Below are 57,671 nucleotides of genomic sequence, written 5' to 3' on the forward strand. Positions count from 1 at the left end.
AGCCGCGGTGCCGGCGCAGGGCGGCGAGCAGATCGGCCCGCTCGCCGGTGGGCACCCGGTCGGTGACAGCCATGCCGTTCGTGACAGCCATGCCGTTCGTCCCTTCGATCGTTCCCGGGTCACGGTACGACCCGGCACCGACAACTCCGGCGATCCACACCGGAGCCTCCGGTTGCCGGTCCGTCCGGTTCGCGGTGAACTGAACGACATGGGTGTCATCAAGGTGGGCACGTCCTCGTGGGCCGATCAGATGCTGGTCCGTTCCGGCTGGTATCCGCGCGGGGCCAACACGCCCGCCGGCCGGCTGCGCTGGTACGCCGAGCACTTCAATCTGGTCGAGGTGGACACCTCGTACTACGCCGTGCCGGCGCCGGAGACCACGACGGCGTGGGCGGACGCCACCCCGCCCGGCTTCACCTTCGACGTCAAGGCGTTCCGGCTCTTCACCGGCCACCACACGCCTGTCGACGCGCTGCCGAAGGACCTGCGGCCGACCGGTGGCCCGAGCCGGATCCGGTGGCGCGACCTGTCCGCCGGGGCGTACGACCAGCTCTGGGAACGGTTCCACGCGGCGCTGGCGCCGCTCGCGGCGGCCGACCGGCTCGGCGCGGTGCTGTTGCAGTTCCCGCCGTGGCTGGCCCGCGGCGACGCGGCCCGGCGGCGGATCCTGGCCGCCGCCGGGCGGTGCCGGCCCTTTCCGGTCACCGTCGAGCTGCGCCACTCCTCCTGGTTCACCGAGGACGCCGTGGTCGACACCGTGACGTTCCTGCGCGAGCACGGCCTCGGATACGGCTGTGTGGACATGCCGCAGGGGCACGTCTCCTCGGTGCCGCCGATCCTGGTCGCCACCACCGACCTGGCGGTGGTCCGGTTCCACGGGCACAGCGACGCCTGGTCCAGCGGTGACAAGCAGGAGCGGTTCCGTTACGCCTACGGGGAGTCGGAGCTGCGGCACTGGTCCGTGCTGCTGCGCGAGCTGGCCGACCAGTGCGCCGAGCTGCACGTGCTGACCAACAACTGCTGCGGCGACCAGGCCCAACGGGACGCCGCCCGTCTCGCCGAGCTGCTCGGGGTGGTGCCCGCCGCCGTGCGGGCCTAGCGCCCCGACCGGCCCACCGCGCCCACCGGACCAACACGGGTTTTTCCGGCTGCCGCACGGGTACCGGCCAGGGACGACAGCGAGGGGGGCGAACAGATGGACGAACGGCGGGACGAGACGACCCCGGACGGCCGGGATCCCCGGGCGACCCGGGAGGCCGAGGAGGCGCACGGCGGCAGCATGGCCCCGGACCTGGTGGACGACACCGGGCGACCGGTGACCGGGTCGCCGGTGCCGGACAACGAACCGTCCGCGCCCGGCGCGCCGGGGGAGGACGGCACCGGCTCCTGACCGGGCACCGCGCGGCCGGCGACCCACCCCGATGTGGGTCGCCGGCCGCGCGGTGGGCTCAGCGGCCGGACGTGACCAACTGGCGGCCGGCCGCGCCCACGGCGGCCATCTTGCCGAGGTTCTTCGGCGCGGACATCAGCCCGCCGGCGCGGTCCAGCATGCCGCGGAACACCTGACCGGGCTTCTGCTGCTCGCTCATGTAGGCGGTCATCACGACGAGCGCGCCGGTCAGCGCCGGCACCGCCCACTGGAGCAGCTTCATCTGCCGCTGGCTGGCCGCGACGGTGGCCGGCGTGTGGTGGTTCGGTTCGGTGATCCCTTCGACGGGCGGCCCGCCCGCCTTCTCCAGTCGCATGCCGACCAGCCGGCTGTAGCCGGTCACCGCCAGCGCGCCGACGGTCAGCACGGTCTTCACCGCGCTGGCCTTCCCCACCCCGGACTGCCGGGCCATCCGCGGGGTCTCGGTGACCAGTTCACCGACCGCGCCGGCCAGGTGGGCGCCGATCGCCGCCGCGTTCACCGGGGTCCACCGCGCCCAGCCGGCCGAAGCCACCGGCAGTCGCTGAGTCGTGTCGTCGATTCGTGCCGCCGCGCCGTTGACGCCGAGCGCCCCCATCAGTGAGCCGCCGAACCAGGCCGCCAGGCCCAGGTCGTGCATCGAGCGCAACGCGGTGTGCCGTTCGGACATCTGATCCCCCTCCGCCGTGTTCGGGCGGTGCGGCATACCCGTCCTCGGCCGGCTCACGCCCCCGGGATTCGTCCCGGCAGCGCGCCGGCGAACGCGGCCACCCGGGCGGCCAGCGGCGCCGCCGCGCGGACCCAGGTGAAATGGTCCAGCGCGGCGCCCGCCTCGGCCACGGTGTAGCGGTGCCGGGTCACCGGCGCGCCGGTCAGCTTGGCGCAGAGGTGGTCCAGCGTCTCGTGCGGCGTGTACTGGTCGTCGTCGACGCTGACCGCGAGCACCGGCGTCCGGATCCGCCGCACGGCGGCCTCCGCGTCGACGCCGTCGAGCGCCGGGAACCGGCCGGTACGGGCGGTGTGCGCCCAGTCGCGGATCACGCCGCTCGCCTGCCGGCCGCCGAACCCCCAGCCGGGCCAGACCCCCAGCAGCCGGGCCACCGCCGCGATGCCCTGGGTGTACGGCAGCACGCCCCAGCCGCGTCGGCCCGGGTAGCGGCGCCACCACGGCAGGCCCACCGCCACCAGCGCCAGCCCGTCCACCCGGCCGGCGTCGTGCAGCGCCTGGTGCAGCACGGCCACCTGACCGCCGAGGGAGTGCCCGAGCAGCACCCGGACGCGGCCGTCCAGCCGGGGCTTGAGCGCGTCCAGCACCGCGCCGACGTCGGTGGCCAGCTCGGCGTAGCCGTACCGGCAGGTGCGCGCCGGCGCGGGGGTGCTCTCCCCGGTGCCGCGCAGGTCCGCCACGATCACCGCGAGCCCGGCGTCGCGCAGCGCGGCGGCGAACGGACGGTAGTAGCGCGCCCGGACGCCCATCGCCGGCCAGATCACCACCACCGGCGCGCCGGGTGGCCCGACCGGCTCCGGATAGACCTGGACGCCGAGCCGGGCGCCGTCGACGTCCACGTACTCCTGCGCGTACTCGCCACTCACCGGCCCAGCCTAGCTACCGGCGGGTAGTAAGCGGCGGGTGGACCCGTCGCGCCGACCCCGGCCGGTCAGCCCGGCAGCATCCCGGGGCCGAACACCTCGTAGGCGATCCGCCGGGCCGGCACGCCCCGGCGCAGCAGGTCACCCCGGACCAGGTTCATGAACGCGATCGGGCCGCACAGGTGGGCCGTGGCCCCGGCGGCGACCGGGATCCGGTCCGGCTCGACCAGGCCGGCGCGTACCTCCGCCTTCAGCGGGGGCAGCTCGGCGTCGGCGATGTCCTCGTACCAGAGGTGGACCGCCAGGTTCGGCAGCCGCTCCTGCATCGCGGGCAGTTCGTGCCGCAGCGCGTGGGCGGCGGCGGTGCGATCGGCGTGCACCACCGTCACCTCGCGGCGCGGGTCCCGCTCGGCCAGGTGCGCCAGCGCCGCCATCGCCGGGGTGAGCCCGATGCCGGCGCTGACCAGCAGCAGCGGCCCGCCGTCACCGGTCGCGTCGACCTCGCCGAACGCCGGGCTCAGCCGGAGCGTGTCGCCCACCGACACCCGGTCGTGCAGGTACCCGGAGACCAGGCCGTCCGGCGCGCCGGCCTGACCACGGACCCGTTTCACGGTGATCCGCCACTCGGCGGCGCCCGGTCGGCCGGAGAGGCTGTACTGCCGGATCTGCCGTCCCCGACCGTCGTCCAGGTCGACCGCGACGGAGACGTACCGGCCGGGCGTGAAGTCGGGGGCCGCGCCGCCGTCGGCCGGCGCGAGCGTGAACGAGACGACGTCGGCGGTCTCCCGGGCCCGGCCGGTCACCCGCCAGTCCCGCCACACCGGGCCGCCCTCCGGCACGCCGGCGCCGGCGTACAGTCGCGCCTCCCGGGCGATCAGTTCGCAGGCGAGCAGCCAGTAGACCTCGTCCCAGGCGGCGGCGACCGCCGGCGTGACGGCGTCGCCGAGCACCTCGGCGACCGCGGCGAGCAGATGCCGGCCGACGATCGGGTACTGGGTGCCGGTGATGCCGAGCGAGGCGTGTTTGTGCGCGATCCGGTCCAGGACCGGCCCCCACGGCAGGCCGGCGGCGTCCCCGGTCAGGTGCCCGGCGTACGCGACCACCGCCGCGGCGAGCGCGGCCTTCTGCTGGCCGGTCGCCTGGTTGCCCCGGTTGAACAGGTCGAGCAGCTCCGGGTGGGCGTCGAACATCCGCCGGTAGAACCGGCCGGTGATCGCCTCGCCGTGGGCCCGGACGGCGGGCAGGGTCGCGGTCACCACGGCGGCGGAGGATTCCGAGAGCACGGCGTGTCTCCTTCTGGCGTCGAACGGGGTCGCCCACCACGAAACAGGAGTCGGAGATTCCTCTTCAGGGTCCAAGGTCCCGGAACGGGCGTGGCGCGGATCACCGTCGCTGGGCCCGTGTCGCCTACGGCGTCCAGTGACTACTGTCGTGGTGTGAGGCTCAACCGGTCGACCGACATGGCGCTGCGGATCGCCATGCTGACCGCGGCGTCCCCGGTCCGGGCCACGGTGGACGAGTTGGCCACCCGGCTCGCCCTGCCCCGCAGCCACGTGGCCAAGGTGGTGCAACGGCTGCAACGGCTCGGCGTCCTGGTCACCATCCGGGGCCGCTCCGGCGGGGTGGCCTTCGCCGAGCACGCCGGCGACGTGACCGTCGCCGCGGTGGTGCGCGCCTTCGAGGGCGACGACGAGGTGGTCAACTGCGCCGAACCGGCCTGCCCGCTGGTCACCGGCTGCCGGCTGCGCGGCGAGCTGCGCCGGGCCCAGGCCGCGTTCCTCGCCGTGCTCGACGGCGTACGCCTCGGCGACCTGGTCGACGGCCCGGCCGGCCCGCTCCTGCTCAGCCTCGGCGCCCGGCCGGCCATCCCCTGATGGGCGTCTCGCACCCGGTCTTCGCCCGGCTCTTCGCCCGGGCCAGCGTCGCGATGGACGCCGCCGGCGCCGCCACGCACCGGGGCCGCCTGGTCACCGGGCTGCACGGCCGGGTGGTCGAGGTCGGCGCCGGCAACGGACGCAACCTGCCGCACTACCCGCCGACCGTGATCCGGGTGCTCGCCGTGGAGCCGGAACCCCGGCTGCGCGCCCTCGCCCGGGCCGCCGCGGCCACCGCCCCGGTCCCGGTGACGGTCGCCGCCGGCGTGGCCGAGGCGCTCCCGGTCGCCGACGGCGCCGCCGACGCGGTGGTGCTGTCGCTGGTGCTCTGCTCGGTGCCCGACCAGGCGGTGGCGCTGCGCGAGGCGCGCCGGGTGCTCCGACCCGGCGGCGAGCTGCGCTTCTACGAGCACGTGGTCGCGTCGACACCGGGCCTGCGCCGGGCCCAGCGTCTCGCCGACGCGACGCTCTGGCCGCTGCTCTGCGCCGGCTGCCACACCGCCCGCGACACCGTGGGCGCGATCCGGGCCGCCGGCTTCACCGTGACCGCGCTGGACCGGTTCCGTTTCCCCGCCTCGGGGATCCCGGCGCCCGCCTCGCCGCACGTGCTCGGCACCGCGACCCGCACCTGAGCGTCCGCGCGCCCACGCGCGGGGACGCCGGCCGGTGACTGCCGGCCGGCGTCCCCAGCGCCCGCTGGTCGGGTGACGTCAGCTCACGCTGATCGTGCCGTCCGGGGCGCGGACGCAGGACACGGCGCGGGCGCCGGTCACCGCCGCTCCGCTCAGGCAGCGGCCGAGCACCTGGTGGCCGGCGGCGCTCGGGTGCCACGACTCCTGGCAGGTCTGGAAGTAGGTGCCGCAGGCGTTCGCGATCCGCTGGATGTCCAGCTTGTCGTAGCCGGAGAGGCTGGTCACGAAGGTGCCGCTCGGGCCGTCCATCAGCCGGATCGGGGTGGCCAGCGCGTTGGCCGGGCTGCCCGCCGACTCGCAGAGCCGGGCGCCGTCGAACGCCCGCTGCACGTTCAGGTAGACCAGGTCGTCGGCCGGGAACTCGGCGGCCAGCGTGCCGCGAACGGAGCTGACCAGCGTGCCGAGGCCCTGGGAGAAGCGCTGGCCCGGGGCCAGGCTGGCGCGGTGGATGGGGCAGCCGGCCGCGTACCGCTCCGCGCCCAGCGCGCGGAACTTGTCCCGGGTGTCGTCCCGGCTGTCCTCGCTCCAGTAGCTCTGGTCCAGCTCGTACGGCAGCGGGTTGGTGTAGTCCTGGAACACCACCCGGTGCTGGCCGTCCGCGTCGACCTCGTCGAGCGTGGTGAGCAGTTGCCGCAGCGCCGCCGTGGTCTCCGCGGTGGCGGCCGAGAACTGCGCGGCGGTGCCCAGGTCGGCGTCGGTGCACGGCTTCTGCTCCACCGGCCCGCCCAGGTACGCCCAGAACTCCCACCAGCCCGTCCACGCGTCCGCGATGAACCGGTTGGCGCACTTCTCCGCCACGCTGCCGAACGTGAAGGAGCTGTTGTTCGAGCCGAGCCCGACGAGCACCAGGTCGATGTCGTGGGTCCGGGCCACCGAGCGGAGCTGGTCGAGCTGGGCGGCCACCTGCCGGCCCTTGGCCCGGCTGGCCGAGGCGTTGGCGATGTCGTACGGCTGCCCGCCCGAGCAGGCCAGGTTGAACCGCGCGGCGATGCCCGGCAGGTCGGCCCGGAACAGCGAGGCGTTCGGTGAGCGGTGGCAGAAGTAGGCGTTGGCGTTCGCCGCCGACCATCCGGGGAAGCCCTGCGCGACGCCGTTGACGTCGACCACCGGGGCGTACCCGCCGGCGCCCTCGCCACTGATGAAGCTGTCACCCAACGCCACCGCGGCGGTGGGCAGCGCCGCGGCGGCGGGCGCGGCGGGCGCCACGGCGGCCGGCAGCGCTGCCGTGGCGAGCGCCAGCGCCGCCACGAGCACGGAACGACGGAACACGGACATGCCCCACCTCACCCTCACACATAGAAACGTGAAAGATCCTCTGAGGTGGCGATCACATCACGGGCGTGTGACGGGCGTCAATGCCCGGACACGTGGTCACGACCGGTGTTAACAATCCGCCCGCGAGCGACCGGGAAGACGAGCGGCGGCCCGGTCGTTGTCGGGCACGGACGCCTTTCCGTCGTCGTCGGACACCGCCGCCGGGGGTGGCCCGCAGGTCGACCGGGCAACACCGCACCCGGGTGCATCGGACCTGTCGGAGCGCCGGGCTAGGCTCGCTGCGGCGCGCCGCGCCCGGCGATCGCCGTGGGGACCGCTCACGGTGAACGGCACCACACCGCCGAGACCTGGGAGTACGACCAGTTGACCGCACAGCCTGAGATGCTCTACGGGGCCGACGACCTGACCCACCTGGAGGGCCTCGACGCCGTCCGCAAGCGCCCCGGCATGTACATCGGCTCCACCGACAGCCGTGGCGTGGGTCACCTCGTCAACGAGATCCTCGACAACTCCACCGACGAGGGTGTCGCGGGTCACGCCACCGCCGTCGACGTGATCCTGCACGCCGACGGCTCGGTCCAGGTCGACGACGACGGCCGCGGCATCCCCACCGACGTGCACGCCAAGTCCGGCATCTCCGGCGTCGAGCTGGTGCTCACCCGGCTGCACGCCGGAGGCAAGTTCGGCGGCTCCGGCTACAAGACCTCCGGCGGCCTGCACGGCGTCGGCGCCTCCGCCGTCAACGCGCTCTCCCGCCGCTTCGACGTCACGGTCCGCCGCGCCGGCAAGGTGCACGCCATGTCGTTCCGCCACGGCGTACCCGGGATCTTCGACGGCGACGGCCCGGACGCGCCGTTCACCCCCGGTCCCGGTCTCCAGGTCGTCGGCGCCGTGAAGCGCGGCCAGCGCACCGGCACCTCGATCCGCTGGTGGCACGACCCGCGCTACTTCGAGACCGGCGCCACGCTGGACACCGAGGCGGTCCGGCTCAAGCTGCGCAACACCGCCTTCCTGGTCCCCGGGGTGGCCTACCGGCTGCGCGACGAGACCGGCGAGCAGGCCGTCGAGGAGCGCTTCCACTACCCCGACGGCCTGACCGACATGGTGGAGTTCCTCGCGCCGGCCGGTGACCGCCCGGTCTCCGGCACGCTGCTGGTCACCGGCGAGGGCACCTACCGCGAGAACGCCGCCGACGCCAACGGCGTCATGCAGTCCAACGTGCAGCGTCGCGCCGAGGTCGAGATCGCGTTCCGCTGGGGCACCGGCTACGACCGCACCGTCGAGTGCTTCACCAACACCATCCGCAACGCCCACGGCGGCACCCACCGCAAGGGCTTCGAGCGCGCGCTGGCCCGCACCCTCGCCGAGGCCGCCCGCACCACCCGGGGCCTGCTCAAGCCCAAGGAGGACGCGCCCACCCTGGACGACGTCCTGGAGGGCATGACCGCGGTGGTGCACGTGCGGATCCCGGAGCCGCAGTTCACCTCGCAGACCAAGGACGAGCTCTCCACCGCCGGCATCACCAAGGTGCTCCAGGGTCTGGTCGAGGCGCACCTCAAGAGCTGGCTGGACGACCGCCGCACCAAGGCCGAGGCCCGCACGGTGCTCCAGAAGATCGTCGACGCGGCCCGGGTCCGGCTCACCCAGAAGCAGCAGAAGGACGCCGCCCGCCGCAAGACCGCGCTGGAGGGCGCGGCCATGCCGGCCAAGCTGGTCGACTGCCGCGCGTCAGGCATCGACAGAAGCGAATTATTTATCGTGGAGGGGGACAGCGCCCTCGGGACAGGGCGCCTCGCCCGATCCTCCGAATACCAGGCCCTGCTGCCCATCCGCGGCAAGATCCTCAACGTGCAGAAGGCCAACCTCCAGCAGGTGCTGGACAATGCCGAGTGCGCGGCGATCGTGCAGGTGCTGGGCGCTGGCTCCGGGCGGACGTTCGACCTGTCCACGCTGCGCTACGGCCGCGTGCTGATCATGGCGGACGCGGACGTCGACGGCGCGCACATCCGGACGCTGCTGATCACGCTCTTCGCCCGCTACATGCGACCGCTGATCGAGGCCGGCCGGCTCTACGCCGCGATGCCGCCCCTGCACAAGATCACCACCAGGGGGCGTAACCCGCAGACCGTCTACACCTACACCCAGGCCGAGATGGAGGCGACGGTCCGCAAGCTGGAGAAGGCCGGCAAGCAGATCGTCACCCCGATCCCGCGCTTCAAGGGCCTCGGTGAGATGGACGCCGACGAGCTGTGGGAGACCACCATGAACCCGGCCACCCGGGCGGTCCGCCGGATCACGCTCGACGACGTCGACGCCGCCGAGCGGATCCTCGAACTGCTCATGGGGGAGAAGGTCGAGCCCCGCCGCAACTGGCTCATCGACTCCGCCGACCGCGTCGACCGCGACGCCATCGACGCCTGACCACCGCGTTCGTTTCGGAAGGAAGCTGCACCATGGCACGCCGCAAGGACGACCGCGCGAAGGCCGATCTCTCCGCCTTCGACCAGGCCGGCGCCCGGGTCTTCGACAACCCGCTGGTCACCGAGGTTTCCGACTCCTACCTGGAGTACGCGTTCTCGGTCATCCACTCCCGCGCCCTGCCGGACGCCCGGGACGGGCTCAAGCCCGTGCACCGGCGCATCCTGTGGTCGATGCACGAGTCGGGGTTCCGGCCGGACCGGTCACACGTCAAGTCGGCCCGCGTGGTCGGCGACGTGATGGGTCGCTACCACCCGCACGGCGACACCGCGATCTACGACGCGCTGGTCCGGCTCGCCCAGGACTTCTCGCTCAACACGCCGCTCATCGACGGGCATGGAAATTTTGGAAGCCCGGACGACGGACCGGCGGCGGCGAGATACACCGAATGTCGCATCTCTCGCCCGGCCATGCTGCTCGTCGGTGAGCTGGGTGAGGACACCGTCGACGTCGAGCCCAACTACGACGGCTCGCTGACCCAGCCCACCGTGCTGCCGGCCGCCTTCCCGAACCTGCTGGTCAACGGCGCGTCCGGGATCGCGGTCGGGATGGCGACCAACATGATCCCGCACAACCTCGGCGAGGTGGTCCAGGCCGCCCGCTGGCTGATCAACCACCCGGACGCCACGCTCGACAAGCTCATGGAGTTCGTGCCCGGCCCCGACCTGCCCACCGGCGGGCTGCTGCTCGGCCTGGACGAGGTGCGCCGGGCGTACGAGACCGGGCGCGGCGTGGTGCGGATGCGTGGCCGGGTGGAGATCGGCCCGCTGGAGGGCAGCCGGGGCCGGCAGGCCATCACCGTCACCGAACTGCCGTACGGCGTCGGCGCCGAGAAGGTCATCGCGGCCATCACCAACGAGGTCAACAAGACCAAGCGGCTGACCGGCATCGCCGACGTCAAGGACCTCACCGACCGGGAGAACGGCACCCGCCTGGTGGTCGAGTGCAAGGTCGGCGTCAACCCGCAGGCGCTGCTGGCCGACCTCTACCGGCTGACCCCGCTGGAGCAGTCCTTCGGCGTGAACAACCTGGTGCTGGTGGACGGCCAGCCGCGCACGCTCGGGCTCAAGGAGCTGCTGGAGGTGTTCCTGTCCCACCGCTACGAGGTGGTGACCCGGCGCACCGCGTACCGCAAGCGCAAGCGGGAGGAGCGGCTGCACCTGGTCGACGGGCTGCTGATCGCGCTGCTCGACATCGACAAGGTCGTGAAGCTGATCCGGGCCAGCGAGGACGCCCAGGCCGCCAAGGACGGCCTGATGCAGAAGTTCAAGCTCTCCGAGATCCAGGCCAGCTACATCCTGGACACCCCGCTGCGTCGGCTGACGAGGTACGACCGGCTGGAGCTGGAGGCCGAGCAGGAGAAGCTGCGCGGGGAGATCGCCGAGCTGTCGACGATCCTGGACGATGAGAAGGTGCTGCGGAAGCTGGTCTCCGACGAGCTGGCCGCGGTGGTGAAGCAGTTCGGCGTGCAGCGGCGCACCACGCTCGTCGACGGCGACCTCAAGGAGGTCCTCGCCGCCTCGGTGCCGGCCGGCCCGCTGGAGGTCGCCGACGACCCGTGCCAGGTGATCCTCTCCGCGACCGGGCTGGTCGCCCGCACCGCGGCCGAGTCGGAGGAGGCGGCCGAGGCGCGTCGCCGCAGCGGCCGGGTCAAGCACGACGCGGTACGCGCGGTGGTGCACTCCACCGCCCGGGGGCGGGTGCTGCTGGTCACCAGCGCCGGCCGGGCGTTCAAGATCGACGTCCTGCCGTTGCCGGTGCTGCCGGAGCAGTCCGGCACGGTGTCGCTGCGCGGCGGCATGTCGGCCGCCGAGCTGGCGCCGTTGGCGCCGGGGGAGACCGTGGTCGGGTTGGCGCCGCTGGGCCCGTCCGCCGAGGGGTCGCCCGGTCTGGCGCTGGGCACCCGGCAGGGCGTGGTGAAGGTGTGTGCGCCCGACTGGCCGGTCCGCTCGGACGAGTTCGAGGTGATCTCGTTGCGGGAGGGCGACGAGGTGGTCGGCGCGTCCTGGCTGACCGACGGCACCGAGGCGTTGGCGTTCGTCTCCTCGGAGGCGTCGTTGCTGCGCTTCCCGGCGTCCCTGGTCCGTCCGCAGGGCGTCAAGGGCGGCGGGATGGCCGGCATCAACCTCCCGGCGGGGGCGCGGGTGGTCTTCTTCGGCGCGGTCCGCACCGACGACCCGCGGCACGGCGAGCCGATGGTGGTCACCTCGACGGGCGCCACGGTCAAGGTGACGCCGATGACGGCGTACCCGGCGAAGGGCCGGGCGACCGGCGGCGTGCGCGCGCAGCGGCTCCTCAAGGGCGAGGTGGAGCTGTCGGTGGCCTGGATCGGCCCACGGCCGGTGGGCGCGACGGCCAACGGTGACCCGGTGGACCTGCCCCCGGCCGACCCGCGCCGCGACGGTTCCGGCTTCGCCGTGATGCTGGGCCCCACCGTCATCGGCCACCACATCGACCGCGACTGACCCACCCCCACCCACCCCCCACCCCGCCCGGCGCGCGCTGATTCACGGAAAGAGTGGCTATTCCGCCCCGGACAGCCACTCTTTCCGTGAAAGAGGACCCGGGGTGAGGGTCAGGGGGTGGTGCCGCGCAGGCGGGCGATCAGGCGCATGCCGTGGTAGATCGCCAGGGCGGCGGCGGTGCCCAGCGCGATGCCGTTGAAGGAGAGGTCACCGGCGGTCAGCGTGTAGTTGGCGGCGCCGACGATCACCGCGACCGCGGCCGTGAACAGGTTGACCGGGTCGTGGAAGTCGACCCGGTTCTCGATCCAGATGCGGGCGCCGAGCACCGCGATCAGGCCGTACAACGCGGTGGTGGCGCCGCCGAGCACACCGGCCGGCACGGTGAGGATCAGCGCGCCGAACTTCGGGCAGAGCCCGAGCAGGATCGCCGTGCCGCCGGCCACCCAGTACGCGGCGGTGGAGTAGACGCGGGTCGCGGCCATGACGCCGATGTTCTCCGCGTACGTGGTGGTGCCGGAACCGCCGCCGGCGCCGGCCAGCACGGTGGCGACGCCGTCGCCGAGGAACGCGCGGCCCATGTGCCGGTCGAGGTTGCGGCCGGTCATCGCCGCGACCGCCTTGACGTGCCCGGCGTTCTCCGCGATCAGCACCAGGATGACCGGGATGACCAGCACGACGGCGCGCAGGCTGAAGCTGGGCGTGTGGAACTCCGGCAGCCCCACCCAGGCGGCCTGCCGCAGCCCGGTGACCGCCTGCTGGTCGAGCTGGCCGGTCAGCGCCGCGACCAGCCAGCCGACCACCACGCCGAGCAGGATCGACAGCCGGGCCAGGAAACCGCGGAACAGCACGGTGGCGACCAGGATCGCCAGCAGCGTGACCACGGCGATCAGCGGTTGCGCCTTGACGCCGGTGCCGGCGCCGCCGCCGTCCCAGGCGACCGGCGCGAGGTTGAGCCCGATCAGCGCGACGATCGCGCCGGTGACCACCGGCGGCATCAGGGCGTCGATCCACCGGGCGCCGGCCACGTGCACCACGACGCCGACCAGCGCCAGCGCGGCACCCGCGACCACGATGCCGCCGAGGGCCGCGCCGATGCCGCCGTCGGTCTTGGCGGCGATCACCGGGGCGATGAACGCGAACGACGAACCGAGGTACGACGGCAGCCGGTTACCGGTGATCAGCAGGAACAGCAGCGTGCCCAGGCCGGAGAAGAACAGCGTGGTGGCCGGCGGGAAGCCGGTGATCAGTGGCACGGTGAAGGTGGCGCCGAACATGGCGACCACGTGCTGCACGCCCACCCCGACGGTGCGCGGCCAGGAGAGCCGTTCGTCGGGATGGACCACGTCGCCGGGGCGTACCGACCGGCCGTCGCCGTGCACGGCCCACGTGGGGAACTGGGTCATCGCCTCGCCCTTTGTCTCGGGTGACGGGGGCGTGATCGACCCTGGGAGTTGTTTCTAGCACGGGGCCGGTTCAGGCCACCCCGGCGGGGCGGAACTGGACGCTGACCCGGGGGCCGACCGGGCGGGTGGTCTTCGGCACGGCGTGTTCCCAGGTGCGTTGGCAGGAGCCCCCCATCACCACCAGGTCGCCGTGGCCGAGCGAGAAGCGCAGGCCGGGGCCGCCCCCGCCGCGCGGGCGCAGCAGCAGCGGGCGGGGCGAGCCGAACGAGACGATCGCCACCATGGTGTCGGTGTGCGCGGAGCGGCCCTTGGTGTCGCCGTGCCAGGCGACGCTGTCCCGGCCGTCGCGGTAGAGGCACAGGCCGGCGGTGACGAACGGTTCCCCCAGCTCGGGCGCGTAGTGCCGGCTGAGCGCGTCGCGGGCGGCGGTGAGCACCGGGTGCGGCAGCGGTCGGCCGCCGGCGTACCAGCAGAGCAGCCGCGGCACGTCGACCTCGGTGTCGTACATGGCGCGACGCTCGGCCCGCCACGGCACGTCGTGCCGGAGCGTGTCGAGCACCGCGTCGGAGCCCCGCACCCAGCCGGGCAGGTGGTCGACCCAGGCGCCCCGGCTCAGCGCGTGCCGACGTACCCGGTCGGCATGAGCGAACGTACCGAGCGAAGTGAGGGCCGTGCCGGCATGCCCGGTCGGCTCGGCGAGCGGACCGAGGGTCGGCCCGTGCTCGGCCAGGTCGAGCATCGAGGGCTGGTACGCGACGTCGGACACGCAGGCGATCGTACCCCGGCGGTCGAACAGGCGTACGACGGATCAGCGTCGCAGCATCCGGCGGACCGGGTCCGGGACGGCCTGCTTGATCCGCTCGCGCAGCCCCTGCGCGCGCAGCGTGCGCACGGTGTCGGCGAGCCGGCGGTTCTCGTCGTGGAGCCGCTGGATGCGGGTCAGCAGCTCGGCCGGTCCGGTGGCGGCGGCCGGGCGGACCGCCGGTGGGAACTCGGTCTCCGCGACCCGCCTGTCGAACGCCGCGGCGCTGTCGCCGTCGGCGAACGAGGTGCCGAGGTCGTGCTTGGCCAGGAACGCGGTGATGGTGTCGAAGCGGGCCTTGTGGCCCTCGGTCAGCGCGGTGTAGTCGGCCTCGGCGTAGAGGTCGGCGGCGTCGACGTCGGCCGGCACGTCCCGCATGATCCGGTGCGGGATGCCGAAGTACCGGGCCAGCTCCAGGGTGCGCGAGTCGTGCGCGAACAGGTAGCCGGGCGTGCCGGCGATCAGCGCCGTGATGGTGCCGTGGATGCGGGTGCCGAAGTTGAAGTCGAAGCCGGACAGGTGCGCCATCCAGGTCCACGGGTCGACGAACATCCGCACCTTGTCCTCGACGAAGAGCGGGTGCGAGGTGTGCAGCGGCATCTCGCTGTGCTTGCCCCGGTGCTCGGGCGCGTCGCCGTAGAGCAGCGTGCCGAGCGTGCGCAGGTCCTGCGGCACGTAGCACAGGTTCGGGTAGCGCTCCCGGTGGCGGCGGACGACGGGGGCCATCGACGAGACGTACGGGGAGATGGTCAGCGCGATCCGGTCGTCGGTGGTCAGCTCCGGCCGGGTCTTCTCCAGCGTGAACGTGTCCCCGTGCAGGAACATCGACGGGCAGCCGATCTGCTCCACCGCGGAGAAACCGAGCGTACGCAGGTAGCTCTCGGTGATCTCGCCGCGCACCCCGATGCTGTGCGACCGGTCGAGCACGGCCCGGCAGAACGCGCTCACCGGCTCGTCGATCTGGCGGAGGTACTCCCGGTCGCCGTCGACGTTCGTCTGCACGCCGACGCCGAGGACCACCACCGGGATCTTCAGCCGCTCGATCAGCCGGGTCATCGGTTCGAGGCGGTTGATGAAGCTGCGCCGGAACGCGTTGGCCAGCGGGATGACGAAGACGTCGTACCGTTCGTTGATCTCGTCGGCGTCGCGCGGGTCGGCGAGCTTCCGGGTCGACGTGACCTCCGCCGTGGAGGTGGCCAGCAGCTTGTTCGCGGCGTGGCTGAAGACCAGGTTGCCGGTGTTGTCGCTGATCCAGTTGCCGGCGAAGGTCTCCTCGGGCGTCAGGACGTCGAACGGGCCCTTGCGGGCGCGGAGGAGGATCCGCTGGTGCATCCGGTTGCTCACCTTCCGTACGGGCCCGGCGGGCCCGGTGGGGCCCCGCCGCGCGGGAACGGAAATCCTATCCGCCGCCCGCCGGGACCGGCCCGGACGTCGCCGCGCCGGAACGCGCCCCCGGCCACCCGGTAAGGTGCCCGGGATGACCAGCGCCCCGACCACCACCCGTGCTCCGCGTCTGCCGTCGCTGACCGGGCTGCGGTGGATCGGGGCCCTGCTGGTCTTCGGCTTCCACGCGGGCACCATGCGGATCATCGCGGAGCCGCAGTGGCAGGCGGTGATGGGCAAGGTCTTCAGCCTCGGGCTCTCCGGCGTCGAGTTCTTCTTCATCCTCAGTGGCTTCGTGCTCGTCTGGTCGTACCGGGACGGCGAGTCGGGGTGGACGTTCCTGCGCCGCCGGGCGGCCAAGATCTACCCGAACCACGTGGTGACGTTCCTGGCGGCGCTGGCCGTGGCGGCCTGGTTCGCCGACCCGGTGCTGCCGTGGGCCGCGATCGGGAACCTGTTCCTGGTCCAGGCGTGGATCCCGCTCAACGGCTACTTCTACAGCATCAACAACGTGAGCTGGTCGCTCTCCTGCGAGCTGGCCTTCTACCTGTGCCTGCCGCTGGTGGTGCCGTGGCTGCGCCGGGCGCGTACCGGCGTGCTCCGGGCCGTGCTGGTCGCCGCGCCGCTGCTCATCCTGGCGCTCTGGCCGGGCCAGCACCTGGTGCCCGAGGAGCAGCGGTGGTGGTTCACGCAGATCTTCCCGGTCACCCGCTCGTTCGAGTTCTGGATGGGGGCGGCGGCGGCCGAGCTGATGCGCCGCCACCGCTGGCGTGGCCCCGGGCTGACCACGGCCAGCCTGGCCTTCGTCGCCACCTGGGTGGTCGCCGCGCTGTGGATCCGGGCCGAGTTCTGGGCGGCGCTGCTCGCCGTCGCGTACCTGCTGGTCATCACCGCGGCGGCGGATGCCGACGTGCGTGGCCGGCGGACCCCGTGGCGGTCCCGGCCGATGCTCTGGCTCGGTGAGGTCTCGTTCGCGTTCTACCTGGTCCACGTGCTGGTCATGGTGACCGTGCTGCGGCTCACCGGGGACTGGGGGACCGGGCTGCCCGGGTGGCGGGGCCCGCTCGCGGTGCTCGGCTTCCTGCTGCTCACCCTGGCGCTCGCCGCCGTGCTGCACCGCTGGGTGGAGGAGCCGATGATGCGCCGCCTCGGCCCGTCGCGCCGGGCCCGCGGCGGTCCGGCCGCCGCCGCGCCGGCACCGGGCGTGCCCGCACCGCGCGCGGCCGCCGACGACACCGGCGCGGCGTCCGCCGGGGAGCCGGACCCGTCGATCGAGTACGCCGGGCGGCGCCGGCCGGACTGAGCGGTCCACCCTGGTCAACGGCGTCGCGACACGCCGGGCGACGATGCGCCGTGCCCGGATCGGCGGTAATTTGTTCCCGTGGCTCCGATCGCGCTCACCTGTCCCGTGTGGTGGGTGGCGCGCTGGGTCGCACGGATGCTGGCCAGCCTGGCCGTGGTCGTCGCCTGTTCGCTGGGCGCCGCCACGCTGCCGACCGGCGGGTCCCCGATCGCACCCGCGGCGGCCGGCCCGGTCGCCGGGTTGCGGGCCGACGCCGCCGCCGAACGGCCGAACGGCAGTGTCACCGAGCGGCAGGGCGACACCGTCGTCGAGCGGCAGGGCGACACCGTCGTCGAGCGGCAGGGCGTCCCCGTCGTCGATCGGCAGCGGAGCCGCGTCGGCGTTCCCGAGCCGCAGCCGGTGGGCGATGTCCCGCCCCCGACCGGGCGGCACCCGTTCCCGGTCGGCCAGCCGCCGGCTCCGGCCGGTCCGCGGGCCCCGCCCGCCCGCTGACCCGCCACGGGCCCGGCCCGTGACCGCGCCCACCGAACCTCACCCCGCACCGCCTCGGCGGCCCGGCGGCGCCCGAACTCCGGCCGCGCCCCGCCCCGGACCGGCCGTGCGGAGTTACCCGCCACTGTCTCCCGTGAGGTGCCGACCATGTCGCAGACCGTTCTCCTCAATTTCCTCACCGCCGTCCCCGAGGCCGCCGCCATCTGGTCGGCGCTGACCGTGCTCGCCCTCGTCCTGCTCGCCGTGCTGGTCGCCCGACCGGAACGCGACGGCGCGGGTGAGCCGGCACCCGAACCGGTCGACGCGGAGGCGCTCCACCGCGCCGACCTGGCCCGCTACGCCGACGAGGTGGCGGTGGCCGCCGCCGGGGCCGCGCAGACCGCCCGTCGCCGTCGCGAGCAGTGGTTGGCCGCCCAGAGCGAGGCCGACCGGGCCTGGACGGCCTACGACGAGGCGGACGCCGCCGCCCGCCGCCTGGCCGGCGCCGGCGCGCTGCCCACCCCGCACACACCCCACACCCCCGCCGAGTACGCGGCGCGCGAACGCTGGCTGCACCACGCCGCCATGACGGCGCACTGGCGGGGGGAGCTGACCGCCCGCCAGCTCGCCGACGTGCTGGCCCACCGCAACGGGTGGGACCCGCGCCGGCACCCGGCCGAGCAGGAGATCGTGCTGGCCCGGACCGTCCGCGACGGGCGGCGGGCCGGCTGGGAGACGGCCGCCGAGCGGGAACGCCTGGCGTGGCGGGACGCCGAACTGGCCGCCGAGGCGGCCCGGACGCTCGCCGTCGAGGCGTACGCGGCGGCCACGGCGCTGCGGCCGGTGCCCACGTCCCGCGTCTCGACGGCGAGCCGCGTCCCGGTCCCGTCGGCGGTGCGGGGGGCCCGGTGGCGTCCGGCCCGCGTCGGCTGAGCGGCCCCGGGAAGCACGTCGACCGAATCGTTACCCGAAACCGGTGAGGCCGGTCACCGGTACCGACCGCCGGCGACCGGCCGGATCGATGGCCCCTGCTGCGCCCGCTGCCCGATTCTCCGTCGGCCGGATGTCCGCTTCCTGCCGCACGGCGCCGACGTGGCCGCTTGTCCCATTGAGGGAGGTCGGTGACCGGCTGTTCCGAATCCGTAGTCGTCGAGGACGTTTAAGCAGCTGAGAGCGCTTGGCAGGGCGTGTACCCGCCGGTAGTGTCGGCGCGTCCGGTGCGGTTCCCGATCGCAGATGGCGACGCCGCGCCGACCCGCCTAATCGTGCATACGAACCGGGGACCCAACGCAACACCGGGGTGAATCCGCGAGCCCACGGCCGCGGTAGGGCGTACTTCCCGCCCGAATCCGTCAGCTAACCCGGTCGGCGGCCACGGAAGGAGTTCCATTCCCGTGCCCACCACCCCCCGAACGTCTCCCCGCCTCCACGGCCCCGGGGTGCCGGCGCTCGCCTGACGCGACGCGCTTCCGACCCCGTCCCGCCCGGCATCCGGGCGACTTCCCGCGGCCGCCCCGCCCGCCAGCGCGTGTGAGTTCCTCCACGCGCGGGGTTGACGCGTGCCGCCCACCCCGTGGAGGAAACCCGTGAAGTACCACCTGAAGCGCCACCTGCGTCGCCTCGCGACCGAGCGTCCGTACCAGATCATCGCCGGTTCGGCGGCGGCCCTCGTGCTGGCCGGCGGCACCGGCGCCGCGCTGACCGCCACCGACGACGCGCCGACCCGGCAGGAGAACACCGCCGCGGTGGCGGAACTCGGCTCCCGCCTCGGCGACACCGCCAGCCGCAGCGAGGCGCGCCTCGCCGTCCCGTCGCCGAGCGCCTCGCCGAGCGCGTCGTCCAGCGCGTCGCCCCGCCGCTCGCCCAGCGCCTCGCCCACGGCCTCGCCGTCGGCGAAGGTCGCCGACCCGGACACCACCCGCAAGGCCACGCCGAAGCCGCCGTCGAGCAAGGTGCTCGACTACGACTACCAGGCGCAGACCACCTACTACTACTGCGGCCCGGCCGCGGTGCGGAACGCGCTCAGCGCCGCCGGCATCGAGCGCAGCCAGGACACACTCGCCGTCGCGCTCGGTACCACCGAGATGGGCACCAACTCGGCCGAGGACACCACCCGGGTGCTCAACCAGCAGGTCAAGGGCGACCCGTACCGGACCCGCATGATCCCCGGCACGGCCACCAAGGCGCAGATCGACCGGCTCCAGGCCGACGTGGTCAACGCGGTCCGCAACGGCCGGGCGGTGGTCTCGAACATCGTCGGGGACGCCACCGACACCAACGGCGGCTGGCACTCGTTCCCGGGCGGCCACTACATCGCCGTGGTCGGCTACCAGAACGACGGTCGAACCGTACGGATCGCCGACTCGGCCGACCCGTCGCTGCCGTCGTACTGGATCAGCACCATCGACCTGGCGAACTGGATGGCCACTCGCGGCTACTCCGCCTGAGGAGTACGCGTCGAAGGCCGGCACCCCTGTCCGGGGTGCCGGCCTTCTGCATGTCTTAGCTGTTCCAGTGCTGGTTGACGAGGTCGGTGGCCTGCTTCTCCCACTGGGCGTACGCATCCGGGTAGGCCGACACCTGCACGGTCTGGGCGGCCTTGGTCAGCGGCATGTCCTGCCAGCCGTCGACCTGCTTCAGGCCCTTCAGGAACGCCAGGGTCGAGTATTCCGGGTCGGTGATCTGCTCGGGGGTGCCCCAACCCGAGGAGGGGCGCTGCTGGAACAGACCCAGCGAGTCGTGGTCGTTGCGGTCGCCGAGGTGGCCCAGGTTCTCCAGCTTCGACTCCTGCAACGCCGTGGCGATCGAGACCACCGCGGCCCGCTCGGGCAGCCCGGCCTTCTTCGTCGCGGCGATGATCGCCTTGACGTTGGCGGTCTGCTCGTCGTTCAGGTTGATCGTGGACTGCTCACCCTGCACACTCGCCACCGCAACCGGCTTGCTGGCGGTGGCGGCGTGCGCGGACTCGACGTGACCGGCGATCGGACCGGCGAACACACCACCGGTGAAGGCCAGACCAGCAATACCCAGAACGCTCTTACGCAGCATCGTGTTCATGAGGGGGGCTCCATTCGGGGGTCAACGCACCGGGGGTGCGGGCACCGTCAGGCGCTCAAGAAGAATGGCTGCTCGCGGGGCGGGGGGCCTCGTCGCGGCGCCGGGAGTGTGTGTAACGACCGGGGTCCCACCGTCATTCCCAGAGGGCGGGCGGGCGCTTGCCTTCCTCGGCCGTGCACCCGTCTACAACGCCGCGACCCCGTCGACGATTCCGCCGCCAGCATGCCGCCCATCACCGCCGAACCGGACAACCCACCCAGTGAGGCACTGGAACGCTGTGCATGTCGGTGCGGACAGTCAGTGCTCCAGAGCCTGCGAACTTGATGGCGTGGACGGGTCAGGACGGCGACCCGTCCACGCCATCAAGTTTGTAGCGCTGCGAGCGCAAGCAACGTCCGGCATGCCCGACGCGTCGACACCGCCCGCGCCCAGGTTCTGGACGACGCGGTGGTGTCTCCGATGTCCGAGGGCAATCACCGCGTTCCATTCGCCCGGGCGGTGCCGGCCGTGCGTGGTCTCGCGCGGGGTGTCCGTGCGGTGGCAGACTGCGGCGTATGGGCGATACGACGGGGACCCGCCACCTGGTGCTCCTGCACGGTATGGGCGCCACCGGCGAGGTGTGGTTGCCCTGGGCGCCGCTGCTGGAGCGTCGCTGGCAGGGGCGTTGGCTCGCCCCCGACCTGGCCGGCCACGGCTGGTCACCGCCGTTGCCGGGGTCCGGGTACTCGTTCGCGGCCCTGGCGCAGCGCGTGGCGGACGGGCTCGACGCGCTCCGGCTCGGCCCGCACGACCGGCTGGTGCTGCTCGGGCACTCGCTCGGTGGCGTGGTGGCGCTGTCGCTCGCCGCACGGCAGCGGGGCCTGCCGGTCGACGCGGTGGTCGGGCTGGGCATCAAGGTGGTCTGGTCACCGGCCGAACTGGCCAAGGCGGACGAGTTGGCAGCCCGGCCGGTGACCTGGTTCGCGACCCGGGACGAGGCGGCCCGCCGCTACCTGCGGGTCTCCGGGCTGGCCGGCCTGTTCGCCCCCGGCCACCCGGTGGTCGACGCGGGGCTGCGGCGGGAGGACGGCCGGGGGCACCGGAGCCACCCCGGCGGCGACGAGCGGGGCGGTGGACGGTGGCGGCTGGCCATGGATCCGGCCGCGTTCGCGGTGGGTGAGCCCGACATGCCCGCCCTGCTGGCCGCCGCCGACGCGCCGGTGCTGCTGGCGCGCGGCGAGACGGATCCGATGGTGACGGACGCGCAGCTCACGGCGTGCGGCGTGCCGGTGACCACCCTGCCCGGGTTGGGCCACCACGCCCACGTCGAGGACCCGGCTGCGGTGCTCGCCCTGCTCGACCCCTATCTCTAGGCCGGACGCGGCGCCGGGACGGACCAGTCCGGTTCCAGCTCGCGGCGGGCGGCGGTGAGGAACGCCTCGGCGTAGCCGTCGGCGGGGAAGTCGCCCAGGTAGCGGGTCCGGGCCGTCCAGCGCTCGGGGGCCTTCGGGTCGGTGTCGAGCAGCGCGGTGAGCACGTCGTCCACGTTGGACATGTCGCGGCGCAGCACGTAGCCGGAGGCCGCGAGCGGGAACCGCTCGACGAAGTGCGCGCCGTCGGCGCCGGTGTCGGTGACCGCGTACGGCTTGCCGGAGTAGAGCCAGTCGGAGATGACCCCGGAGACGTCGGAGACCAGCGCGTCGGCGCGGTTGACGCACTCGGTGAGCGTCAGCTCCCGGGCCGCCGCCGCGCCCCACAGGTGCGGCCGGCCGGTCTTCGCCTTGTCGGCGGCGAGCAGTTCGGTGAGCCGGGCGAGCTGTCGCGCCGAGGCCGGGTTCCGGTCGGTGTACGGGTGGGCGCGCAGGATCACCGCCGCGCCGCGGTCGATCAGTCGGCGGATCAGCGTCTCGGCCACCGGCAGTGAACAGTAGTTGGCGTCGGCGTGGTGCCCGGTCCAGGTCGGGGTGTAGAGCACGGTCGGGTGCGCCGACGCCGGCCCCGGCTCCCGGCGTACCTCGATGGCCTCGACCTGGGGGCGGCCGACCACGACGAACTTCTCGGCGGGGATCTCCACGCCGGCGCGGGCGTACCTGTCGATCGCGGCCTGGCCGGCCACGAAGATCTTGTCGAAGATCGCCGACACCGGGTTGGCGCTGGGCGCCTTGTCGCTGTCGCCGTGGTGCAACTGCACGTGGGTGAGCTGGTGGAACCGGATCACGTGGGCGTTCTTCGCGCCGTGGTTGACGTAGAACGCTGCCCGCAGGCTGGGCACCAGTGCCTCGTCGAGCGCCTTCAGGGTGGGGCAGAGGACCACCGGCGCGCGGGTGGCGGCGGCCACGGTGGACAGGAACTCCGGCTCGCGCACCACCACCAGGAACGGCCGGCCGATCCGCTCCAGGTAGGGCAGCCACATGGTGACCTGGTACTCCGACCCGGGCGGGGCGGAGAAGTGCAGCACGAACTCCGGCTGCTGCCGACGCAACGCCCGGCCGACCGGACCGCCCCCGGCCGGCGGCCGGAACCGGCGCCGGGCGAGGTCGAACGCGATCGCGGCGCAGCCGGCGCCGACCAGCAGCGTGGCGGCCAGCGGCAGCCAGGCCGGCAGCGGCCACGCGGCGGCGAGCGCCACCAGGGCGAGCAGCACCAGCAGGGCGTCGCCGAGCCGGGCGGCGACCAGCGGCGTCCAGGAGCGGACCGGCAGGTTCGCCGCCCGGATCTCCAGCGCGCCGGCCTGCCGCAGCGGGCCGACCAGCAGCACCAGGCCGAGCAGGACCAGCGCGGTGGCGGCCAGCGCCGGATCGAACCCGTCGTCGGCGCGGCGGGCGTAGCCGACCAGGATCCCGGCGGCCACCAGCACCGTCTCGACGAGCCCGTCGGCGCTGGGCCGGACCCGGCGCTCCCAGGCGGCGGCGGCCAGCGCGGCGACCGCCAGCGCCAGGCCGGCGCCGGTGGCGCCGGTGAGCGCCACGACGAGGAACGCCAGCACCGCCAGCCCGCTGGTCAGTACCCGGGCGAGCAGCTTCCGGACCAGGTCACCACGCATCTGCACGTCCCTCGGGTCAGGCGCGGGTGGACAGTTCGGACCGCTGCGCGCCGGGCTGCGCCGGCACGTCGGCCACCGGCTCGCCGGGTGCCCGGCGGACGTCGACCACCTGCCCGGTCAGTTCGGAGATCAGCACGTCCAGGGAGGCCTGGGCGACCGCCTCGGAGGCGAGCAGCGTGTGCTCCGGCTCCTCGCCGAACGCCTTGGTCCGCATCGGGGTGGCGGTGCGTTCCGGGTTGACGCAGTTGACCCGTACGCCGAACTCCGCCCACTCGTCGGCGAGCGCCTGGGTGAGGTTGACAAGCGCGGCCTTGGTGGCCGAGTAGAGCGCGTACCGGGCCCGGCCCCGGGTGTAGGAGCTGGACGTGTAGAGCAGAAGCTGCCCCTTGGTCTGCTGGAGGTACGGCAGCGACTGGCGGGCGATGGTGACCGGGCCGACGAAGTTGACGTGCAGGAGCCGGTCCATCGTCTCGTCGTCCATCTCGGCGAGCGCGCCCTTCTCCAGGATGCCGGCGGTGACCACCACGTGGTCGATCCGGCCGGTCGCCTCGAACGCGGTCTTCAGCGCGGCGGCCACGTCCTCGGCGCGCTCCACGTGCGTGCCGGTGCTGGACCGGCTGAACGGGAAGACCTGGGCGCCGTAGCGGCGGGCCAGCTCGGTGAGGTCGTGCCCGATGCCGTAGCTGCCGCCGAAGACCACGATGGTCCGGCCGGTCAGCTCCTCGGCGTAGCCGCGGTGGCTGAGCCGGGGCGCCTGGGCGGCGGCGAGCTGGAACAGCTTGTCGGCCAGGTGCACGTCGACCGGGTGGGTGACCTTGATGTTCTCGTCCGAGCCGTCGATCACCTTGATCGGCGTGCCGGGCAGGTAGCGCAGCACCACACCGCAGTCGTCGGTGGCGGCGAAGTCGGGGTCGCCCTCGGCCCGCCGGTACGCCTCCCGGATGGTGCCGGAGCGGAACGCCTGCGGGGTCTGGCCGCGGCGCAGCCGGGACCGGACCGGGATGTCGGTGATGCAGTCGTCCGCGTCGACCTGGACGATCGTGTCGGCGGACGGGATGGCCACGTCGACCGCCGAGTAGCTCCAGAGCGCGTTCACGCACTCGCGCACGATCCGCGCGCTGACCAGCGGGCGGACCGCGTCGTGGAAGAGGATGTTGACGTCGCCCTCACCGACCGCGTCGAGCGCGATCCGGGTGGTGTCGTTGCGCGTCTCGCCGCCCTCGATCACCTTGGTGACCTTGCGGAAGCCGGCGCCGGCGACGATCCGTTCGGCGTCCGGCACGTGGCCGGTGGCCATCAGCACGATGATCTCGTCGATCTCCGGCGCGGCCTCGAAGACGGCAAGCGTGTGCTCGATGATGGGCTTGCCGGCGATCTTCAGGAGCTGCTTCGGGATGCCCAGACCGAGGCGGGTCCCGGTGCCCCCGGCGAGGATCACGGCCACCGTACGCGTGGGGCGCCAGGGTGCCGGGCTCGCCGGCGCGGCGTCCGGTGCGGTGGTGTGGTCCTGCGTCATTGCCGTACCTCACTCTGGGTGAAGGGGATGGGTCCGGAAACCTTAACGCGTACGGCGGAGCGCACCGCCCGGACGGATCCCGGGTCGGTGCGCTCCGGCGGGTTACTTCTGGTTCTCGTAGGCGTCGCAGACCTCCTGGGTGGGGCCGTCCATCCGCAGGACGCCGCTCTCCAGCCAGATGGTCCGCTCGCAGGTGTCCCGGATCGAGCCGATCGAGTGGCTGACCAGGAACACGGTGCCGGCGCTGTCGCGCAGCTCCCGGACCCGCTGCTCGCTGCGGACCCGGAACTTGCGGTCGCCGGTGGCCAGCGCCTCGTCGATGAGCAGCACGTCGTGCTTCTTCGCCGACGAGATCGCGAAGCGCAGCCGGGCGCCCATGCCGGAGGAGTAGGTGCGCATCGGCAGCGAGGCGAAGTCGCCGCGCTCGTTGATCCCGGAGAACTCGATGATCTCCGGGGCGATGCGCTTGACCTCGTCCGGGTGCATGCCCATGGCCAGGCAGCCGAGCACCACGTTCCGCTCGCCGGAGAGGTCGTTGAGCAGCGCGGCGTTCACGCCGAGCAGGGACGGCTGGCCCTGCGTGTAGACCGCGCCCCGGGCCGGCGGGAGCAGGCCGGCGATGGCCCGCAGCAGGGTCGACTTGCCGGAGCCGTTGCTGCCGATCAGGCCGATGGCCTCACCCTCGTACGCGGTGAAGCTCACCCCCTTGACGGCGTGCACCTCGCGGATGTTCGGCGCCTTGGTGCGGGAGACGATCCGCTTGAGCGCGGAGACCGGGGTGGTGCCGCCGGCCGCGCCCTTGTGGATCCGGTAGATCACGTGCACGTCGTCCACCACCACGGTGGGGACGCGGCCCGAGTCGGTCACGGTGCCGGCGTTCACCGGCAGGGTCTGCTCAGCCACGGCCGTACTCCTTCTCTCCGCGCCAGAAGTAGACGAACCCGCCGACGCCCATGACGACCGCCCAGAACACGCCGAGCGCCCAGAGCTTCGGCGGGGAGCTCACCATGTTGGGCTGGTGCGAGTCGAGCAGCGCGTAGCGGGCCAGCTCGATGAAGACCAGCGGTGGGTTCCACTCCAGGATGCTGGCCGCCCAGGACGGCAGGTGCTCGCGCAGCAGCGCCACCGGGTAGAGCACGCCGGAGGCGTACAGCCAGGTGCGCATCACGAACGGCATGATCTGCTTGAGGTCGGCGACCTTGGAGCCGAGGCGGGCCATCACCATGCTCAGCCCGACGTTGAAGATCGTCTGGAGCAGCAGCATCGGGGGCAGCAGCAGCCAGCGGAACGTGACCGGCTCGCCGGTGAGCAGCACGATCGCGGCCAGCACCACCATCGACATGAGGAGCTGCTGGAGCTGCACCAGGGTGACCGTGATCGGCAGCGCGGCGCGCGGGAACTGCAACGCCCGGATCAGCCCCAGGTTGCCGGTGATGGCGCTGGTGCCGTTCGTGGCCGCGGTCTGGGTGAAGATGAAGATGAACACACCGGTGCACAGGTACGCGATGAAGTTGTTCACGTTCCGGTGCTGGGCCAGGATCAGCCCGAAGATCAGGAAGTAGACCGCCGCGTTGGTCAGCGGGGTCAGCACCTGCCAGAGCTGGCCGAGCTGGGTGTTGCTCAGCGAGGACGCGACCTTCGCCCGCGAGTACGCGGTCATGAAGTGCCGGTACGCCCAGAGCCGGCGGGCGTACTCGCCCAGGGGCGGTCGTTCCCCGGCGACCCGCAGTCCGTACCGCCCGGCCAGTTGGGCCCGGGTCAGTCCGGATTCGGGGTCGGCCACCGCGGTGTTGGCCATGGTCAGGCGCTCCGATCTTTTCGTGCCGATGGGGAGCAGTGCGGTGAAGACATCCAGCGTGGCCGGGCGGGGAGGAGCCGCCTCGCTGCTGCATGGAAGGTAGTCCACCGAACGTCGGGACGCAACCGTACCGTCGTTGCGCTACATTGTCCCACGTGACGACCGAGAAGAGGCGTGCCCCGGCCGGCGCGGCGGTGCTGCGCGGCGAGATCACCAGCGCCATCCGCACCGCCGTGATGCAGGAGTTGGCCCAGGTCGGCTACGGTCGCCTCTCGATCGAGGCGGTGGCCCGCCGGGCCGGCGTGAGCAAGACCGCGATCTACCGACGCTGGCGTTCCAAGCTCGACCTGGTGCTGGACATGGTCTCCGCGGTGGCCGGGCGGAACATCCCGCTGCTGGACACCGGGAGCCTCCTGGGCGACCTGGAGATCCTGCTGCACGTGATGGCGCGTGCGTTGCGTCACCGACTGGCCGCGCAGATCATCCCGGACCTGCTGGCCGAGGCGGCGCGCAACCCCCAGATCGCCGAGAAGCTGCAGACCGCGCTGGACGACTACCAGCAGGCCGTCGGCCGGATCCTGATCGGCCGGGCGGTGGAGCGCGGCGAACTGTCCCCGGACACCGACCGGCGGGCCGCGGTCGACCTGATCGTCGGGCCGGTCTACTGGCGGATGGCCATCTCCCGGGCCCCCCTGGAAGCGGCCGAGGTGCCCCGGATGGCCGCCGCGATCGTCGCGGCGCTGCGGGTAGCATGCTTGGGGCCTGCCCGCGACGAGGTGGAAGTGTGAGTCACCCGTCGATCATGAACAGCGCGGAACATCCGGTCGGACACTGAGCGCGAACGCAGCGTTTTCCGTCCAGACCGCTACCATCCCCCCGAACGTCCCCCACAGTCACGCGTCGACAGGAGGAAGCCCCATGGCCGGGCCGCATCCAGAGTTCATTCCCCCAGCACGACCGATCATCGGCGAGGCCGAGATCGAGGCGGCTGTCCGGGTGCTGCGGAGCGGCCGGGTGGTGCAGGGCCCCGAGGTCGCCGCGTTCGAGGAGGAGTTTGGCGACCTGGTCGCCGGCCGGCACTGCGTCGCCGTCAACTCCGGCACGTCCGCGCTCCAGCTCACCCTGATGGCGCTCGGCTTCGGCCCGGGCGACGAGATCATCGTGCCCTCGTTCTCGTTCGCCGCCAGCGGCAACGCGGTCCGGCTGGTCGGCGCCGAGCCGGTCTTCGTGGACATCGAGCCGGGCAGCTTCTGCGTCGACCCGGAGGCGGTCGCCGCCGCGATCACCCCGAAGACGGTCGCCATCATGCCGGTGCACCTCTACGGCCACCCCGCCGCGATGGACCGGATCATGGCGATCGCGCAGCAGCACGGCCTGGCCGTCGTCGAGGACGCCGCCCAGGCGCACGGCGCCGAGCTGAACGGCACCCCGGTCGGCGCGTTCGGCACCGCCGGGTGCTTCAGCTTCTACCCGACCAAGAACATGCACTCCCTCGAGGGCGGCATGATCACCACCGCCGACGCCGGGCTCGCCCGCACGCTCCGGCTGCTGCGCAACCAGGGCATGGAGCAGCGGTACGCCAACGAGATCGTCGGCGCCAACATGCGGATGACCGACGTGGCCGCCGCCATCGGCCGGGTGCAGCTCGGCCAGCTCGCCGGGTGGACCGAGCAGCGTCGCGCGAACGCCAAGTTCCTCGACTCCGCGATCACCGGCATGGTCACCCCGCCGGTCGCCGACGGCGCGAAGCACGTCTACCACCAGTACACGGTGCGGGTGACCGGCGACCGCGACGCCGCCCAGGCCCGCCTCACCGAGCTGGGCATCGGCAACGCGGTCTACTACCCGACCCCGATCCACCGGCTCAAGCCCTACCTGAACGCCGACGGCCAGCCCGGCCCGTGGGAGCTGCCGGAGACCGAGCGGGCCGCCGCCGAGGTGGTCTCGCTGCCGGTGCACCCGTCGCTGAGCCAGGCCGAGCTGGAGCGGATCGCCGACGCCGCGAACCAGGCCGGGGGTGCCGCATGAGCGGGGGACGCAAGCTGCGCGCCGGGCTGATCGGCCTCGGCGCCATGGGCCGCAACCACGCCCGGGTGCTGTCCAATTTGGACGGCGTCGAGCTGGTCGGCATCGTCGACCCGGCCGGTGACACGACCGGCACGCTGCGCGCGCCGGTCGTGGCCGAGCTGAGCGACCTGCTGGCGCTGGGCGTCGACTACGCGGTGGTCGCCTGCCCGACCGCGCTGCACGAGTCGATCGGCCTGGAGCTGGCCGCCAACGGCGTCTGCGCGCTGATCGAGAAGCCGCTCGCGCAGTCGGTCGAGGCGGCCACCAAGCTTGTCGACGCGTTCGAGACGGCCGGCCTGGTCGCCGGCGTCGGCCACATCGAGCGCTACAACCCGGCGTTGCAGAGCCTGCGTACCCGGCTGGAGGCCGGTGAGCTGGGCGAGGTCTTCCAGGTGGTCACCCGCCGGCAGGGCCCGTTCCCGCACCGCATCGCCGACGTCGGCGTGGTGATGGACCTGGCCACCCACGACATCGACCTGACCGCCTGGGTGACCGGCCAGGAATACACCTCGGTCGCCGCCCGCACGGTCTCCCGCAGCGGCCGGCTGCACGAGGACATGGTCGCCGTGGTCGGCACGCTCGCCGACGGCACCATGGTCAACCACCTGGTCAACTGGCTGAGCCCGCTCAAGGAGCGGTCCACCGTGGTCACCGGCGACAAGGGCTGCTTCGTCGCCGACACGCTCACCGCGGACCTCACCTTCTACGCCAACGCCGCCATCGACACGGAGTGGGAGGCGCTGCGCGCGTTCCGCGGCGTGGCCGAGGGCGACATGGTCCGCTACGCCATCCCGAAGCGGGAACCGCTGCTGGTCGAGCACGAGCGCTTCCGCGACGCGGTCGAGGGCAAGCAGAGCGACATCGTCACGCTGCGGCAGGGTCTGCGTACCGTGCAGGTGGCGGCGGCGCTGCTGGAGTCCGCGTCCGACGGCAAGGTCGTGTCGGTCGTGTCGAGCGGCAGCGACGCGGAGCCGGCGCTGCGATGAGCCCCGCGCCGGTGCGGCGGACGGTCTCGGCGGTACGGCGGCGGATCCCCCGGCGGTGGCGCATCGCGCTCCGCCGGGCCGCCGCCGGCACGCGGCCCTTCCAGACCCCGTCGGTACGCGAGCTGTGTGAGCTGCCCGCCGGCACGCCGCTCCTGGTGCACGCCGGTGGGATCACGGCGGACCGGGCGCTGGACGGGGTGCTCCGTACGCTCGACCGGTTGCCCGAGTTCCACCTCGCGCTGGTCTGCGACGAGGCGGAGCGGACGGCGGCCCGGGCCCTGGTCGACCGCGCCGGCAAGGCCCGTCGCCGGATCCACCAGGTGTCACGCCCACGCGCGGTGACCGCCGCGTTCCTCGCCTCGGCGGACGTGGCCGTGTTCGGCTTCGACCCGGACGCCGGCCTGGCGCTGCTCGACACCTACCTCGCCGCCGGGCTGCGGATCGTCGCGGCGGACAGCCGGGTGGTGCGCGAGCACCTGGCCCGACACGGGACCGGCGAACTCTTCGCGCCCGGCTCGCTGCCCTCCTTCGCGAAGGCGGTGCAGCGGGCCCGGCAGCACGACGACGGGCCACCCGCGCCGGACGGGCCCACGGCCGCGCCGATCGAGGCCGGCACCCCGGGCCCCTGGCGGGCGCTCGGCGCCGGTCCGGTCCGGTTGGGGCTGGGCACCGCCAACTACGCCGGGCAGCTCTCCGCCCTGGCCGTGGCGCTCACCACCGCCCGGGCGGACGTCGGCGTCGAGCTGGTGATGGCCAAGCCGCCGGAGACCTACCGCTACCCGGCCGACCGTTACCTCAACTACCCGGGCGAGCACCGGCTCGACGTGCAGACGGAGCAGGCCCGCCGGGTGCTCGGCTGGTACACGCACCTGATCGTGGACGCGTTCCGCCCGGTGCTCGGCCGGGCCAACGGCGACGACATCGCCGCCGACCTGCCCGCGCTGCGCCGGGCCCGGCTCAAGGTCGCGCTGCTGGCGCACGGCAGCGAGATCCGCCATCCGGGCGCGCACCTGGAACGGCACGCCGAGTCCGCGTTCCGGGACGCCGACCCCGAGCTGCGCGAGCGGCTCACCACGGTGGCCGAACGCAACCGGCGCACCGCCGAGGAGAGCGGCCTGCCGTTCTTCGTGACCACCCCCGACCTGCTGGACGACGTGCCGTTCGCCACCTGGGCGCCGCTGATCGTCGACGTGGACGACTGGGCCTGCGACCGTCCGGTGCTGGAACGCGCCCGGCCGGTGGTGCTGCACGCGCCGTCGAAGCGGTGGACCAAGGGCACCGACCGGCTCCTGCCCCGGTTGCAGGAGCTGCACGACCGTCACGTCATCGACCTGCGCCTGGTGGAGGGGCTGCCGCACCACGAGATGCGCCGCCAGGTGCAGGACTGCGACATCGTGGTCGACCAGCTCGTGATGGGCAGCTACGGCACCTTCTCCTGCGAGGGGATGGCCGCCGGCAGGGTCGTCGTGGCGTACGTCAGCGAGGGCCCGCACCGGGCCGCCGGCGTCCGCCCGCCGATCGCCAACGCCACGCCCGACACCCTCGTCAAGGCCATCGAGTCGCTGCTCGACGACCGGCCCGCCGCGGTCGCCCTCGCCGCGGAGGGCACGCGTTACGTCCGTGACCACCACGACGGGCGACGGACCGCCGAGGTCTTCGACGCCTTCCTCCGATAGCCCCGCCCGTGCCCGCCCCCGTCAACGAGGAGAAGCACCCGATGCAAGCTGGCTCGAACACCGATGCCCGACCGACCCGGGGACGGGTGGTGATGCTGGTCGACAACGGGGTCCACGGCGACTCCCGGGTGCAGAAGGCCGCCCGGTCCGCGGCGGACGCCGGCTGGGAGGTCGTCCTGCTCGGCATCCGCAACGCCCGCTCCGAGGTGGACACCTGGCGGATCGGCGGCGCGGAGGTGCGTCTGCTGCGCGTGCCCAAGCCGCTGCACCGGCTGCCCCGGGAGTACCGTAGCTCGCTGCGCCGGCCGCTGGCGTACGCGTCGACCAGCCGGGCCGCCTACCGGGTCCAGGAGATCAAGGCCTGGCAGGCCGACCTCTACGAGCGCCGGGTCCGCGCCCGGGCGCTCGACGGCGGGCCACCCGCCGCCGTGCGGCAGGCGGCCCAGTTGCCGTCCCGTGCCGCCGCCACGGCGCTGGCCCGCTGGGTGCGGTTCCGCAACGGGGAGACCCACCGGCTGCGCAAGGCCCAGCTCGACCCGGAGGCGCCGCTCACCCGGCTGCCCATCCGGCTCTGGCAGAGCGTGCTGGGCAACCGCGCCTGGCGTCGGCTGGACCCCGGGCTGTGGGACTTCGAGCTGGCGTTCCGGACCGCGCTCGACGAGCTGAAGCCGGACATCATCCACGCCAACGACTTCCGGATGCTCGGCATCGGGGCGCGGGCGACGCTGCGGGCCCGGGCCGCCGGCCGGCACACCAAGCTGGTCTGGGACGCCCACGAGTTCGTGGGCGGCATCACCGGCCGGGCCGACAACCCGCGCTGGCTGCCGGCCCAGATCGCCTACACGGCCGAGTACGCGGCCTACCCGGACGCGGTGGTGACGGTCTCCGACACGCTCGCCGACCTGCTCCAGGAGACCCACGCCCTGCCCGAGCGGCCGGCCGTGGTGCTCAACGCGCCGATGGCCCCGCCGGCCGAGGCCGAGGGCGAGGTGCCGGACCTGCGGGCGCTGTGCGGCGTGGACGACCGCACGCCGGTGCTCGTCTACTCCGGCGCGGTGAACCCGAGCCGGGGCTGCCAGATCATGGTGGAGGCGCTGCCGGAACTGCCCGACGTGCACGTCGCGTTCGTGACCATGAACCCGAACGGCGACAACACGTTCTCCGAGCGGTTGCGGGAGCGGGCCGTCGAGCTGGGCGTCGCGGACCGGGTGCACCTGCTGCCGTACGTGGCGCACTGGCAGGTGGTGCCGTTCCTGTCCGCGGCGGACGCCGGGGTCATCCCGATCCACCACAAGCCCAACCACGAGCTGGCGCTGATCACGAAGTTCCTGGAGTACTCGCACGCCCGCCTGCCCATCGTGGTGAGCGACGTGAAGACGATGGCGCAGACCGCGCGGGCCACCGGTCAGGGTGAGGTGTTCACCGCCGAGGACCTGGCCGACTACGCGCGCGCCGTGCGGGCCGTACTCGCCGACCCGCAGCGCTACCGGGCCGCCTACGACAAGCCGGGCCTGCTGGACGGCTGGACGTGGGAGGCGCAGGCCCGCATCCTCGACGAGGTCTACACCTCGCTGCGGGGCGCGTCCCGCGCCGGCGGGGCCCGCCCGCCGGCGTCCCGGCCCGCCGAGGACGAGCAGCAGCTCGCGGGCACCTCGCGCTGAGCCGACGAACGAGTTCGGCCGGCTCCCCGAGGGGGAGCCGGCCGAATCTGTTTCCGCCGGTCAGTCCGCGCTGCTCGGCGGCTCCAGCAGCAGCCGGTCGAAGTCCTTCTGGGTGACCGACCAGTCCCAGGTGCTCAACACGTGCGACGCCGCCGCCCGGCCCGCCTCGCGCCAGACCTCCTCCGACGCGGTGAGCGCCAGGATCCGCTCGGCGGCCTCCTCCGGTGTGCCCACCACCCAGTCGCTCGGGAAGAGCGACCGGGCGCTGTGCCGGCGGCCGGCGAAGAACGGCCAGTCGCGGACCACCGGCACGGCGCCGCTGGCCGCGCCCTCGACGAGCGCGCAGTGGAAGCTCTCCCGCAGCGAGGTGCTGAGGATGACGCCGACGTCGGTGAGCGCGCCGGGCACGTCGTCGGTGCGGCCGGCCCGCACCACCGCGCCGGCCGCCTCCAGCTCGGCCAGCTCGGCGTCGAGGTCCCGGACGTACGCCGCGACCGCCGGGCTGAGCTCCGGGTTGAGCGGGTCGCCGACCAGCTTGAGGCGGTACCTGTCGTCGCGGCGGCGCAGCTCCCGCAGCACGGCGAGGGCCCAGCGCGGATCCTTCGCCAGCGAACTCAACCCGACCAGCCCGAGCGTGAACCGGCTGTCGGCGGAGACCTTCGGCGCCACGTACCGGTGCAGGTCCATGGCGTTGAAGATCATGTGCGTCCGGGGCCCCTGCGGGGCACGCAGCCGCGGCACCGCGGCCAGCGCCAGGTCGCGGAGGTGCTCGGAGACGAAGACCACGTCGTCCACCCGGGACCAGTCGGTCACGTGCGGCCACCAGCTGAACGCCTCGAAGCTGTGCAGCCGGACGACCACCCGGGTGGTGCCCGGGTCGATCATCGACAGCATCGCGGCGCCCAGGTTGCACCAGTCCACGAAGACCGTGTCGGCCCAGTCGAGGTGCGGGCCCCACGCCTCCTGGACCTCGCCGGCCCGCTTGGAGGCGCCGGCGAGCATGTGGAGCGTCACGTTCGTGCGGCCGTTGCTGAGCACCGGGAGGATCGACTCCTCCATCAGGTTCAGCCGGCGGACCTCCACCCCGGGCATCGCCTCGTAGCGGTCCAGGATCGGCCCGAGGAAGTTGTCGTTCAAGCCGGTGAAGAAGAGCATCCGGTGCGGCCGGTCGGCCGGCGGGAACGCCGCCGGCTGCTGCCGGCCGCGCGGGGTCGCCAGCGCCCGGCCGGCGTCGCTGTCGTGCAGCGGCGCGAGGAACTTCTCCGGGTCCTCGGCCAGCGGCGAGGTGGTGCCGTCGAACTGCACGATCCGGTGGAACAGCAGGTTGAACGCGCGCAGCACGTGCGGCGCGGCCTTGCCCGGGTTGCGCTTCCTGAGGAAGCCGTCGGCCAGTTTGAGCTGGCCCCGCACCACGGTCATCAGATGCTCGGGCACCCGGCCCTGGCTCAGCTCCGCGTCGACGATCGGGCCGAGGAGCTGCCCCCGGGTCGTCGGGCTCTTCAGGCGGCCCTGCGCCGCCAACGCCACCCGCTTCGCGCTGGCGCCGTGCCCGGACTTGAGCATGGTGCCGGTGACCCGCTGGGCGATCTTGCCGCGGTGCCGTTCCGGCAGGCCGGGCGCCGTGACGGCCCCCTGCCAGAACCAGCGCACCGGGCTGAGCTTCATGGCCCGCTTGCCGGTGCTCAGCTCGAACATCCGCTTCGCCAGGTCGACGGTCTGGTTGCGGGTCGCGCTCGTCAGCACGGACGGGGCGGGGCCGACGGTGTGCAGCCGGGGACGGCGGTAGCGCGCCGGGTCGGCCGACCGCTTCTCCACCGCGCGCAGCGCCGGGGCGATGCCGTAGACCGCGTCCGCGCGTCGGTGCCGCTGGGCCAACTGCCAGACCGTGTGCAGCGCCTGCGCGTCCAGCGCGACCAGGACGTCGGCGCGCTTGGCGTGCCGGCGGACCCACGGGTCGCGTTGGGCGCGCAGCCAGGGCCGCCGGGCCGGGGTGGCCCGCTTGACCATCCGGCCGAACCGCGGGCCCAGCTCCTTGGCGGTCGGCAGCAGGTGCAGCTCGGCCAGTTCGGTGGCCGCCGGGATCCGCTCCGCCGGGTCGAACGTGGTGGCCACCCGTACGGTGACGCCCAGGGCGCGGAACTGCGTCAACGCGTCGGTGAGGACCGCCACCCGCCCGGGGACGGTGCCCATCACCATCAGGACCTCGATCATGACCTACCTTCTCGGGCCAGGACGCGCGCGCCGGCCGGGGACGTCCGCGGGGCGCCGGTGCCGAGGACCAGCTCGGTGACCTCGCGGACGGCGGGAATGAGCTGCTCCTCGCGGGCGTACTGCCGCGCCTCGGCGCGGGCCTTCGCCCGCTCCTGGGGGCCGGCCTCGCGGGCCATCGCGGCGGCCCGCCGGAACGCGCCGGCCAGCTCGGCCGGGTCCAACCCGACCGCGCCGGTCCAGAGCGGGTACGTCGACAGCACGGTGGAGGCGTCGTGGTCCGCCTCGTGGGCGGAGACCACCGGCATCCCGGTGGCCATGTACTCGTAGACCTTGCCGGAGGTCATGAACCGGCCACCGGTCACCATCAGCACCACCGCGTCCCACCGGGAGTAGAGGTCCACCACCTCGGCCTTGGGCACCGAACCGCCGACCACCACCCCGTCCACGGCGGCGGCCCGGAGCAGCTCGGCGTGGGCGTTGTCGCCGCGCGCCCAGGCCGCGCCGATGTGGCCACGGACCTCGAAGCGGGCGTCGGCCAGCGCCGGGTCCTCCGCGCGCGCCGTCCGCCAGCCCTCCAGCACGGCGCTCAGCAACGGCACCGGCAGGTTGAGCGCGCCGAGGTAGCCGAAGGTGAGCGGCCGGTCGGCGGGGGCGGGGAGCGTCTCGGCCGGGATGCTGGCCGCGTCGTAGCCGTTGCGCACGACCCGCATCTTGTGCGCCAGCTCCGGATAGCGTTCGCGGTACCAGCGGGAGATCGGCTCGTTGACGTTCCAGATGGCGATGGCGTTGGTGAGCAGCTTGATCTCCCACTGCCCGGAGACCGACTCCCGGGTGAACGCCTCGCCGTTGTTGATCACGTCGACCGACCAGCCGTCGCGGAAGTCCACCACGTACGGGACCTGGTGGGTCTCCCACAGCTTCCACGTGGCGGACAGGTTCACGTACGGCGCGCAGGTGGTGACCAGCAGGTCGACCGGCCGCTCCCGGTGGATCTGGAGCAGCGCCTTCTCCAGCGCGGGACGCCAGCCGCCGAAGACCGGCTCCGGGAAGATCTTCAGGTTCTGCTTGCGCAGGTCGGCCAGGTAGTCCAGGTGAGCCAGCGCGCGCTGCTCGGTGAACGCGCGGATGTCGGTCTCCAGGTCGTCCCGGAACAGCGGCAGCTTCACCACCCGGACGTGCGGGTCCACCCCCTGGGACAACGTGTGGTCCAGCCCGTACTCGCGCTCCCACGCCTCGTCCGCGATGGTGACCGCGGTCACGTCCCAGCCCGCCGCGGCGAACTGGTTCGCGGTCTCCCGCATCCGGTAGGCGCAGCTCTTGGCCGCCGGCGGAAAGCCGATGGCCAAATAGATCATGTGCGGTCGGGACCCGGACCGTCGCGGCCGGGGGAGCTTCAACGAGTCCCAGAGATTTCGCCCGTTGTTCATCGATTCCGATCCTGGGAGGGTGGGGGAGAGCGGAACGGCCCTCGGACAGCCTGCGGACCCTACAATAACGCCGTCCCGCGCGCCGGACGTGCCACCGAGGGGTGGGGGTCACCGCTTTCGTAGACTGCTACGCCATGACCTCGCCCGCGCCCGACACCCGCGATCGTGAGCCCGTCCCCGCCGGGGACGCCGAGGCGGCCGGTGGCGACACCCCCGGTCCGGCACCGACGGCCGAGGGTCGTCCGGCTCGCCGGCGGTGGTCCCGGGTCGACGCGGTGGTCGCGCTGGTGTTCCTGCTCGGCGCGGTCTGGGTCACCGCCCGGGGCTGGCGGGACCCGGGCGGGCGACTGCTCGGCAGCCGCCCCAACGACCAGGGCTTCAACGAGTGGATGCTGGCGTACGCGGCGCACGCGGTCAGCCACCTGGAGAACCCGTTCTTCACCACGCTCCAGAACGCCCCGGCCGGGGTGAACCTGATGACCAACGTCGGGCTCCAGCTCCCCGGGCTGGTGCTCGCCCCGGTCACCCTGCTGTTCGGCGCGTCCTTCTCCTATCTGCTGTTCATCACGCTGAACCTGGCCGGCACCGGATACGCCTGGTACCACGTGCTCTCCCGGCACCTGGTCGACTCCCGGGCCGCCGCGTTCGTCGGCGGGCTGTTCTGCGCCTTCGCCCCGGCGCTGGTCTCGCACAGCAACGGCCACCCGCACATCACCGCGCAGTGGCTGGTGCCGTTCATCGTCTGGCGGGTGGTCGCGCTGTCCCGGGGCGGGCACGTGGTCCGCGACGGCCTGGTGCTGGGCGGGCTGGTGGTGGCCCAGTTCTTCGTGAGCCTGGAGATCCTCTTCCTCACCGCGCTCGGCTGCCTGATGCTGGTCCTGGCCCACCTGGCGGTGCGACCCCGCGACGCGCTGCGCCGGGCGCGCCCGATGCTGCCCGGGCTGGCGATCACCGCCGTGCTGGTGGGGGCCGCGGCGGCGTACCCGCTCTGGATGCAGTTCGCCGGGCCGCAGCACCGGGTGGGCCACCCGGGCACCCCGGACATCTACGCCCTGAAGCTCGGCTCGTACGTCAGGTACGCCACCCAGTCGGTGGCCGGCGGCCCGACCAGCGCGGTCGGCTGGGCGCCGAACACCACCGAGCAGGCCAGCTTCTACGGCTGGTCGCTGCTGGTGCTCGCGGCCGGCGTGCTGTGGTGGCTGCGGCGGGACGTGACGGCCCGGGTGCTCGGCGTCGTCGGCCTGGTCTCGGCGCTGTTCTCGATCGGCACCACCTGGACGTCCGGCACCCGCCGCACCGACATCCCGGCGCCGTTCGCGCTGGTGCAGGACCTGCCCGTGTTCGACTCCGTGGTGGTGGCCCGGTTCGCGCTGATCACCACCGTGGCGCTCGGTGTCCTGCTGGCCGTGGCCGGCGACCGGCTCGCCGCCCGGCGGGACGAGCCGTCCGGGCGACTGGCCGCCCGGGTCGGCGCCGTCGCGGTGGCCGCCGCGCTGCTGCCGGTGCTGCCGGTGCCGCTGGAGGCGCGGGGCCGGACGCCGGTGCCGGAGTTCGTCACCGGTGGGGCCTGGCGCGACCACGTGGCGCCCGGTCGCACCCTGGTGCCGGTGCCGGTCAACGGCATGACGTCGCTGTACTGGAGTTCGGCCGCGGTGGCCGGCTTCGCGGTGCCCGAGGGCTACTTCCTCGGGCCGGTCTCGGCCACCGACGCGACCGGGCGCTGGGGCGTCGACCCGCAGCCCACCGCCAAGCTGCTCACCGCCGTGTCCCGGGGCGAACGGGACACCGCGGTCGGACCGGCGGACATCGCCCAGGCCCGCACCGACGTGCGGTACTGGAAGGCCGACGCGGTGGTGCTGCCGGACCGGGGGGCGCGCCGGCACGACGACCTGAAGGTCGTGCTCGACGCGCTGTACGGGCCCGGCCGGCGGGTCGACGACGTGTGGCTCTGGGACGTCCGGCCGGTCACCCGCTGACCGTCCGGCGGCGGGCCGGTCAGGGCGACTTCGTCCAGATCAGCAGCAGGTAGCCGCCGAAGTAGCTGGAGAACACGACGAGTGTCACCAGCACCGTGCCGGCCCGGGCCCGACCGGCCCGGGCCAGGCCCACGGCCGCCGGCAGCAGCAGCGGGAACGCCGGCAGCAGGAACCGCGCCTTGGAGTGGTAGTAGCCGGCCGCGCCGAGCGTGGTCACCAGCAGCAGGCCGCTGTAGAGCAGCAGTTGCCAGGGCTGCCGGTCGAGCACGCTCAGCACGAAGAACATCAGCGACACCAGCGCCACCACGGTGACCACCAGCAGCGGCAGCGCGGCCACCTGCACCAGCGCCTGCTGCCCCCGGTCGACGGTGTAGACGCCGAAGTCGAACGAGGTGCCCCAGCCGGCCGACTGGATGTGGAACCAGCCGTCCGGCCGTCCGGTCCGCGCCCCCACCCAGGCCAGGTACGCCAACCAGCCGGCGGGCGCGAGCAGCAGCGCCGCGTACGGCCGCCAGCCGTCGCGCCGCCGGACCACCGCCAGCAGCGCGGCCAGCCCGACCACCGGGATCAGGGACGAGGCGGTGGGCCGGGTCAGGCCGGCGAACAGGCAGACCACCCCGGCGGTGACCCAGTGCCGGCGCAGCAGCGCGTACAGCGTCCACGCGGCGAGCGCGGTGAACAGGCTCTCGCTGTAGCCCATCGACTCCACCACCGCGTGCGGCATCGCCGCCCAGAGCGCGGCGAGCAGGACGCCGGTGCGCCGGTCGTGCAGGTACGCGCCGATCGCGAACAGCCCCCACGCGGCGGCCAGCCCGGCCAGCCACGCCACCAGCAGCGCCGACTCGCGTGGGCTGAGCGGGGAGAGCCGCTCCAGGGCCGCGGTCAGGCCCGGGTAGAGCGGGAAGAACGCCATGTTGCTCTGCGTCTTCTCGTACCCGTCGTACCCGTGCCGCGCGATCGCGAGGTACCAGCCGCCGTCGGCCCGGGTGAGCTGCTCGACCGGGTTGCTCCCCACGTTGCCGGCCCAGATCCAGACGGTCAGCAGCCCGACCAGGCGGATCACGGCGTAGACCGCCAGCGCGGGCAGCGCGGCGCGGGCGGCGTGGCGCAGCCGCCCGGCGGGCGTGGGCCGGGGCGGGTCGGGCGCCGCCGACGCCGGCCGGCTCGGTTCCTCGGTCGTCACCACGTCCATTGTCTGATCCATCCGCGCTGACCTGGAGTGATCCGGCGGTACGCGGGCCGCGGGCGGGCGGCCTACCGCCGGCCCGGCGACGACCCGGGGCGTGCGCCGGTCGTTGAACAGCATGGAGGGTAGCAATCGGCGCGACAGGTCACGGATCGCCGACGGCGGCGGGCGTGGCGGCCGGAACCGTTGTCGTAGACTCGCTCGGGTCCGCGGGCGCGGTGCTGGCGACGACGAAACGGGCAGGGATGGGATCTGACGGCACGACCGCAGCGGCGGGCACCCGGGGACGGGTGGTCATGCTGGTGGACAACGGGGTCATCGGGGACTCCCGGGTGCAGAAGGCGGCGCGGTCCGCCGCCGACGCCGGCTGGGACGTCGTCCTGCTCGGGCGCGCGCCGGTGGGTCAGCCGCAGAGCTGGCGGCTCGGCGCCGCCGAGGTGCGCCTGATCCCGATGGCCGAGCCGCTGTCCCGTCGCCGGCACGAGTTCCGCCGCGCCTGGCTGCGGCATCCGCTGGCGTACCCGCCGAGCGGCGTCGCCGCGCACCGCACGCAGACGGTCCGGGCGTGGCGCGCGGACCTGGCCGTCCGCCGGGCGGCGCTGACCACCGCGGCCCGCGACTCCGGCGCCGGCCGCCCCGGTGGGCTGCCCTGGGCCACGCTGCGCGCCGAGGAGAAGCTGGCCGGCCTGACCCGCCGGTGGGTCGGGTTCCGCAACCGCCAGCTCACCCGCGCCCGCAAGGGCCGCAAGCTGGACGGCCCCTGGGACCGCGCGTACACCGCGTTCTGGCGCGGGCTGCGCGGCGACGGCGCGTGGCGCCGGTTGGAGCCCGGCCTGTGGGACTACGAGCTGGCCTACGGCCCGGTCGTCGACGAGCTGGCGCCGGACCTGATCCACGCCAACGACTTCCGGATGCTCGGCGTCGGCGCGCGCGCGAAGATCCGGGCCGCCGCCCGGGGCCGGCGGATCGCGCTGGTGTGGGACGCCCACGAGTACCTGCCCGGTGTGCAGCCGTGGCGGGACAACGCCCGCTGGCTGCCCGGCAACGTGGCGCACGAGCGGGAGTACGTGCCGTACGCGGACGCCGCCACCACCGTCTCCGGCGGCCTGGCCGACCTGCTGCGCGAGGAGCACCGGCTGGCCGAGCGCCCGGCCGTCGTGCTCAACGCCCCCGCGGTCGACGAGGTGCCGGCCGACCCGACCGGGCCGGTGCCGGACATCCGCGCGCTGTGCGGGCTCGGGCCGGACGCCCCGCTGCTTGTCTACAGCGGGGTGGCCGCCGCCAAGCGCGGGCTGGGCGTGCTGGTCGAGGCGCTGCCCCGGCTGCCCGGCGCGCACGTCGCCCTGGTGGTCAACAAACCCACCTCGGCGTACGTCAGGGGGCTGGTCACCCGGGCCGGCGAGCTGGACGTGGCGGACCGGCTGCACGTGCTGCCGTACGTGCCGCACCACCAGGTGGTCCGCTTCCTGGCCGGCGCGCAGGTCGGCGTCATCCCGATCCAGCACTGGCCGAACCACGAGATCGCGCTGATCACCAAGTTCTTCGAGTATTCACACGCCCGCCTGCCGCTCGTCGTCTCCGACGTGCGGACCATGGCCGACACTGTCCGGGAGACCGGCCAGGGCGAGGTGTTCCGCGCCGAGGACGTGGCCGACTTCGTCCGGGCGGTCACCACGGTGCTCGCCGATCCGGCGCGGTACCGCGCCGCGTACGACCGGCCGGGCCTGCTGGCCGACTGGACCTGGGAGGCGCAGGCGCGGGTGCTCGACGACGTCTACGCCCGGCTGCTGCCCGACGCGCCGCCCCGCCCGGCCCCGTCGGCGTCCGCGCCGGCTCCGGCGGCGGTTCCGGCTTCGGTGGAGGTGGGCGCGTGAGCCAGCCGGACGTGACGGTGGTGGTGGCCGTCTACAACACCATGCCGTACCTCACCGCCTGCCTGGACTCGCTGGTCGGCCAGACCATCGGCCGGGACCGGCTGGAGGTCGTCGCGGTCGACGACGGTTCCACCGACGGCAGCGGCGCGGAGCTGGACCGTTACGCCACCCGCTACCCGGGGACGGTCCGGGTGCTGCACCAGGCGAACTCCGGTGGCCCGGCGGCGCCGAGCAACCTGGCGCTGGACCACGCCCGGGGCCGCTACGTCTTCTTCGTCGGCTCCGACGACCACCTCGGGCCGGAGGCCCTGGAGCGCCTGGTCGCCGCCGCCGACAGGTGGGACTCCGACGTGGTGCTCGGCCGGATGGTCGGCACCAACAAGCGCTACGTGCACCAGGCGGCGTACGCCTGCACCGCGGAGCGGCTCGACCTGTTCGACAGCGCGCTGCCCTGGTCGCTGTCGAACACCAAGCTGTTCCGGCGGGACCTCGTCGAGCAGCACGGGCTGCGGTTCCGCACCGACATGCCGATGGGCAGCGACCAGCCGTTCACGCTGGAGGCGTGCTTCCGGGCGAAGAAGGTCTCGGTCCTCGGCGACTACGACTACTACTTCGCCGTCAAGCGGGACAACGCCCAGAACATCACCTACGCCAGCCGCTTCGAGGAGCGGTTGCGCTGCGCCGAGGAGCTGGTCGCGTTCGTGGCCGGCCTGATCGGGCCCGGCCCGAAGCGGGACGCGGTGCTGGTGCGCCACTTCAGCTGGGAGGTGGCGAAGCTGCTCCGCGAGGAGTTCCTCACCCTCTCCCCGGACGTGCAGCAGCACGTCCACGACCGGGTCCGGAAGCTGGCCGGGGCGTACCTCACCGACGGCGTGCTCGCCCGGATGGAGCCGGCCCTGCGGGTGCGGCTGGCGGTGGCGCGCGACGGCGGGCTCGACGCGCTGCGCGAGCTGATCGGGCAGCAGGCCGACAAGACGCTGCCCGAGGTCACCGTGGATGACGGTCGCTGGTACGCGCACCACGTCGGGTTCCGCGACCCCGCGTTCGGCTACCCGGACGACTGGTACGACGTCACCGACCGGGCCGCCGCGCAGCTCGCGAAGCTGACCGCGACCGAGCTGGCCTGGGGGCGGGACGCCGCCGGCGCGCGGGCCCTGGTGGTCACCGCCCGGAGCCGGTGGGCGGAGCTGGCCGAGCTGAGCGCCGAGGCGCTGCGGGTGAGCGTGGGCGATCTCACGGGTGCCACGTCGGTGACGGCGGACGGGCCCGGTACCGTCGTACGGACCGACTTCGCGGTGGACCGGCTGTTGGCGGTCGTCGCGCCGAACGGGGAACGGCGGACGGTACGCGCCGAGGTGTCCGCGCTGGGCGGGGCCGGCTCGGCGCCGATGCGCACCGACCGACCCGTCGCCGCGCCCAAGCTGCTGGCCCGCCACGGCGCCCGGTTGCACCTCGTCACACCCACCACGAACCACAAGGGCCACGTGATCGTCGCGATCACGCCGGTGACCCCCGGTCGGTTCCTTGCCCGCCTGCGCCGCATCTGGCCCTCTGGAGGAAAGTAGTTCATGAACATCTGCGTCGTCGCGCTCGGAAAGATCGGCCTGCCGCTCGCCGTGCAGTTCGCCTCGAAGGGGCACCGGGTGATCGGTGCCGACGTCTCCGAGCGGGTCGTCCAGCTGGTCAACGACGGTGCCGTGCCCTTCCCGGGTGAGGCCGACCTGGACGTCAAGCTGAAGGAGGCGGTCGCCGCCGGGCTGCTGTCGGCCACCACCGACACCGCCGCCGCGGTCGCCGAGTCGGAGGCGGTCGTCGTGGTCGTGCCGCTGTTCGTGGACGCCGAGGGCGTACCGGACTTCGGCTGGATGGACGACGCCACCCGGGCCATCGCCCGTGGCCTCAAGCCGGGCACGCTGGTCAGCTACGAGACCACGCTGCCGGTCGGCACCACCCGCAGCCGCTGGGCGCCGATGCTCTCCGAGGGCTCCGGCCTCACCGCGGGCACCGACTTCCACCTGGTGTTCAGCCCCGAGCGGGTGCTCACCGGCCGGGTCTTCGCCGACCTGCGCCGCTACCCGAAGCTGGTCGGCGGCATCGACGAGGCGTCCGCCGCGCACGGCGTGCGGTTCTACGAGGCGGTGCTCGACTTCGACGAGCGGGCCGACCTGGACAAGCCCAACGGCGTGTGGGACCTCGGTTCGGCGGAGGCGTCCGAGCTGGCCAAGCTCGCCGAGACGACCTACCGGGACGTGAACATCGGCCTGGCGAACCAGTTCGCCCGCTTCGCGGACACGGTCGGCGTGGACGTCACCAAGGTGATCGAGGCGTGCAACACCCAGCCGTACAGCCACATCCACTCGCCGGGCATCGCGGTCGGCGGCCACTGCATCCCGATCTACCCGCGGATGTACCTGTGGAACGACCCGGCGGCCACCGTGGTCCGCTCGGCGCGCGAGGCCAACGCCGCGATGCCGGACTACGCGGTCGACCTGCTCGCCGCCGCGTACGGCGACCTGACCGGGGTGGGCGTGCTGGTGCTGGGCGCCGCCTACCGGGGCGGCGTGAAGGAGACCGCCTTCTCGGGTGTCTTCCCGACCGTGGAGGCGCTGCGCCGGCGGGGCGCGACCCCGTACGTCGCCGACCCGATGTACTCGAACGAGGAGCTGGCCGCGCACGGCCTGCCCGGCTACGACGGTGAGCCGGTCGGCGCGGCGGTGATCCAGGCCGACCACGCGGAGTACCGCAACCTCACCCCGGCCGATCTGCCGGGCGTGACGGTGCTGGTGGACGGCCGTCGGGTCACCGACCCGGCCCGCTGGGCGGGCGTGCGCCGGGTGGTCATCGGCGGTTGATCAGGCTGTGCGGCGGGCCCCGGCCGGGACGGCCGGGGCCCGCTTCGTGCTGTGCCCGGTCGGATACCGGGCGTGAAAGTCGTCGTCCGATGTTCACCTCTCGGACACCCCGGTAATACTTGCGTCACTTGACCCGTTTAGGGTCGCAGCCGTCCGGTATCGGGCCTTGCCGACATTCGGCGGGCAGACAGGGAGCGTGTCGTTGTTCAGCAGAGTACGCAGCCAGCAGGGCCTCGCCGCGGTGGGCGCGACGCTCCTCGGGTACGGCGTCATGATCCTCGCCGGGGCGCTCGGCCTGGTGGTCCCGTACGCGGTGGCCGCGGTGGTCGCCCTCGCCGGTGAACTGGCGCTCGCCACCCGGTACGCCGAAACGGCCGAGCTGCTCGCCAAGGCCGGTGTGGGTGCCACGTTCCGGCGGCTGCTGCGGGACCTGTCGGTGGTCCTGCTGGTGCTCGCCGCCGTGCGTCCGGGCGTGGCCGGCACGGTCGCGGTGCTGCTGCTGCCCGCCGCGCTGTGGACCCTCGCCGTGCTCACCACCGCCGTGACGAAGACGATCGACGGGCGGGTCGACCCGCCGGCGTACACCCGCAACATCGACCTCGGCGCGCTGCGCCGCGTCCCGGTGCCGCCGGCCTGGGCGCGCGGGCTGGCCGGGCTGCGGATGCCGCTGCTCAACGTGCTGCTGGTGCCGGCGGCGGTGGTGGCCGCCGCGCTGGACCGGGTCGCCCCCGTGGTGCTCACCGGCCTGGTCACGCTGGTCGCCGGTCTGGTCACCGCCGTGGTGCTGGCGCTGACCGCGCTGCGCGGCCGGGGCGGGACGCCGGGCGTGCTGCCCGCCGTGCACGACTGGCTGGCCCGGGAACAGCCCGAGGTGGCGCTCTACTTCGCCGGCCCGGCCAAGGACGTCTACCAGGCCAACATGTGGCTCGCGCCGCTGGAGGCGACCGGTCGCCGCGCGGTGGTGCTGCTGCGCGCCGCGGACGCGTTCGGCCAGCTCGCCGACACCCGGCTGCCGGTGATCTGCGTGCCGGCCGGCGTCGACTTCATGAACCTCGACCTGGGTTCGCTGCGGGTCGCGCTGTACGCGGCGAACGTCGGCGCCAACATCCACCTGCTGCGCGAGCCGGGCGTGAAGCACGTCTTCGTCGGCCACGGCGACAGCGACAAGGCGGCCAGCGTCAACCCGTACAGCAAGGTGTACGACGAGGTGTGGGTGGCCGGTCCCGCCGGCCGGGAGCGGTACGCCCGAGCCGGCGTCGGTGTGCTGGACCGCGACATCGTGGAGGTGGGCCGCCCGCAGCTCGCCGGCGTGCACACGTTCGGCTCCGGCGCCACCGACCACGCGTTCACCGTGCTCTACGCGCCGACCTGGGAGGGCTGGCTGGACGACGACCCCTACCACACCTCGCTGGTGCTGATGGGGGAGCGGATCGTGGCCGGGCTGCTGGCCGCCGGGAACCTGCGGGTGGTCTACAAGCCGCACCCGTTGACCGGCACCCGCTCGCCGAAGGCCAGGGCGGCGCACGAGCGGATCGTGGCCCGGATCCGGGCCGCCGGCGGCGACACCGACCCGACCTCGCTCGACGGCGCCGCGCACCTGGTGGTCACCGGCCGCACGCCGGCGCTGTTCGACTGCTTCAACGTCACCGACCTGCTGGTCAGCGACGTGTCCAGCGTGGTCTCCGACTTCGTGCAGAGCGAGCGGCCGTACGTGGTGGCGAACCCGGCCGGGCTGTCCGAGGACGAGTTCCGCCGGCAGTTCCCCACTGCGCGGGCGGCGTACCTGCTCTCGGCGGACTGCGGCGAGCTGGCCAAGATCCTGGACGTGACCCGGGCCGGTGAGGACCCGATGACCGAGGCGCGGCGGGAGCTGAAGGAATACCTGCTCGGCCCGGCCGGGTCCAATCCGATGGACCGCTTCCGGGACGAGATCGGCCGGCTCTGCGGCTGACCGGCGCACCGACGCGCGGGGGCGACGACCGGATCTCCTCGCCGCCCCCGTCCCGCGTTCAGCCCTGCCGCGGCGGGTTGTCGACGTCCCGGGAGACGACCTCGCCCTTCGCGTCGACCCAGCCCTTGGGGCGGGCCGGGTTGCCGGCGACGAGCTGGTACGGCTGGACGTCCCGGGTGACCACCGAACCGGCCGCGATCATCGCGTACTCGCCGACCTCGATGCCGCACACCAGCGTGGCGTTGGCGCCGATCGACGCGCCGCGGCGGACCAGCGTCGGGGTGATCGTCCAGTCCGGATTCTGGGCACGCGGCCGGAAGTCGTTGGTGAACACCGCGCACGGCCCGACGAAGACCTCGTCCTCGATGGTCACGCCCTGGTAGACGGAGACGTTGTTCTGGATCTTCACCCGGTCACCGACCGTGACGCTCGCGTCGACGTACACGTTGCGGCCGATCACGCAGCCGGCACCGACCTGGGCGCTCGACCGGATGTGGGCCAGGTGCCAGACCTTGGTGCCGTCGCCGACCCGGGCGCCGTCCTCGACGTCGGCCGTCGGGTGGACGAAGACGGAGGCGGACCGGTCGTTGCTGTCAGTCATTTCCACTCGCATCGTTGCGGGGCGCGTCGCGCCGTCGGGCGGGGCTCGACGCAGCATAACGAGCGCCTCAGGTGATCAGTTCGGCCACCGCGTCGGCGGCCGGCCGGTCCGCCGGCAGCGCGTGCGCGGCGACCACCGCGTCGGCCGGCAGCGCGGCGTACAGGTGCGGGAAGAGCGCGCCGTCGCGGGACTCCTCCCACCGCAACGCGTCGCCGAGCCGAGCCTCGTCCACCGCGAGCAGCGTGAGGCCGGTGACGCCGGCGAAGTGCCGGCGCGCGGTCTCCACCACCTGCCCGGCGGCGGAGAGGTGGAGGTAGCCGTCCTGCCGGTCCAGGGCGGTGCCGGCGAAGCTCCCGGCCGCCCGCGCCGCCCGCCACTCGTCGTCGGCGAGAATCTTGTAGATCACCACCGCAGCCTAGAACGGCCCTCGCGTCCGGGCGACGCGTCTGCCACCATTCCGGGGGCAACAGGTCGAGCGGACGGAGGGACACGGGTGCGGATCCTCCTGGTCGAGGACGACCGACGGGTCGCCGCGGCGTTGTCGTCCGCGCTGACCCGCCGGGGGTACCAGGTGGAGCACGCCGCCACGGTCGCCGCCGCGCTCTCCGCCGCCCCCTGCGACCTGGTGCTGCTGGACCTGACACTGCCCGACGGCGACGGCACCGACCTGTGCCGCGAGCTGCGCCGGCGCAGCAGCCAGCTCGGCATCATCGCGGTGACCGCCCGGGGCGAGGAACGCGACCGGGTGCTGGGCCTGCGGCTGGGCGCCGACGACTACGTGGTCAAGCCGTTCTCGATGGTGGAGTTGCAGGCCCGGATCGAGGCGGTGCTGCGCCGCGCCGCGCACACCGTGCCGGAACGCCACCTGATCGAGGCGGGCGAGGTCCGCATCGACGTGGGCGGCCGGACGGTCAGCGTGGCCGGGCGGGCGGTGACGCTGACCCGTAAGGAGTTCGACATCCTGCTCTCGCTGGCCCGCCAGCCCGGGGTGGCGGTGCCCCGGGACCGCATCCTGCTCGACGTGTGGGGCACCACCTGGGCCGACCGGCACACCGTCGAGGTGCACGTCGGTTCGTTGCGCGGCAAGCTCGGCGACCCGACGCTGGTGGAGACCGTCCGCGGGGTCGGCTACCGGCTCCGCACCACGTGAGGAGGCCGCGGTGCGCCGCCGGTTGGTGATCAGCTACCTGCTGCTGATGGTGCTGGTGCTGCTCGCGCTGGAGACCCCGCTGGCGGTGACGCTGGCCTCCCGGGAGACCGACCGGGTCCGGGCCGACCGGCTCGCCGACGCCACCCGCTTCGCGTCGCTGGCCGGTCCGGCGTTGCGCGGCGGCAGCCCCGGCCCGCTGGACGGGGAACTGGCCGCCTACGACGACCTCTACCGCATCGGCGCGGCGGTGCTGGACCGGGACCGCCGGACCGTCGCCGCGTCGTCCCGGTGGGAGCCGGGCGCCGGCACCGGCCCGGCGGTCGACACCGCGCTGTCCGGGCAGCAGTTCAGCGGCCCGGAGTCGGTCTGGCCCTGGGTGGACGGGCCGCTGGTGACGGCGGTGCCGATCAACGACGGCGGCGAGGTGCTCGGCGCGGTGGTCACCACCACCCCGGCGGACGCGGTGCGCCGCACCGTCACGGTGTGGTGGCTGATGCTGGCCGGCATCGGCCTGCTCGCGGTGCTGGCCTGTGTCTCCACCGCGTTCGGGCTGGCCGGCTGGGTGCTGCGCCCGGTCACCGAGCTGGACGCGGCGACCCACGAGATCGCCGAGGGACGCCGCACCGCCCGGGTCCGACCCCGCCTCGGCCCGCCGGAGCTGCGCCGCTTGGCGACCAGCTTCAACCACATGGTCGACGCGGTCTCCGACGTGATGGACCGGCAGCGGGCCTTCGTCGCGCACGCCAGCCACCAGCTCCGCAACCCGTTGACCGCGCTGCGGCTACGGGTGGAGGAGTTGGGCCCCAGCCTCACCGACCCGGACGGCCGGGCCGAGCACCGGCTGGCGCTGGAGGAGACCGACCGGCTGGCCACCGTGCTCGACGCGCTGCTGACGCTGGCCCGGGCCGAGCGGGAGGAGAACCAGCGGGTCACCGTGGACGCGGGCGCGGCCGCCGCGTCCCGGGTCGCGGCGTGGCTGCCGCTGGCCCGGCACCGGGCGGTCACGCTCCGGCTCGACCCGGTCGACACGCCGGCGTACGCCCGGACCGTGCCGACCGCGATCGACCAGGCGCTCGACGCGTTGATCGACAACGCGGTCAAGTTCAGCGGCGCCGGGGGAGAGGTGACGGTGACCGTCCGCCCGGCCGACGGCGGGACGGCGCTGACCGTGGCCGACACCGGCCCCGGCATGACGGCCAGCCAGCTCGACCAGGCCACCGAGCGGTTCTGGCGGGCGCCGGACGCGCAGAACGTGGACGGCGCGGGGCTGGGGCTGACCATCGCCGCGGTGCTCGTCGACGCCTCCGACGGCCGGCTGACCATGCGCCAGGGCGAGCCCCTGGGACTGGTCGCCGAGCTGTGGTTCCCGGCGCCGCCCGACGACGCCGGCGCCCTCGACCCGGCCGACGGGCCGGCCGCGCCGCAGCGCCACGACGAGCCGGTCGGCCGCTGACCCCGGTCAGGGCTTGGCGTCGCGGTACCACCGGGCCGCACCCGGGTGCAGCGGCAGCGGGGTGGTCACGATCGCCGACCGGGGGCTCATCCGGCCGGCCGCCGGATGCGCCGCGGCCAGCTCCTCCCGGCGTTCCATCAGCAACCGGGTCACCTCGCGCACCAGGTCGGCGGGGAGGCTGGCGCGGACGACCAGGTAGTTCGGGTTCGCCACCGTGCTGACCGGCTCCGCCTGGTAGACCGAGCGGGGAATGTCCCGGGTGACGTAGACCTGCCCGTACGCGCGCCGCAGCGGCTCGGTCCAGTCGCCCAGGTCCACCATCCGCAGTGCGGTGCGTTGGGCCAGCTCGGCGACGCCCCGCACCGGCAGGCCGCCGGAGAAGAAGAACGCGTCGATCCGCCCCTCGCGCAGCGCGGCCACCGAGTCGTCCAGCCCCAGGTGCTCCTGGCGGATCCGGGCGCCGCCGAGCTGCGCCACCTCCAGCAGCCGGGTGGCGGTCACCTCGGTGCCGGAGCCGTCGGCGCCCACCGAGACCCGCCGGCCGCGCAGGTCGGCCAGCGTGCGAACCGGGCCGCCGGCGGTGGTCACCAGGTGCAGCAGGTCGTCGTAGACGCGGGCCACGGCGAGCACGGCCGGGTGGGCCGGCTCCCGGGGCGGCAGCACGTCGGCCTGGGTGAAGCCCAGCTCCGCGTCACCGGCGCCGACCAGCCGGACGTTCTGCGCGGAGGCGGCGGTCACCACCACGTCCGCCCGCACCCCGGGCAGTTCCCGGTTGAGCAGCGCGGCAAGCGACTGGCCGAAGGCATGGTAGACGGCGGTCGGGCTGCCGGTGGCGATCCGGATCCGCACCGGTTCGGTGGGCTCGTCCCGGCAACCGGCCACCCCGGCGACGAGCAGCAGCAACGCCAGCGGGGCCGCGATCCGGCGCCGGCCGCGCGCAGACCAGTGTCGGTTCACGCGCTGCACTCTGCGCCGTGCACCCGCCGCCGCGCAAGCCCGCCGCCGGGACCGGTCAGCCCAGGGCGGCGCTCTCGGTGATCCGGGCCCGGTGTTCGCCGTTGGCGACGCTCACCAGGAAACAGCCCGAACCCGGCCGCAACGCCGCCGGCACCTCCAGCAGCGCCGCGCCGCGCACCAGCACCGCGGCCAGGTCCCGGTCGGTGAGCCGGATGCCGAGGCAGTGCCGGCGTACGTGCCGGCCGCCGGCGAGCAGCGCGGCCCGCCAGACCGCGGTGGCCAGCCGGGGACGCCAGACGCGGCGGGCCGTCGACGCGCCCGGGAACGGCCCGCCGAGCAGCTCGCGACGGCCCTGCCGCCAGCCGGCCGCCAGCAGGTTCGCGTACGTCGACCGGTGCTCCGGGAGCACCGACAGCCGGTGCAGCTCGTACCGGCGGCGCAGCCCACCGGTGGTCAGCTCGTGCGCGACCGGCACGTCGAGCCGGCGCAGCAGGTGTCGCATCCGGTGCGCCGCGTCCTCCCGGTTGAACTCGGCGATCCCGCCCCGGTACGGGTCGACGTCGAGTCGGCGGACGTGCGCGGCCGGCGGCGTCGTGCAGCGCACCAGGCAGGCGAGTTCGAAGGCGTCGGTCAGGGTCGGCCAGTCCAGCGGCGGGGGCGACGACGGGCGCGGCCGGTCGAGCAGCGTGGTGGGCTCGGAGAGCATCGGCACAGCTCCTTGGTCGACGTCGGGGCCCCCCTACCGTGGCCCGCACCGCCGGGCCGGGGAACCGCTGCGCCCGAGCCTTGAGCAAAATTTGCGCGAAGCCGCGCTCAGAGTTCGGTGACGACCACGTCGAGCAGCCGGGGCCGGCCGGGCGTGCGGGGGCCCTCCTCGACCGTGTGCCCCAGGTCCCGCAGCGCCCCCACCAGCGCGGCGGCGCTGCGCGGGCGGGCGTCGGCGACGAGCAGGTCCCGGACCAGCCGGCCCTTGGTGGCCTTGTTGAAGTGGCTCACCACCGACCGGGACGGGGTGCCGTCCACCAGCCGTTCGTGCAGCACCCGCACCGTCACCGTCCGGTCGGCGAGCGGGCCCGACGGCGTCCAGGTGGCCGCGTACGCGCCGGAGCGCAGGTCCAGCACCGGGCCGCGACCCGCCGCCGCCGTCACGGCCGGGTCCAGCGCGGCCCGCCAGTACGCCGACAGCGCCCCGATCCCCGGCAGCCGCGCCCCGACCGGGCAGCGGTACGGCGGCACCCGGTCGGTGAGCCGCACCGCGCCCCACAGGCCGGAGCTGATCAGCACCGACCGGCGGGCGGCCCGCTGCGCCGCCGGGGGGAGCGTGGCCAGGTCGAGCGCCTCGTAGAGCACCCCGGTGTAGAGCCGCCCGGCAGGCGCGGTCGCCGCCACCCGCAGGCGCGCGTTGCGGCGCAGCTCGCCGCGCTGTCCCTCGCTCAGCCCCAGCGCGTCCCGGGCGGCGGTCTCGTCCGGCCCGGCGCACAGCGCGACGAGCGCGTCCAGCACCGCGTCCCGGGCCGGGTTCAGCTCGGGCAGGGAGAGCCGGGACAGGTCCAGCCGGCGGCCGGTGCCGGCGTCGGCCTTGCCCTCGGACGGGGGCAGCAGGATGAGCATCGGGACAGCGTACGGGCGGGCGTCAGCGCCACGGCCGCACGGCACGCTCCGGGTGGTACACGCGACTGCGCCCCACCTCGGCCACCACCGCCGCGTCGGCGCGCCCGCCCAGCAGCCGCCGCAGGGCGCGTTCGGCCGGCGACCCGACCGCCACCACGTACCCGGGGCGGGCCGCCCGTGCCACCCGCTGCCAGTACGCCGGGTAGCGGTTCTGCCCCGGGGTCAGGTTGCCGTCCAGCACGCCGCAGGCCACCGCCTCGCCGGTGTTGAAGATCAGCCGGTGGCAGGTCCAGTAGTCGCCGTACACCTCGTGCAGCCCGGCGCGCCGCACCGCGCCGGCCAACCGGCGGGCGTCCCGCTCGTCGGCGCGGATCCCGGGCAGGCCGACCAGGAACGTCGCGGTGCCGGCCAGCGTGGCGGCGGTCAGCCCGGCCAGCACCACGGCGGCCGGCACGCCGCGCAGCCGGTCCGCCCGACCGGCGGTGGCCCGCAGCGCGGGCGCGGCGGCCCGCCAGAGCGGCCAGAGCACCGCCGGCAGCGACACCTGGAGCACCGACAGGTAACGCGCGTCGCCCAACGGGTCGGTGGCGGCGAGCGGGCTGCGCACGTACGCCAGCAGCGTCAACGCCGCGCCGGCGACCAGCGCGAGGATCGCCGTGGCCCGGACCCGCGCGGCCGGGTCCCCGGCCCGGCGGTACGCGACCACGCCGAGCACGGCGGCGGTCACCAGCAGCACCGGGTAGAGCACGCCGAACCACTGCGCCCAGCGCGCGCAGCCGTCCATCGGGCAGAGCCCGGACGCCAGCGGCACCCCCTCCAGCAGCCCGCCGTGCAGCCGCGCCGCGAGCGACGGGGCGACGCCCTCCTTCGTGCTGATCTCCCGGAACACCGACAGGGAGTCCTGCCCGGGCGGCGCCACCACGTTGTCCTTGATCATCGGTGCGACGCCGGCCAGGAAACCGACGACCAGCAGTACGCCCGGCCAGCCGATCAGGTCCCGGGGCGCGGCCAGCACCAGCACCACGCCGGCCGCCAGCAGGTAGGGCGTGATCAGCCAGTCCGACCAGAGCGCCAGCCCGGTGAGCAGGCCGAACGCGCCGGTGGCGAGCCAACGGTGCCGGACCCGCCGCTCGCCGAGCGCGACCGCGAGCAGCAGCAACGCCAGGACCGCCGGTTTGACCTCGGGCCGGCCGCCGACCACGGTGAGCTGGTCCCGGACCACCCGCTCCGAGCCGAGCGCCAGCAGGCCCACCACGGCCACCGCCAGCCCGGGGGAGAAGAGCCGGCGGGTCAACCGGTACGCCAGCCACAGGAAGACCGCGTAGAGCGCGAGCAGTGGCAGCCGCAGCACCGGCCAGCTCGGCCCGGCCCAGCCCACCAGCGGCGCGGCCAGGTACGACTCCAGCATCCCCATGTAGCGCTGGCCGTAGAGGAAGACCGGCCGTTCGTGGCCGCCGGCGATGTGCAGCGCGGCCAGGCCGAACGTGGCCTCGTCACTGTTCGAGGCGGGCACCGTGAACAGCGTCAGCACCAGCCGGTAGCCGACCCCGGCCGCGCCGAGCAGCAACGCCACCAGCGCCGGCGCGTCCGGGTTGCGCTTCGCTGTCGACACGACCCAGGCCCCCGTCGTCGCCCCCGACCGCAGTCTGACACGCTGCTCACCCGGTGCCGGGGCGGATCGGCGGAGATCACTCGCGTGGCCGGGCCCGGCCGGTTGTGGCAGGGTTGGCACGTGCCGCCCACACCACCGGACCAGCTCGCCGTGCCCCAACTGCACCGCGCCGCGCGCATCGAGGACGCGCTGCACGGCCTGGTGGAGCGCCGGTTGCGGCGCACCGGGTGGCAGCCCAACATCATCGCGTACGCCGGCTACGGCGCGCCGGGCTGGGCGCGGGTGCTCTGCCGCGTGCTGCTGGGCCGACCGGACACCCGCCGTCGAGGCCGGCTGGACAAGGTGCGCGGCTGGCGCAGCTTCGCCACCCTGCCGGCCAAGCACGCCCGGGTGACCATCGAGGTCAACGGCGTGCGCCAGGAGGTGACCGCGGACCGCAGCGGTTTCGTCGACACCGTCGTCGAGGGTGACTTCACGCCCGGCTGGGGCTGCGTACGCCTGAGCGTGGCGGACGCCGAGCCGGTGGAGGCGCTGGTGCGCGTCCTCGACCCGAACGTCCGGTTCGGCATCCTCTCCGACATCGACGACACGGTCATGGTGACCGCGCTGCCCCGGCCGATGCTCGCCGCGTGGAACACGTTCGTGCTCGACGAGCACGCCCGCAACGCCGTGCCCGGCATGGCGGTGCTCTACGAGCGCCTGGCCACCGCCCACCCCGGCGCGCCGGTCTTCTACCTCTCCACCGGCGCCTGGAACGTCGCGCCCACGCTGACCCGGTTCCTGTCCCGGCACCTCTACCCGGCCGGGCCGCTGCTGCTCACCGACTGGGGGCCGACCGCCGACCGTTGGTTCCGCAGCGGGCGGGAGCACAAGCGGGCCACGCTGGCCCGGCTGTCCCGGGAGTTCCCCGAGGTGCGCTGGCTGCTCATCGGCGACGACGGGCAGCACGACCCGGAGATCTACCGGGAGTTCGCCGCCGCCCACCCGGACAACGTGGCCGGCGTGGCGATCCGGCGGCTCTCGCCGACGCAGTCCGTGCTCGCCGGCAGCCTCCCCGCGCCGCAGGGACGGTCCTCCTCCGGCCCGGTCGGCCAGAAGTGGCTCAGCGCCCCCGACGGCGCCGGCCTGTGGAAACTCCTCCGCGAAGCCGACCTGGTCTGACCGCCGGGCTCCAGGGTCAGTTCTGGCGGAGCCAGAGGACGCCCAGCGGTGGGACCTGGAGGGCCGCTGAGGCGGGCAGGCCGTGCCACGGGACGTTCTCCGCGTGCACCTCGCCCAGGTTGCCCACCCCCGACCCGCCGTAGTGGTGGGCGTCGGTGTTCAGCGCCTCGGTCCAGGTGCCGCCCGCCGGCAGGCCGATGCGGTAGTCCGCCAGCGGCGTCGCGGAGAAGTTCGCCACGCACACCAGCGTCCCGCCGTCCGGGGCGATCCGGATGAACGAGACCGCGTTGTTGGCGACGTCGTCCCCGGCGATCCAGCGGAACCCGGCCGGGTCGGTGTCCTGCGCCCAGAGCGCCGGCGTGGCCCGGTAGGCGCGGTTCAGGTCGGCGACCAGGCGCTGCACCCCGGCGCGGGCCGGGTCGTGGGTCAGGTACCAGTCGAGGCCGCGTTCCTCGCTCCACTCCCGGTCGTCGGCCAGCTCGCAGCCCATGAAGAGCAACTGCTTGCCCGGGTGCGCCCACATGTACGCCAACAGCGCCCGCACGTTCGCCAGCCGCTGCCAGGTGTCGCCCGGCATCTTGCCCGCGAGCGAGCCCTTGCCGTGCACCACCTCGTCGTGGCTGATCGGCAGCACGTAGTTCTCGCTCCACGCGTACGCCAGGGAGAACGTGAGCTGGTGGTGGTGGTGCTGGCGGTAGATCGGGTCCTTCGAGGTGTAGAGCAGGGTGTCGTGCATCCAGCCCATGTTCCACTTGAACCCGAAGCCGAGCCCGCCGTCCGAGGTCGGCCGCGTCACGCCCGGCCAGGCGGTGGACTCCTCGGCGACCATCAGCACGCCCGGATGGTGCCGGTAGGCGGTCGCGTTGACCTCCTGGAGCAGCGCGATGGCCTCCAGGTTCTCCCGACCGCCGTGCACGTTCGGGGCCCACTGCCCCTCCGGCCGGGAGTAGTCGAGGTACAGCATCGAGGCGACCGCGTCGACCCGCAGCCCGTCGACGTGGAACTCGTCCAGCCAGTAGAGCGCGTTGGCGACCAGGAAGTTGCGTACCTCGTTGCGCCCGAAGTCGAAGACGTACGTGCCCCAGTCGGGCTGCTCGCCGCGGCGCGGGTCGGGGTGCTCGTAGAGCGGGGCGCCGTCGAAGCGCGCGAGGGCCCACTCGTCGGTGGCGAAGTGCCCCGGCACCCAGTCGAGGATGACCCCGATGCCGGCGGCGTGCAGCCGGTCGACCAGGTGGCGGAAGTCGTCCGGGTCGCCGAAGCGGGCGGTGGGCGCGTAGAAGCCGGTGACCTGGTAACCCCACGAGCCGCCGTACGGGTGCTCCATCACCGGCAGCAGCTCCACGTGCGTGAAGCCCATCTCGGTGACGTACGCGGTCAACTGCTCGGCCAGCTCGCGGTAGCCGAGGCCGGGCCGCCACGAGCCCAGGTGCACCTCGTACACGCTCATCGGCTCCTCGTGGGGCCGCCGCGTCGCCCGGCGCTCCAGCCACTCCGCGTCGCTCCACGCGTACGCCGAATGGTGCACCACCGACGCGGTGGCCGGCGGCACCTCGGTGCGGGTGGCCATCGGGTCGGCCTTGTCCCGCCACCGGCCGTCGGCGCCGAGAATGCGGTACTTGTAGCGGCTGCCGGCCGGCACGCCGGGCAGGAAGACCTCCCACACGCCGCTGGACCCGAGCGAGCGCATCGGCCAGCCGTCGTCCGGCCCCCAGCCGGTGAAGTCGCCGACCACCCGCACGCCGCGGGCGTTGGGCGCCCAGACCGTGAACGCCACGCCCTCGTCGAAGACCCGGGCGCCGAGCGCCGACCAGAGCCGCTCGTGCCGCCCCTCGCCGATCAGGTGCAGGTCCAGGTCGCCGAGCGTGGGCGGGTAGCGGTACGGGTCGTCGAGCGTCGCGCCGTCCACCTCGACCCGGTAGTCGAGCACCTCGCCGGGCACCACCGACTCGAAGACGCCGACGTCGTGCACCCGCTTCATCGGGTGCCGTTCCCCGTCGACGAGCAGCGTCACCTCGCCCGCGCCCCGGCGCAGCGTGCGGATCGTGGTGCTCCCGTCGGCCGGGTGCGCGCCGAGCACGGCGTGCGGGTCGTGCGCCTCGCCGGCGATCAGCTGGTCCATCGTGCGTCGTCCTTCTCGGCCGGTGCGGTCGGTGCGGTGCCGCCGGAGAGGTCGGCGGGTACGTCTTCGACGGTCAGGTCGGGCGTCGCCGGGTGCGCCGGCTCGGCGTCGGCCGGTGGCGCCGGGCGGCGCACGGTCAGCACGTGCGCCGGTTGCAGGTACGGGTCGAGACGCACCGCGTTGCGCTGCCCCCAGTCGTACTCCGCGCCGGTCAGCTCGTCGCGCACGGTGAACCGCTCGTGCCAGTCGAACCCGAGCGCCGGCATGTCGAGCGTGGTGTTGCCCCACTGCACGGTGCGGGAGTCGAACGAGCAGACCACGATCACCGTGTTGCCGGTCGCCGGGTCGTGCTTCGACCAGCACAGCAGCGCCGGGTTGTCGATGTCGTGGAAACGCAGGTTGCGGAGCTGGTGCAGGGCCGGGTTGTCGCGCCGGACCCGGTTGAGCGTGGTGATGAACGGCGCCAGCGACCGCCCGCGCGCCAGCGCGCCGGCCCAGTCGCGGGGCCGCAGCTCGTACTTCTCGTTGTCCAGGTACTCCTCGGCGCCGGGACGCGCGACGTGCTCGAACAGCTCGAAGCCGGCGTACATGCCCCAGGAAGGG

General features: G+C 73.9%; 48 protein-coding genes and 1 riboswitch (2 of these 49 only partly in view). Of the genes, 24 read left to right on the plus strand and 24 right to left on the minus strand.

From position 1 onward, the window contains the following. Positions 1-91, minus strand: partial view of a DinB family protein gene (locus OG767_RS11535; RefSeq protein WP_405093399.1) — the start only. The gene continues 434 nt to the left of window position 1, outside the view; 91 of the gene's 525 nt are visible here — the first part of the coding sequence; it begins with the start codon at positions 89-91; its stop codon lies beyond the left edge, outside the window. Between the two features lie 117 nt (positions 92-208). Here OG767_RS11535 and OG767_RS11540 point away from each other — a divergent pair, with 117 nt between their 5' ends. Both OG767_RS11540 and OG767_RS11545 read left to right on the plus strand, forming a co-directional pair. Continuing rightward, positions 209-1,099, plus strand: coding sequence for a DUF72 domain-containing protein (locus tag OG767_RS11540; RefSeq protein ID WP_405093400.1), 891 nt, complete (start codon positions 209-211; stop codon positions 1,097-1,099). A 96-nt stretch (positions 1,100-1,195) separates the two neighbouring features. Continuing rightward, complete coding sequence (locus tag OG767_RS11545) at positions 1,196-1,390, plus strand: GTPase activator (protein ID WP_405093401.1); 195 nt, start codon at positions 1,196-1,198, stop codon at positions 1,388-1,390. A 58-nt stretch (positions 1,391-1,448) separates the two neighbouring features. On the opposite strand, the gene OG767_RS11550 is transcribed toward OG767_RS11545, so the two are convergent. From OG767_RS11550 to OG767_RS11560, 3 genes are all read right to left on the minus strand, one after another. Next, positions 1,449-2,078, minus strand: a complete 630-nt coding sequence (locus OG767_RS11550; protein ID WP_405093402.1) for a hypothetical protein — start codon at positions 2,076-2,078, stop codon at positions 1,449-1,451. A 53-nt stretch (positions 2,079-2,131) separates the two neighbouring features. Further along, positions 2,132-3,001, minus strand: a complete 870-nt coding sequence (locus OG767_RS11555; RefSeq protein WP_405093403.1) for an alpha/beta fold hydrolase — start codon at positions 2,999-3,001, stop codon at positions 2,132-2,134. 65 nt (positions 3,002-3,066) lie between these two features. Then, complete coding sequence (locus OG767_RS11560; RefSeq protein ID WP_405093404.1) at positions 3,067-4,281, minus strand: globin domain-containing protein; 1,215 nt, start codon at positions 4,279-4,281, stop codon at positions 3,067-3,069. A gap of 153 nt (positions 4,282-4,434) precedes the next feature. Between OG767_RS11560 and OG767_RS11565 the strand changes: the two genes are divergently transcribed. Then, a complete protein-coding gene (locus OG767_RS11565; protein ID WP_405093405.1) occupies positions 4,435-4,872 on the plus strand; it encodes an RrF2 family transcriptional regulator in 438 nt (145 codons plus the stop codon). Then, positions 4,872-5,504, plus strand: coding sequence for a class I SAM-dependent methyltransferase (locus OG767_RS11570; protein ID WP_405093406.1), 633 nt, complete (start codon positions 4,872-4,874; stop codon positions 5,502-5,504). Before OG767_RS11565 ends, OG767_RS11570 begins: the two co-directional genes overlap by 1 nt. A 78-nt stretch (positions 5,505-5,582) precedes the next feature. Here the strand turns inward: OG767_RS11570 and OG767_RS11575 are convergent, their stop codons facing one another. Continuing rightward, positions 5,583-6,839 carry a hypothetical protein gene (locus tag OG767_RS11575; protein ID WP_405093407.1) on the minus strand — a complete coding sequence of 419 codons (1,257 nt, stop codon included), beginning with the start codon at positions 6,837-6,839 and terminating at the stop codon, positions 5,583-5,585. A 381-nt stretch (positions 6,840-7,220) separates the two neighbouring features. On the opposite strand from OG767_RS11575, the gene OG767_RS11580 reads away from it, so the two are divergent. Further along, positions 7,221-9,260 (plus strand): type IIA DNA topoisomerase subunit B, encoded by a 2,040-nt coding sequence (locus tag OG767_RS11580; RefSeq protein ID WP_405094195.1) that lies wholly within the window; start codon positions 7,221-7,223, stop codon positions 9,258-9,260. Between the two features lie 32 nt (positions 9,261-9,292). After that, entirely contained in the window at positions 9,293-11,782 is a 2,490-nt protein-coding gene (locus OG767_RS11585) for a DNA topoisomerase (ATP-hydrolyzing) subunit A (protein ID WP_405093408.1), read from the plus strand. Between the two features lie 110 nt (positions 11,783-11,892). On the opposite strand, the gene OG767_RS11590 is transcribed toward OG767_RS11585, so the two are convergent. The 3 genes from OG767_RS11590 to OG767_RS11600 form a co-directional block, all read right to left on the minus strand. Beyond that, positions 11,893-13,185: a uracil-xanthine permease family protein gene (locus OG767_RS11590; protein ID WP_405093409.1), complete on the minus strand. Its 1,293-nt coding sequence runs from the start codon at positions 13,183-13,185 to the stop codon at positions 11,893-11,895. Positions 13,186-13,255: 70 nt separating this feature from the next. Continuing rightward, complete coding sequence (locus tag OG767_RS11595) at positions 13,256-13,951, minus strand: alpha-ketoglutarate-dependent dioxygenase AlkB (RefSeq protein ID WP_405093410.1); 696 nt, start codon at positions 13,949-13,951, stop codon at positions 13,256-13,258. Between the two features lie 42 nt (positions 13,952-13,993). Then, positions 13,994-15,319, minus strand: coding sequence for a polysaccharide pyruvyl transferase family protein (locus tag OG767_RS11600; protein ID WP_405093411.1), 1,326 nt, complete (start codon positions 15,317-15,319; stop codon positions 13,994-13,996). Positions 15,320-15,464: 145 nt separating this feature from the next. Here OG767_RS11600 and OG767_RS11605 point away from each other — a divergent pair, with 145 nt between their 5' ends. The 4 genes from OG767_RS11605 to OG767_RS11620 all read left to right on the plus strand — a co-directional run bounded on the left by OG767_RS11605 (position 15,465) and on the right by OG767_RS11620 (position 19,591). Then, a complete protein-coding gene (locus OG767_RS11605; RefSeq protein WP_405093412.1) occupies positions 15,465-16,673 on the plus strand; it encodes an acyltransferase family protein in 1,209 nt (402 codons plus the stop codon). 78 nt (positions 16,674-16,751) lie between these two features. Then, positions 16,752-17,165: a hypothetical protein gene (locus OG767_RS11610; protein ID WP_405093413.1), complete on the plus strand. Its 414-nt coding sequence runs from the start codon at positions 16,752-16,754 to the stop codon at positions 17,163-17,165. Positions 17,166-17,312: 147 nt separating this feature from the next. Further along, complete coding sequence (locus OG767_RS11615; protein ID WP_405093414.1) at positions 17,313-18,077, plus strand: hypothetical protein; 765 nt, start codon at positions 17,313-17,315, stop codon at positions 18,075-18,077. 313 nt (positions 18,078-18,390) lie between these two features. After that, positions 18,391-18,530: riboswitch (cyclic di-AMP (ydaO/yuaA leader) on the plus strand. Between the two features lie 200 nt (positions 18,531-18,730). Beyond that, entirely contained in the window at positions 18,731-19,591 is an 861-nt protein-coding gene (locus OG767_RS11620) for a C39 family peptidase (RefSeq protein WP_405093415.1), read from the plus strand. Positions 19,592-19,646: 55 nt separating this feature from the next. Here the strand turns inward: OG767_RS11620 and OG767_RS11625 are convergent, their stop codons facing one another. Beyond that, entirely contained in the window at positions 19,647-20,201 is a 555-nt protein-coding gene (locus OG767_RS11625; protein ID WP_405093416.1) for a hypothetical protein, read from the minus strand. Between the two features lie 554 nt (positions 20,202-20,755). Between OG767_RS11625 and OG767_RS11630 the strand changes: the two genes are divergently transcribed. Continuing rightward, positions 20,756-21,553, plus strand: coding sequence for an alpha/beta fold hydrolase (locus OG767_RS11630; RefSeq protein ID WP_405093417.1), 798 nt, complete (start codon positions 20,756-20,758; stop codon positions 21,551-21,553). Here the strand turns inward: OG767_RS11630 and OG767_RS11635 are convergent. The 4 genes from OG767_RS11635 to OG767_RS11650 form a co-directional block, all read right to left on the minus strand. Continuing rightward, positions 21,550-23,223, minus strand: a complete 1,674-nt coding sequence (locus tag OG767_RS11635) for a CDP-glycerol glycerophosphotransferase family protein (RefSeq protein WP_405093418.1) — start codon at positions 23,221-23,223, stop codon at positions 21,550-21,552. The two genes, OG767_RS11630 and OG767_RS11635, sit on opposite strands and share 4 nt — an antisense overlap. A 16-nt stretch (positions 23,224-23,239) precedes the next feature. Beyond that, positions 23,240-24,739, minus strand: coding sequence for a D-ribitol-5-phosphate cytidylyltransferase (locus OG767_RS11640; protein WP_405093419.1), 1,500 nt, complete (start codon positions 24,737-24,739; stop codon positions 23,240-23,242). 102 nt (positions 24,740-24,841) lie between these two features. After that, positions 24,842-25,642, minus strand: a complete 801-nt coding sequence (locus OG767_RS11645) for an ABC transporter ATP-binding protein (protein ID WP_343442376.1) — start codon at positions 25,640-25,642, stop codon at positions 24,842-24,844. Continuing rightward, positions 25,635-26,537, minus strand: coding sequence for an ABC transporter permease (locus OG767_RS11650; protein ID WP_107156657.1), 903 nt, complete (start codon positions 26,535-26,537; stop codon positions 25,635-25,637). The genes OG767_RS11645 and OG767_RS11650 overlap by 8 nt, the downstream gene beginning before the upstream one ends. 155 nt (positions 26,538-26,692) lie before the next feature. On the opposite strand from OG767_RS11650, the gene OG767_RS11655 reads away from it, so the two are divergent. From OG767_RS11655 to OG767_RS11675, 5 genes are all read left to right on the plus strand, one after another. After that, positions 26,693-27,325 (plus strand): TetR/AcrR family transcriptional regulator, encoded by a 633-nt coding sequence (locus OG767_RS11655; protein WP_281934705.1) that lies wholly within the window; start codon positions 26,693-26,695, stop codon positions 27,323-27,325. A gap of 130 nt (positions 27,326-27,455) precedes the next feature. Then, the gene (locus OG767_RS11660) at positions 27,456-28,565 is read left to right on the plus strand and encodes a DegT/DnrJ/EryC1/StrS family aminotransferase (protein WP_405093420.1); all 1,110 of its coding nucleotides are present in this window, start codon (positions 27,456-27,458) and stop codon (positions 28,563-28,565) included. Then, positions 28,562-29,590 carry a Gfo/Idh/MocA family protein gene (locus tag OG767_RS11665; protein WP_396770713.1) on the plus strand — a complete coding sequence of 343 codons (1,029 nt, stop codon included), beginning with the start codon at positions 28,562-28,564 and terminating at the stop codon, positions 29,588-29,590. Before OG767_RS11660 ends, OG767_RS11665 begins: the two co-directional genes overlap by 4 nt. Then, positions 29,587-31,266, plus strand: a complete 1,680-nt coding sequence (locus OG767_RS11670; protein ID WP_405093421.1) for a glycosyl transferase family 1 — start codon at positions 29,587-29,589, stop codon at positions 31,264-31,266. Before OG767_RS11665 ends, OG767_RS11670 begins: the two co-directional genes overlap by 4 nt. A 41-nt stretch (positions 31,267-31,307) precedes the next feature. Continuing rightward, positions 31,308-32,927, plus strand: coding sequence for a glycosyltransferase family 4 protein (locus OG767_RS11675; protein WP_405093422.1), 1,620 nt, complete (start codon positions 31,308-31,310; stop codon positions 32,925-32,927). A 60-nt stretch (positions 32,928-32,987) separates the two neighbouring features. Here the strand turns inward: OG767_RS11675 and OG767_RS11680 are convergent, their stop codons facing one another. Together OG767_RS11680 and OG767_RS11685 are read right to left on the minus strand one after the other, a co-directional pair. Continuing rightward, entirely contained in the window at positions 32,988-35,138 is a 2,151-nt protein-coding gene (locus OG767_RS11680) for a glycosyltransferase family 1 protein (protein ID WP_405093423.1), read from the minus strand. Further along, positions 35,135-36,493: a glycosyltransferase gene (locus OG767_RS11685; protein ID WP_281934693.1), complete on the minus strand. Its 1,359-nt coding sequence runs from the start codon at positions 36,491-36,493 to the stop codon at positions 35,135-35,137. Before OG767_RS11685 ends, OG767_RS11680 begins: the two co-directional genes overlap by 4 nt. 206 nt (positions 36,494-36,699) lie before the next feature. Between OG767_RS11685 and OG767_RS11690 the strand changes: the two genes are divergently transcribed. Continuing rightward, on the plus strand, positions 36,700-38,541 hold the full coding sequence (locus OG767_RS11690; RefSeq protein ID WP_405093424.1) for a hypothetical protein: 1,842 nt from the start codon (positions 36,700-36,702) through the stop codon (positions 38,539-38,541). A gap of 19 nt (positions 38,542-38,560) precedes the next feature. Here OG767_RS11690 and OG767_RS11695 read toward each other — a convergent pair whose 3' ends face one another. Beyond that, positions 38,561-39,745 (minus strand): hypothetical protein, encoded by a 1,185-nt coding sequence (locus OG767_RS11695; protein WP_405093425.1) that lies wholly within the window; start codon positions 39,743-39,745, stop codon positions 38,561-38,563. Between the two features lie 227 nt (positions 39,746-39,972). Between OG767_RS11695 and OG767_RS11700 the strand changes: the two genes are divergently transcribed. The 4 genes from OG767_RS11700 to OG767_RS11715 all read left to right on the plus strand — a co-directional run bounded on the left by OG767_RS11700 (position 39,973) and on the right by OG767_RS11715 (position 46,404). After that, positions 39,973-41,601: a glycosyltransferase family 4 protein gene (locus tag OG767_RS11700; RefSeq protein WP_405093426.1), complete on the plus strand. Its 1,629-nt coding sequence runs from the start codon at positions 39,973-39,975 to the stop codon at positions 41,599-41,601. After that, on the plus strand, positions 41,598-43,166 hold the full coding sequence (locus OG767_RS11705; RefSeq protein WP_405093427.1) for a glycosyltransferase: 1,569 nt from the start codon (positions 41,598-41,600) through the stop codon (positions 43,164-43,166). The genes OG767_RS11700 and OG767_RS11705 overlap by 4 nt, the downstream gene beginning before the upstream one ends. A gap of 3 nt (positions 43,167-43,169) precedes the next feature. After that, positions 43,170-44,453, plus strand: a complete 1,284-nt coding sequence (locus OG767_RS11710) for a nucleotide sugar dehydrogenase (protein ID WP_357300574.1) — start codon at positions 43,170-43,172, stop codon at positions 44,451-44,453. 202 nt (positions 44,454-44,655) lie between these two features. Then, positions 44,656-46,404 carry a CDP-glycerol glycerophosphotransferase family protein gene (locus tag OG767_RS11715; RefSeq protein ID WP_405093428.1) on the plus strand — a complete coding sequence of 583 codons (1,749 nt, stop codon included), beginning with the start codon at positions 44,656-44,658 and terminating at the stop codon, positions 46,402-46,404. A gap of 58 nt (positions 46,405-46,462) precedes the next feature. On the opposite strand, the gene OG767_RS11720 is transcribed toward OG767_RS11715, so the two are convergent. Together OG767_RS11720 and OG767_RS11725 are read right to left on the minus strand one after the other, a co-directional pair. Beyond that, positions 46,463-47,005, minus strand: a complete 543-nt coding sequence (locus tag OG767_RS11720; RefSeq protein WP_396770735.1) for an acyltransferase — start codon at positions 47,003-47,005, stop codon at positions 46,463-46,465. A gap of 67 nt (positions 47,006-47,072) precedes the next feature. Further along, on the minus strand, positions 47,073-47,411 hold the full coding sequence (locus tag OG767_RS11725) for a DUF952 domain-containing protein (RefSeq protein WP_405093429.1): 339 nt from the start codon (positions 47,409-47,411) through the stop codon (positions 47,073-47,075). An 87-nt stretch (positions 47,412-47,498) separates the two neighbouring features. Here OG767_RS11725 and OG767_RS11730 point away from each other — a divergent pair, with 87 nt between their 5' ends. Together OG767_RS11730 and OG767_RS11735 are read left to right on the plus strand one after the other, a co-directional pair. Further along, positions 47,499-48,155: a response regulator transcription factor gene (locus tag OG767_RS11730; RefSeq protein ID WP_107156668.1), complete on the plus strand. Its 657-nt coding sequence runs from the start codon at positions 47,499-47,501 to the stop codon at positions 48,153-48,155. Between the two features lie 10 nt (positions 48,156-48,165). Beyond that, a complete protein-coding gene (locus OG767_RS11735; protein ID WP_405093430.1) occupies positions 48,166-49,608 on the plus strand; it encodes a sensor histidine kinase in 1,443 nt (480 codons plus the stop codon). A 6-nt stretch (positions 49,609-49,614) separates the two neighbouring features. On the opposite strand, the gene OG767_RS11740 is transcribed toward OG767_RS11735, so the two are convergent. From OG767_RS11740 to OG767_RS11755, 4 genes are all read right to left on the minus strand, one after another. Beyond that, entirely contained in the window at positions 49,615-50,565 is a 951-nt protein-coding gene (locus OG767_RS11740) for a TAXI family TRAP transporter solute-binding subunit (protein ID WP_405093431.1), read from the minus strand. Positions 50,566-50,620: 55 nt separating this feature from the next. Next, positions 50,621-51,271, minus strand: coding sequence for a hypothetical protein (locus tag OG767_RS11745; RefSeq protein WP_405093432.1), 651 nt, complete (start codon positions 51,269-51,271; stop codon positions 50,621-50,623). A gap of 107 nt (positions 51,272-51,378) precedes the next feature. Further along, positions 51,379-52,176: a peroxide stress protein YaaA gene (yaaA, locus tag OG767_RS11750; RefSeq protein WP_405093433.1), complete on the minus strand. Its 798-nt coding sequence runs from the start codon at positions 52,174-52,176 to the stop codon at positions 51,379-51,381. A gap of 22 nt (positions 52,177-52,198) precedes the next feature. Beyond that, positions 52,199-53,788, minus strand: a complete 1,590-nt coding sequence (locus tag OG767_RS11755; protein ID WP_405093434.1) for a hypothetical protein — start codon at positions 53,786-53,788, stop codon at positions 52,199-52,201. Between the two features lie 120 nt (positions 53,789-53,908). Between OG767_RS11755 and OG767_RS11760 the strand changes: the two genes are divergently transcribed. Further along, positions 53,909-54,949 carry an App1 family protein gene (locus tag OG767_RS11760; RefSeq protein ID WP_405093435.1) on the plus strand — a complete coding sequence of 347 codons (1,041 nt, stop codon included), beginning with the start codon at positions 53,909-53,911 and terminating at the stop codon, positions 54,947-54,949. A 16-nt stretch (positions 54,950-54,965) separates the two neighbouring features. Here the strand turns inward: OG767_RS11760 and glgB are convergent, their stop codons facing one another. Both glgB and OG767_RS11770 read right to left on the minus strand, forming a co-directional pair. Further along, positions 54,966-57,068: a 1,4-alpha-glucan branching protein GlgB gene (glgB, locus tag OG767_RS11765; protein ID WP_405093436.1), complete on the minus strand. Its 2,103-nt coding sequence runs from the start codon at positions 57,066-57,068 to the stop codon at positions 54,966-54,968. Beyond that, positions 57,056-57,671, minus strand: the 3' portion of a protein-coding gene (locus tag OG767_RS11770) for a maltotransferase domain-containing protein (protein ID WP_405093437.1). Its footprint extends 1,481 nt past the window's final position; 616 of the gene's 2,097 nt are visible here — the last part of the coding sequence; the start codon falls outside the window, past its right edge — the gene reads right to left on this strand; it ends in the stop codon at positions 57,056-57,058. Before OG767_RS11770 ends, glgB begins: the two co-directional genes overlap by 13 nt.

Origin of the sequence: Micromonospora sp. NBC_01392, from assembly GCF_045040125.1 — a bacterium.
Taxonomy (GTDB): domain Bacteria; phylum Actinomycetota; class Actinomycetes; order Mycobacteriales; family Micromonosporaceae; genus Micromonospora.

Excerpts from the sequence above, each read along its gene's own strand:
- OG767_RS11540 (WP_405093400.1), top strand. The coding sequence starts at position 209 with ATGGGTGTCATCAAGGTGGGCACGTCCTCGTGGGCCGATCAGATGCTG.
- OG767_RS11545 (WP_405093401.1), top strand. The coding sequence starts at position 1,196 with ATGGACGAACGGCGGGACGAGACGACCCCGGACGGCCGGGATCCCCGG.
- OG767_RS11550 (WP_405093402.1), bottom strand. The coding sequence starts at position 2,078 with ATGTCCGAACGGCACACCGCGTTGCGCTCGATGCACGACCTGGGCCTG.
- OG767_RS11570 (WP_405093406.1), top strand. The coding sequence starts at position 4,872 with ATGGGCGTCTCGCACCCGGTCTTCGCCCGGCTCTTCGCCCGGGCCAGC.
- OG767_RS11575 (WP_405093407.1), bottom strand. The coding sequence starts at position 6,839 with ATGTCCGTGTTCCGTCGTTCCGTGCTCGTGGCGGCGCTGGCGCTCGCC.
- OG767_RS11580 (WP_405094195.1), top strand. The coding sequence starts at position 7,221 with ATGCTCTACGGGGCCGACGACCTGACCCACCTGGAGGGCCTCGACGCC.
- OG767_RS11585 (WP_405093408.1), top strand. The coding sequence starts at position 9,293 with ATGGCACGCCGCAAGGACGACCGCGCGAAGGCCGATCTCTCCGCCTTC.
- OG767_RS11590 (WP_405093409.1), bottom strand. The coding sequence starts at position 13,185 with ATGACCCAGTTCCCCACGTGGGCCGTGCACGGCGACGGCCGGTCGGTA.
- OG767_RS11600 (WP_405093411.1), bottom strand. The coding sequence starts at position 15,319 with ATGCACCAGCGGATCCTCCTCCGCGCCCGCAAGGGCCCGTTCGACGTC.
- OG767_RS11605 (WP_405093412.1), top strand. The coding sequence starts at position 15,465 with ATGACCAGCGCCCCGACCACCACCCGTGCTCCGCGTCTGCCGTCGCTG.
- OG767_RS11615 (WP_405093414.1), top strand. The coding sequence starts at position 17,313 with ATGTCGCAGACCGTTCTCCTCAATTTCCTCACCGCCGTCCCCGAGGCC.
- OG767_RS11625 (WP_405093416.1), bottom strand. The coding sequence starts at position 20,201 with ATGAACACGATGCTGCGTAAGAGCGTTCTGGGTATTGCTGGTCTGGCC.
- OG767_RS11630 (WP_405093417.1), top strand. The coding sequence starts at position 20,756 with ATGGGCGATACGACGGGGACCCGCCACCTGGTGCTCCTGCACGGTATG.
- OG767_RS11635 (WP_405093418.1), bottom strand. The coding sequence starts at position 23,223 with ATGCGTGGTGACCTGGTCCGGAAGCTGCTCGCCCGGGTACTGACCAGC.
- OG767_RS11640 (WP_405093419.1), bottom strand. The coding sequence starts at position 24,739 with ATGACGCAGGACCACACCACCGCACCGGACGCCGCGCCGGCGAGCCCG.
- OG767_RS11650 (WP_107156657.1), bottom strand. The coding sequence starts at position 26,537 with ATGGCCAACACCGCGGTGGCCGACCCCGAATCCGGACTGACCCGGGCC.
- OG767_RS11660 (WP_405093420.1), top strand. The coding sequence starts at position 27,456 with ATGGCCGGGCCGCATCCAGAGTTCATTCCCCCAGCACGACCGATCATC.
- OG767_RS11665 (WP_396770713.1), top strand. The coding sequence starts at position 28,562 with ATGAGCGGGGGACGCAAGCTGCGCGCCGGGCTGATCGGCCTCGGCGCC.
- OG767_RS11670 (WP_405093421.1), top strand. The coding sequence starts at position 29,587 with ATGAGCCCCGCGCCGGTGCGGCGGACGGTCTCGGCGGTACGGCGGCGG.
- OG767_RS11675 (WP_405093422.1), top strand. The coding sequence starts at position 31,308 with ATGCAAGCTGGCTCGAACACCGATGCCCGACCGACCCGGGGACGGGTG.
- OG767_RS11680 (WP_405093423.1), bottom strand. The coding sequence starts at position 35,138 with ATGATCGAGGTCCTGATGGTGATGGGCACCGTCCCCGGGCGGGTGGCG.
- OG767_RS11685 (WP_281934693.1), bottom strand. The coding sequence starts at position 36,493 with ATGATCTATTTGGCCATCGGCTTTCCGCCGGCGGCCAAGAGCTGCGCC.
- OG767_RS11690 (WP_405093424.1), top strand. The coding sequence starts at position 36,700 with ATGACCTCGCCCGCGCCCGACACCCGCGATCGTGAGCCCGTCCCCGCC.
- OG767_RS11695 (WP_405093425.1), bottom strand. The coding sequence starts at position 39,745 with ATGGATCAGACAATGGACGTGGTGACGACCGAGGAACCGAGCCGGCCG.
- OG767_RS11700 (WP_405093426.1), top strand. The coding sequence starts at position 39,973 with ATGGGATCTGACGGCACGACCGCAGCGGCGGGCACCCGGGGACGGGTG.
- OG767_RS11710 (WP_357300574.1), top strand. The coding sequence starts at position 43,170 with ATGAACATCTGCGTCGTCGCGCTCGGAAAGATCGGCCTGCCGCTCGCC.
- OG767_RS11720 (WP_396770735.1), bottom strand. The coding sequence starts at position 47,005 with ATGACTGACAGCAACGACCGGTCCGCCTCCGTCTTCGTCCACCCGACG.
- OG767_RS11745 (WP_405093432.1), bottom strand. The coding sequence starts at position 51,271 with ATGCTCTCCGAGCCCACCACGCTGCTCGACCGGCCGCGCCCGTCGTCG.
- yaaA (WP_405093433.1), bottom strand. The coding sequence starts at position 52,176 with ATGCTCATCCTGCTGCCCCCGTCCGAGGGCAAGGCCGACGCCGGCACC.
- glgB (WP_405093436.1), bottom strand. The coding sequence starts at position 57,068 with ATGGACCAGCTGATCGCCGGCGAGGCGCACGACCCGCACGCCGTGCTC.